At 33.3% G+C, this 57,671-nt stretch carries 58 protein-coding genes, 3 tRNA genes and 1 riboswitch (1 of these 62 running past the window's edge); of the genes, 34 read left to right on the top strand and 27 right to left on the bottom strand.

The window, feature by feature from the left end; all coding sequences use genetic code 11:
- The 4 genes from IWX80_RS06970 to IWX80_RS06985 form a co-directional block, all read left to right on the top strand.
- On the top strand, nt 1-310 hold the 3' portion of the coding sequence (locus tag IWX80_RS06970; RefSeq protein ID WP_196852757.1) for a DUF58 domain-containing protein. The gene continues 629 nt to the left of window position 1, outside the view; only the last 310 of its 939 coding nucleotides appear in the window; its start codon lies off the left edge, out of view; it ends in the stop codon at nt 308-310.
- Nucleotides 311-396: 86 nt separating this feature from the next.
- Nucleotides 397-470 (top strand) — tRNA-Asp (locus IWX80_RS06975).
- A gap of 511 nt (nt 471-981) precedes the next feature.
- Nucleotides 982-1,058, top strand: a tRNA-Asp gene (locus IWX80_RS06980).
- Nucleotides 1,059-1,124: 66 nt separating this feature from the next.
- On the top strand, nt 1,125-1,373 hold the full coding sequence (locus tag IWX80_RS06985; RefSeq protein ID WP_196852758.1) for a GIY-YIG nuclease family protein: 249 nt from the start codon (nt 1,125-1,127) through the stop codon (nt 1,371-1,373).
- 129 nt (nt 1,374-1,502) lie between these two features.
- Here IWX80_RS06985 and IWX80_RS06990 read toward each other — a convergent pair whose 3' ends face one another.
- Nucleotides 1,503-2,003, bottom strand: a complete 501-nt coding sequence (locus IWX80_RS06990) for a DUF456 domain-containing protein (protein WP_196852759.1) — start codon at nt 2,001-2,003, stop codon at nt 1,503-1,505.
- A gap of 51 nt (nt 2,004-2,054) precedes the next feature.
- Between IWX80_RS06990 and IWX80_RS06995 the strand changes: the two genes are divergently transcribed.
- Together IWX80_RS06995 and IWX80_RS07000 are read left to right on the top strand one after the other, a co-directional pair.
- Nucleotides 2,055-2,444 carry a hypothetical protein gene (locus IWX80_RS06995; RefSeq protein WP_196852760.1) on the top strand — a complete coding sequence of 130 codons (390 nt, stop codon included), beginning with the start codon at nt 2,055-2,057 and terminating at the stop codon, nt 2,442-2,444.
- 42 nt (nt 2,445-2,486) lie between these two features.
- Nucleotides 2,487-2,963, top strand: coding sequence for a hypothetical protein (locus IWX80_RS07000; RefSeq protein ID WP_196852761.1), 477 nt, complete (start codon nt 2,487-2,489; stop codon nt 2,961-2,963).
- A 196-nt stretch (nt 2,964-3,159) separates the two neighbouring features.
- Here IWX80_RS07000 and IWX80_RS07005 read toward each other — a convergent pair whose 3' ends face one another.
- Entirely contained in the window at nt 3,160-4,257 is a 1,098-nt protein-coding gene (locus tag IWX80_RS07005) for a glycosyltransferase family 2 protein (protein WP_196852762.1), read from the bottom strand.
- Entirely contained in the window at nt 4,254-5,198 is a 945-nt protein-coding gene (locus IWX80_RS07010; protein WP_196852763.1) for a lysylphosphatidylglycerol synthase domain-containing protein, read from the bottom strand. Before IWX80_RS07010 ends, IWX80_RS07005 begins: the two co-directional genes overlap by 4 nt.
- Nucleotides 5,199-5,295: 97 nt before the next feature.
- Here IWX80_RS07010 and ruvC point away from each other — a divergent pair, with 97 nt between their 5' ends.
- From ruvC to IWX80_RS07035, 5 genes are all read left to right on the top strand, one after another.
- On the top strand, nt 5,296-5,850 hold the full coding sequence (gene ruvC, locus IWX80_RS07015; protein ID WP_196852764.1) for a crossover junction endodeoxyribonuclease RuvC: 555 nt from the start codon (nt 5,296-5,298) through the stop codon (nt 5,848-5,850).
- Nucleotides 5,851-5,914: 64 nt separating this feature from the next.
- On the top strand, nt 5,915-7,048 hold the full coding sequence (gene hemW / locus IWX80_RS07020) for a radical SAM family heme chaperone HemW (RefSeq protein ID WP_196852765.1): 1,134 nt from the start codon (nt 5,915-5,917) through the stop codon (nt 7,046-7,048).
- A 92-nt stretch (nt 7,049-7,140) separates the two neighbouring features.
- Nucleotides 7,141-7,926 (top strand): cyclase family protein, encoded by a 786-nt coding sequence (locus tag IWX80_RS07025; protein ID WP_196852766.1) that lies wholly within the window; start codon nt 7,141-7,143, stop codon nt 7,924-7,926.
- Between the two features lie 8 nt (nt 7,927-7,934).
- The gene (locus IWX80_RS07030) at nt 7,935-8,306 is read left to right on the top strand and encodes an MmcQ/YjbR family DNA-binding protein (protein WP_196852767.1); all 372 of its coding nucleotides are present in this window, start codon (nt 7,935-7,937) and stop codon (nt 8,304-8,306) included.
- Nucleotides 8,307-8,374: 68 nt separating this feature from the next.
- Nucleotides 8,375-9,085, top strand: coding sequence for a PH domain-containing protein (locus IWX80_RS07035; protein ID WP_196852768.1), 711 nt, complete (start codon nt 8,375-8,377; stop codon nt 9,083-9,085).
- Between the two features lie 84 nt (nt 9,086-9,169).
- Here IWX80_RS07035 and IWX80_RS07040 read toward each other — a convergent pair whose 3' ends face one another.
- The 3 genes from IWX80_RS07040 to IWX80_RS07050 form a co-directional block, all read right to left on the bottom strand.
- Complete coding sequence (locus IWX80_RS07040; RefSeq protein ID WP_196852769.1) at nt 9,170-10,270, bottom strand: DUF4407 domain-containing protein; 1,101 nt, start codon at nt 10,268-10,270, stop codon at nt 9,170-9,172.
- A 166-nt stretch (nt 10,271-10,436) separates the two neighbouring features.
- Complete coding sequence (gene pckA / locus IWX80_RS07045; protein WP_196852770.1) at nt 10,437-12,038, bottom strand: phosphoenolpyruvate carboxykinase (ATP); 1,602 nt, start codon at nt 12,036-12,038, stop codon at nt 10,437-10,439.
- A 65-nt stretch (nt 12,039-12,103) separates the two neighbouring features.
- Nucleotides 12,104-12,505 carry a DUF423 domain-containing protein gene (locus tag IWX80_RS07050; RefSeq protein ID WP_196852771.1) on the bottom strand — a complete coding sequence of 134 codons (402 nt, stop codon included), beginning with the start codon at nt 12,503-12,505 and terminating at the stop codon, nt 12,104-12,106.
- Between the two features lie 180 nt (nt 12,506-12,685).
- Between IWX80_RS07050 and IWX80_RS07055 the strand changes: the two genes are divergently transcribed.
- From IWX80_RS07055 to IWX80_RS07075, 5 genes are all read left to right on the top strand, one after another.
- Complete coding sequence (locus IWX80_RS07055; RefSeq protein WP_196852772.1) at nt 12,686-14,056, top strand: saccharopine dehydrogenase family protein; 1,371 nt, start codon at nt 12,686-12,688, stop codon at nt 14,054-14,056.
- Between the two features lie 498 nt (nt 14,057-14,554).
- On the top strand, nt 14,555-15,241 hold the full coding sequence (locus tag IWX80_RS07060) for an Abi family protein (protein ID WP_196852773.1): 687 nt from the start codon (nt 14,555-14,557) through the stop codon (nt 15,239-15,241).
- 480 nt (nt 15,242-15,721) lie between these two features.
- Nucleotides 15,722-16,435 carry a hypothetical protein gene (locus tag IWX80_RS07065; RefSeq protein ID WP_196852774.1) on the top strand — a complete coding sequence of 238 codons (714 nt, stop codon included), beginning with the start codon at nt 15,722-15,724 and terminating at the stop codon, nt 16,433-16,435.
- 210 nt (nt 16,436-16,645) lie between these two features.
- Entirely contained in the window at nt 16,646-17,206 is a 561-nt protein-coding gene (locus tag IWX80_RS07070) for a hypothetical protein (RefSeq protein ID WP_196852775.1), read from the top strand.
- 159 nt (nt 17,207-17,365) lie between these two features.
- Nucleotides 17,366-18,055 (top strand): hypothetical protein, encoded by a 690-nt coding sequence (locus IWX80_RS07075; RefSeq protein ID WP_196852776.1) that lies wholly within the window; start codon nt 17,366-17,368, stop codon nt 18,053-18,055.
- Between the two features lie 178 nt (nt 18,056-18,233).
- Here IWX80_RS07075 and IWX80_RS07080 read toward each other — a convergent pair whose 3' ends face one another.
- The 4 genes from IWX80_RS07080 to IWX80_RS07095 form a co-directional block, all read right to left on the bottom strand.
- The gene (locus IWX80_RS07080) at nt 18,234-19,826 is read right to left on the bottom strand and encodes a M56 family metallopeptidase (protein WP_196852777.1); all 1,593 of its coding nucleotides are present in this window, start codon (nt 19,824-19,826) and stop codon (nt 18,234-18,236) included.
- Entirely contained in the window at nt 19,823-20,197 is a 375-nt protein-coding gene (locus tag IWX80_RS07085; RefSeq protein WP_121363828.1) for a BlaI/MecI/CopY family transcriptional regulator, read from the bottom strand. The genes IWX80_RS07080 and IWX80_RS07085 overlap by 4 nt, the downstream gene beginning before the upstream one ends.
- Before the next feature lie 9 nt (nt 20,198-20,206).
- A complete protein-coding gene (locus tag IWX80_RS07090) occupies nt 20,207-20,509 on the bottom strand; it encodes a hypothetical protein (protein ID WP_196852778.1) in 303 nt (100 codons plus the stop codon).
- A gap of 376 nt (nt 20,510-20,885) precedes the next feature.
- The gene (locus IWX80_RS07095) at nt 20,886-22,274 is read right to left on the bottom strand and encodes a dipeptidase (protein WP_196852779.1); all 1,389 of its coding nucleotides are present in this window, start codon (nt 22,272-22,274) and stop codon (nt 20,886-20,888) included.
- Between the two features lie 108 nt (nt 22,275-22,382).
- Here IWX80_RS07095 and IWX80_RS07100 point away from each other — a divergent pair.
- The 6 genes from IWX80_RS07100 to IWX80_RS07125 all read left to right on the top strand — a co-directional run bounded on the left by IWX80_RS07100 (nt 22,383) and on the right by IWX80_RS07125 (nt 27,769).
- Nucleotides 22,383-22,464: transfer RNA gene (locus tag IWX80_RS07100), tRNA-Leu, on the top strand.
- Between the two features lie 606 nt (nt 22,465-23,070).
- Entirely contained in the window at nt 23,071-24,012 is a 942-nt protein-coding gene (locus IWX80_RS07105; RefSeq protein WP_196852780.1) for a hypothetical protein, read from the top strand.
- A gap of 99 nt (nt 24,013-24,111) precedes the next feature.
- A complete protein-coding gene (locus tag IWX80_RS07110; protein ID WP_196852781.1) occupies nt 24,112-24,405 on the top strand; it encodes a helix-turn-helix domain-containing protein in 294 nt (97 codons plus the stop codon).
- The gene (locus tag IWX80_RS07115; RefSeq protein WP_196852782.1) at nt 24,405-24,737 is read left to right on the top strand and encodes a helix-turn-helix domain-containing protein; all 333 of its coding nucleotides are present in this window, start codon (nt 24,405-24,407) and stop codon (nt 24,735-24,737) included. Before IWX80_RS07110 ends, IWX80_RS07115 begins: the two co-directional genes overlap by 1 nt.
- Nucleotides 24,738-24,890: 153 nt before the next feature.
- Nucleotides 24,891-26,312, top strand: a complete 1,422-nt coding sequence (locus IWX80_RS07120; RefSeq protein WP_196852783.1) for a hypothetical protein — start codon at nt 24,891-24,893, stop codon at nt 26,310-26,312.
- Between the two features lie 413 nt (nt 26,313-26,725).
- Entirely contained in the window at nt 26,726-27,769 is a 1,044-nt protein-coding gene (locus tag IWX80_RS07125; protein ID WP_196852784.1) for a tyrosine-type recombinase/integrase, read from the top strand.
- 218 nt (nt 27,770-27,987) lie between these two features.
- Here IWX80_RS07125 and IWX80_RS07130 read toward each other — a convergent pair whose 3' ends face one another.
- Nucleotides 27,988-29,565, bottom strand: a complete 1,578-nt coding sequence (locus IWX80_RS07130) for a SulP family inorganic anion transporter (protein ID WP_196852785.1) — start codon at nt 29,563-29,565, stop codon at nt 27,988-27,990.
- A gap of 407 nt (nt 29,566-29,972) precedes the next feature.
- Between IWX80_RS07130 and IWX80_RS07135 the strand changes: the two genes are divergently transcribed.
- From IWX80_RS07135 to IWX80_RS07180, 10 genes are all read left to right on the top strand, one after another.
- Nucleotides 29,973-30,866, top strand: coding sequence for a LysR family transcriptional regulator (locus IWX80_RS07135; RefSeq protein WP_063742749.1), 894 nt, complete (start codon nt 29,973-29,975; stop codon nt 30,864-30,866).
- A 77-nt stretch (nt 30,867-30,943) separates the two neighbouring features.
- Nucleotides 30,944-31,909 (top strand): YeiH family protein, encoded by a 966-nt coding sequence (locus IWX80_RS07140; RefSeq protein WP_196852786.1) that lies wholly within the window; start codon nt 30,944-30,946, stop codon nt 31,907-31,909.
- Nucleotides 31,910-31,921: 12 nt separating this feature from the next.
- Entirely contained in the window at nt 31,922-32,896 is a 975-nt protein-coding gene (locus IWX80_RS07145) for a beta-propeller fold lactonase family protein (RefSeq protein ID WP_196852787.1), read from the top strand.
- 207 nt (nt 32,897-33,103) lie between these two features.
- Nucleotides 33,104-33,496, top strand: coding sequence for a hypothetical protein (locus IWX80_RS07150; protein WP_196852788.1), 393 nt, complete (start codon nt 33,104-33,106; stop codon nt 33,494-33,496).
- Between the two features lie 173 nt (nt 33,497-33,669).
- Nucleotides 33,670-34,098, top strand: a complete 429-nt coding sequence (locus tag IWX80_RS07155; RefSeq protein ID WP_196852789.1) for a hypothetical protein — start codon at nt 33,670-33,672, stop codon at nt 34,096-34,098.
- A gap of 182 nt (nt 34,099-34,280) precedes the next feature.
- On the top strand, nt 34,281-34,988 hold the full coding sequence (locus IWX80_RS07160; protein WP_196852790.1) for a TPM domain-containing protein: 708 nt from the start codon (nt 34,281-34,283) through the stop codon (nt 34,986-34,988).
- Between the two features lie 160 nt (nt 34,989-35,148).
- Nucleotides 35,149-35,601, top strand: a complete 453-nt coding sequence (locus IWX80_RS07165) for a hypothetical protein (RefSeq protein WP_196852791.1) — start codon at nt 35,149-35,151, stop codon at nt 35,599-35,601.
- A 152-nt stretch (nt 35,602-35,753) separates the two neighbouring features.
- Nucleotides 35,754-36,440 (top strand): DUF6624 domain-containing protein, encoded by a 687-nt coding sequence (locus IWX80_RS07170; RefSeq protein ID WP_196852792.1) that lies wholly within the window; start codon nt 35,754-35,756, stop codon nt 36,438-36,440.
- 204 nt (nt 36,441-36,644) lie between these two features.
- Entirely contained in the window at nt 36,645-37,223 is a 579-nt protein-coding gene (locus IWX80_RS07175) for a DKNYY domain-containing protein (protein WP_196852793.1), read from the top strand.
- A 175-nt stretch (nt 37,224-37,398) separates the two neighbouring features.
- Nucleotides 37,399-37,977: a hypothetical protein gene (locus tag IWX80_RS07180; RefSeq protein WP_196852794.1), complete on the top strand. Its 579-nt coding sequence runs from the start codon at nt 37,399-37,401 to the stop codon at nt 37,975-37,977.
- 14 nt (nt 37,978-37,991) lie between these two features.
- Here IWX80_RS07180 and IWX80_RS07185 read toward each other — a convergent pair whose 3' ends face one another.
- From IWX80_RS07185 to IWX80_RS07205, 5 genes are all read right to left on the bottom strand, one after another.
- Complete coding sequence (locus tag IWX80_RS07185) at nt 37,992-38,450, bottom strand: hypothetical protein (protein ID WP_196852795.1); 459 nt, start codon at nt 38,448-38,450, stop codon at nt 37,992-37,994.
- A 2-nt stretch (nt 38,451-38,452) separates the two neighbouring features.
- Nucleotides 38,453-38,815, bottom strand: coding sequence for a hypothetical protein (locus IWX80_RS07190; RefSeq protein ID WP_196852796.1), 363 nt, complete (start codon nt 38,813-38,815; stop codon nt 38,453-38,455).
- Between the two features lie 61 nt (nt 38,816-38,876).
- A riboswitch (SAM-I-IV-variant riboswitch) is annotated at nt 38,877-38,979 on the bottom strand.
- A 49-nt stretch (nt 38,980-39,028) separates the two neighbouring features.
- Nucleotides 39,029-40,348 (bottom strand): site-specific integrase, encoded by a 1,320-nt coding sequence (locus IWX80_RS07195; protein ID WP_196852797.1) that lies wholly within the window; start codon nt 40,346-40,348, stop codon nt 39,029-39,031.
- Nucleotides 40,349-40,586: 238 nt separating this feature from the next.
- Nucleotides 40,587-41,276 carry a hypothetical protein gene (locus IWX80_RS07200; RefSeq protein ID WP_196852798.1) on the bottom strand — a complete coding sequence of 230 codons (690 nt, stop codon included), beginning with the start codon at nt 41,274-41,276 and terminating at the stop codon, nt 40,587-40,589.
- Nucleotides 41,277-41,291: 15 nt separating this feature from the next.
- Entirely contained in the window at nt 41,292-43,058 is a 1,767-nt protein-coding gene (locus IWX80_RS07205; RefSeq protein WP_196852799.1) for a DUF885 domain-containing protein, read from the bottom strand.
- Nucleotides 43,059-43,239: 181 nt separating this feature from the next.
- On the opposite strand from IWX80_RS07205, the gene IWX80_RS07210 reads away from it, so the two are divergent.
- Nucleotides 43,240-45,387: a M3 family metallopeptidase gene (locus IWX80_RS07210; RefSeq protein WP_196852800.1), complete on the top strand. Its 2,148-nt coding sequence runs from the start codon at nt 43,240-43,242 to the stop codon at nt 45,385-45,387.
- Between the two features lie 81 nt (nt 45,388-45,468).
- Here the strand turns inward: IWX80_RS07210 and IWX80_RS07215 are convergent, their stop codons facing one another.
- From IWX80_RS07215 to IWX80_RS07240, 6 genes are all read right to left on the bottom strand, one after another.
- Nucleotides 45,469-45,831: a nuclear transport factor 2 family protein gene (locus IWX80_RS07215; RefSeq protein WP_073352809.1), complete on the bottom strand. Its 363-nt coding sequence runs from the start codon at nt 45,829-45,831 to the stop codon at nt 45,469-45,471.
- A gap of 84 nt (nt 45,832-45,915) precedes the next feature.
- The gene (locus tag IWX80_RS07220) at nt 45,916-46,824 is read right to left on the bottom strand and encodes a pseudouridine synthase (RefSeq protein ID WP_196852801.1); all 909 of its coding nucleotides are present in this window, start codon (nt 46,822-46,824) and stop codon (nt 45,916-45,918) included.
- A gap of 271 nt (nt 46,825-47,095) precedes the next feature.
- A complete protein-coding gene (locus tag IWX80_RS07225; protein ID WP_196852802.1) occupies nt 47,096-48,049 on the bottom strand; it encodes a geranylgeranylglycerol-phosphate geranylgeranyltransferase in 954 nt (317 codons plus the stop codon).
- Nucleotides 48,050-48,140: 91 nt separating this feature from the next.
- Nucleotides 48,141-49,079: a mevalonate kinase family protein gene (locus tag IWX80_RS07230; protein ID WP_121363815.1), complete on the bottom strand. Its 939-nt coding sequence runs from the start codon at nt 49,077-49,079 to the stop codon at nt 48,141-48,143.
- A gap of 56 nt (nt 49,080-49,135) precedes the next feature.
- Complete coding sequence (locus IWX80_RS07235; RefSeq protein ID WP_196852803.1) at nt 49,136-49,330, bottom strand: hypothetical protein; 195 nt, start codon at nt 49,328-49,330, stop codon at nt 49,136-49,138.
- A gap of 44 nt (nt 49,331-49,374) precedes the next feature.
- On the bottom strand, nt 49,375-50,490 hold the full coding sequence (locus IWX80_RS07240) for a diphosphomevalonate/mevalonate 3,5-bisphosphate decarboxylase family protein (protein WP_196852804.1): 1,116 nt from the start codon (nt 50,488-50,490) through the stop codon (nt 49,375-49,377).
- Nucleotides 50,491-50,603: 113 nt separating this feature from the next.
- Between IWX80_RS07240 and IWX80_RS07245 the strand changes: the two genes are divergently transcribed.
- Nucleotides 50,604-51,080, top strand: a complete 477-nt coding sequence (locus IWX80_RS07245) for a TspO/MBR family protein (RefSeq protein WP_091172978.1) — start codon at nt 50,604-50,606, stop codon at nt 51,078-51,080.
- A gap of 64 nt (nt 51,081-51,144) precedes the next feature.
- Here the strand turns inward: IWX80_RS07245 and IWX80_RS07250 are convergent, their stop codons facing one another.
- The 5 genes from IWX80_RS07250 to IWX80_RS07270 form a co-directional block, all read right to left on the bottom strand.
- Nucleotides 51,145-51,876, bottom strand: coding sequence for a hypothetical protein (locus tag IWX80_RS07250; RefSeq protein ID WP_196852805.1), 732 nt, complete (start codon nt 51,874-51,876; stop codon nt 51,145-51,147).
- A 125-nt stretch (nt 51,877-52,001) separates the two neighbouring features.
- Complete coding sequence (locus IWX80_RS07255; protein WP_196852806.1) at nt 52,002-53,210, bottom strand: NAD(P)/FAD-dependent oxidoreductase; 1,209 nt, start codon at nt 53,208-53,210, stop codon at nt 52,002-52,004.
- The gene (locus IWX80_RS07260) at nt 53,207-53,884 is read right to left on the bottom strand and encodes a glycerophosphodiester phosphodiesterase (protein ID WP_196852807.1); all 678 of its coding nucleotides are present in this window, start codon (nt 53,882-53,884) and stop codon (nt 53,207-53,209) included. Before IWX80_RS07260 ends, IWX80_RS07255 begins: the two co-directional genes overlap by 4 nt.
- 81 nt (nt 53,885-53,965) lie before the next feature.
- Entirely contained in the window at nt 53,966-55,624 is a 1,659-nt protein-coding gene (locus IWX80_RS07265; RefSeq protein WP_196852808.1) for an alpha-amylase family glycosyl hydrolase, read from the bottom strand.
- Between the two features lie 117 nt (nt 55,625-55,741).
- Entirely contained in the window at nt 55,742-57,547 is a 1,806-nt protein-coding gene (locus IWX80_RS07270; RefSeq protein ID WP_334682283.1) for a glycoside hydrolase family 13 protein, read from the bottom strand.
- Between the last annotated feature and the right edge of the window lie 124 nt (nt 57,548-57,671).

Raw genomic sequence — 57,671 nt, forward strand, 5'->3', positions numbered from 1 at the left:
TAATGCGCTGCAACATTTGAAACACAACAAGCATAAAGTAGTCTTATTTCATGTCGTCGATAAAAAAACAGAGTTAAATTTTGACTTTGATAATGCTCCAAGGAAGTTTATTGATGTAGAAACCGGAGAAGAAGTGGCTGTTTTTGCTGATAATGTAAAGGAAGAATACGAAAAACAGGTGGAAAGTTACTTCAAGAAGTTAGCCTTAACCTGCTCCCAGAATAGAATTAAGTATATTCCGGTGAGTGTAGATGAAAGTTTCGAAAAAATTTTAATGACATACTTGGTTGAAAAACAAAACTTTGGATAATAAGGTGAAAGTTTATCAATTATTTTTTCAAAAAACGCTTGTGTAAACGGAAATCTATTGTATCTTTGCCACCGCAATAACGCAGAGGTTTGGTAGTTCAGTTGGTTAGAATACATGCCTGTCACGCATGGGGTCGCGGGTTCGAGTCCCGTCCAGACCGCAATATTGGGGAAAGCCTTTCGTAACAGAAAGGCTTTTTTGCCCCATAAGGTTTTTAACGTTAGTTGTGTTGTTTGCTACGAATTTGTAACTCGTAGCGGGTTTAGTAGTTAGACCAATGAAAAGCTTTCCACTTTTGTGGATAGCTTTTTTGATTTAAAAAGAAAGAAGGTTTGGTAGTTCAGTTGGTTAGAATGCATGCCTTTCATCTCGTCTTTTGGGACGAGACGGGTTCGATTCCAGAATTGGGTTTAAGAATTAGAATGTTATTATAGATTAAAATACTGGTTTGGTAGTTCAGTTGGTTAGAATACATACCTTTCATCTCGTCTTTTGGAACGAGACGGGTTCAATTTCAGAACTGGATTTAAGGATTAGAATGTTATAGATTAAAATACTGGTTTGGTAGTTCAGTTGGTTAGAATACATGCCTGTCATCTCGTTTTTTGGGACGAGACGGGTTCGATTCAAGAACTGGTTTTCAGAATTAGAATGTTATAGATTAAAATACAGGTTTGGTAGTTCAGTTGGTTAGAATACATGCCTGTCACGCATGGGGTCGCGGGTTCGAGTCCCGTCCAGACCGCCAGTAATAAAAAAGCTTTTCTGTTAAGAAAAGCTTTTTTGTTTTTGTAAAATTCAAATAGTAGTCGATATGTATTTTGTTTACATCATAAAAAATCATCAAGGATTATTTTACAGAGGATTTACACAAGATCTTGATAAGCGTATTTTTGAGCACAATAATGATTTAAGCCGATACACGTCTGGGAAAAGTCCATGGATTTTGGTGTATTTCAAAGAATTTGAAACAAAAACAGAAGCATTAAAGGAGGAATTACGATTAAAAAAGCTTAATGTTGCTTCGATAGAAAGATTAGTAAGTAGTTTTCAGGTTGAATAGAACACATGCCCTGTCATCTCGTCTTTTGGGACGAGACGGGTTAGAGTCCTCTCATTCCAAAAACGAGACCAGTAATAAAAAAAGCTTTTCCGTTAAGAAAAGCTTTTTTTGTTTCAGTATGTTTATAAATTAAAAAAACTCGGATTTATATTGCCAGACAATCCACACAAACAATCCCAAATACATCACGCAAACCACAAATTTCATAAAGCTGGAAGCCAGAAAACCTACAAACGAACCTGCAGCCGCTTTCAAAGCCCTGTTGTGATCTTTAAAATCATAAATAAGTTCACCTATCAGTGCGCCAAGAAACGGTCCTATAAGGAAACCAAATGGTATTGGAGCAAGAATTCCAATAACCAAACCGATGTTTGTTCCCCAAATTCCATACAAGCTTCCACCAAATCTCTTAGTTCCCTTTGCCGGAATCACATAATCCAAAACGGAAATAACAATTGTAATAAATAAAGCAATCCCTAGAACCCAATAGTTAGCCGGAACCGCCTTCGTGAAATAAAGTAATGCCAGCCCAACCCAACTCACACTTGGCCCAGGTAAAACCGGTAAAAAACTGCCAATTAAGCCTATGATAATGCACGCGAAACCTAGAATTAAAAGTAATATATCCATAAATTTATTTTTAGTAATTTTGAAAACACAAAAGCAACATGTATTTAGCTAATGAACAGAATTAAATTGATACAATTATTTTCAGCAACGCTCTTCTTTACGCTTTCTTTCTGGTCGGTAAACGCTCAAGAGAAAATAGTAAGCGATAATGATATGCTTTTAAAAGAGACCATTTACAATGAAAACAGAGTAAAAGTATTGAATTTTTCTTTGAAAGATTTTGATGCACTTTTTTTTGAATTTTTTGATAAAAAATCAGAACCAAATTTAGTTTTAACAAAGGAGGAATTTTATAAATATACGATTCAAATTGCTATTTTTTCAGATCGATTGGCAGCTTTGTATCCGGATCAAAAAGAAATTGCTGCCGAAAGTAAAAAGAAATGGTTTGCTGAAAACTACGAAGATTATTTACTTTCGAAAGCATCTCAAAAAAAATAATTGTATTTTTATAGAATATTAGTCCAATTCAAAAACAAAACCTTGAAGCAGTATTACCTCTTTTTAGTATTTATATTTTTTAATTCCTGTCAATACTTTGACAAGCAAATTCCTTCCGAAAAGGAATTGTTGCAAAAGGAACTAAAATCCATCAACTGGAAAGAAGTCGACGAATACCCATCGGTAGTGGATTGTGAAAAAATAGATGATAAAAAGCAACGCCAACACTGTTTCTTCGAAGTTTTAACGATGCTTATTCAAGAAAAATTGAGTGTTGATACACTGTCTATTCTCTATCCGGAACTAGATACTATTGAAGTTAAGGTAACTGTTTTTCCAAATGCAACTCTGCAATTCGAGCCTCAATTCCCCAAAGATTCTGTTGCTTATGATACAATAAAAATTGACAGTATTCTGAAAGCTCGTTTGGTTGATTTTCCGAAAATAAATCCAGCCATCAAACGCGGTATTCCCGTAAAAACGCAATTTATTCTTCCGGTTATTCTAAAAGTGGAGTAATTCTTCAAAAGGATTTTCGAATGAAGATTAACGATTTTTGATTTCAGATTGCGATACGGACTGCTTTTTGGCTTGGATAAAGATTCTTGATTTCAATAAAGCCTTTTGATATCTCTAATAATTATAAACTAAAAACGGACTGTTTTAGTTTTTAATCTTACGTTAAATCAAAAATCGTTAATCAAAAATCTGCAATCTAAAATCTTCTGCCTTTCCATTCATATTTTCCAAACAAAGAATACAAAGCCACGCTCACACTAAAAAAAGGATACAACAAACTGCTCAAAATCAAATAGCGCATTTTACTGTTATTCAAAAAATGATTGGTTTTATAAATCAAAATAGTATCAACAAGGAATTTTAAAATGCATATTAAAAAGAAGTTCTGAAAAGTAGTTAAGCCTAAGAGCCAAGAGCCAAGAACCAAGAGCCAACTCAGATTTCCCGTAAAAACTAACAGCCCCAATCCTTTTCCGAAACTACTTTGATACGAACTTGTTTTTGAGGCCCAACGGACACGCTGATAGAATAATGATTTCCAATCGCTCAATGGTTTTGTGACAATAATATTATTTTGGGATTTTAGATAATGGACTTTTTCAGGCGATTTTGCAATTGCTTTTTGCAACAGAAAAACATCATCGCCGCTGGCAATTTTGTAATTTCCTTCGAAACCGTTAAGCTTTTTAAAAAACGATTTGGTATACGCAAAATTGGCGCCATTACACATAAATCCTTTTTTAATACCAAAACTACCTATAGTCGCTCCTTGTAAACTAGTCAAATCCAATTGCTGGAAATGATGCAAAAACGAATTACCGCAATCATACGTTACAGCCCCGGCAATCATCGAAACATTGTGAAGCTGAATGTAGTTATCTAAGGTCAATAACCAGTTTGTGTTTACTGTGCAATCGGCATCGGTGGTGATAATCCAATCCGTAGTTACAATTTGCATCGCAGTTACAATCGCATCTTTCTTGGGCGAATTAGTAACCCGAATGTTATTTATGACCGAAACTTTAAATTTTAAACTTTGAATTTTGAACTTTTCCTCAGAATCGTCATCGACCAAAATCACTTCAAACAATTCCATCGGATAATTCAACTTTGATAAACTCTCTATTAGAATGGGCAGATTTTCGGCTTCATTCCGGAAAGGAACAATAATGGAGAATTTTGTTTTTGGCGTTAAGCCGGTATATTCAATTGTATTCACTTTGGTAAAACCATAAATCAGTACAATTATCGCCAAAAAATAAATGAGGATTATGATGTACAAAACAAAAGTCATATCGAATTTTTAGTTTTGAAATTCAACACATAATAACTGCCAATTATCACGGGTAAAACCACATTCAAAAACCACATTAAAGTCGAAATGAAAATTACAATCCATTCGTTAACGCCTAAAATCCCAAAGAAATAAACGGCGACACTTCCTTTTACGGCAAAGTCTAAAAACTGAAAAGTAGGCAAGGAGGATGCTAAAAAGTAAACAGACGAAATGGTGGCAATCAACATAAAATAAGGCAAATCGACATCAAAAGCCAGAAATAAAAAGTAATATTGGTGCGAGAAAACCAGATACCGGCAAATGCCTAAAAAGATATTTTTTTGATGAATATGTTTTGGGATTTCGTTAATCTTATAAATTAGTTTTTCGATAGAATAGCCTTTGATTGTGATTTTTTTGACCGAAAATAAAACAATGAAAAGCAGTAGGAGCATTCCAAAAAGCAGCACTACCGTTTTTGTGGTAATCACATTGTACTGCGCATTAAAATACAACAACCCAAAAATTCCAAAAATAACAGTCAATATCATTTGGATTCCGTTGCAAATCAGATTCAAGAAAATGACTTTTTTAGTGTTTGATTTATCAAAAAACAATGCTTTCCCGGCATATTCTCCAACTCCATTAGGAGTGAAAAGTCCTGCGGTTAATGCACCAAGAACTTGTTTGATTGCTTCTCCTAAAGAGATTTTATGGATAAATTTTACTAAGTTTTGCCATTTCAAGATTTCAAAAAACCGATTCAGAACGCTCAATAACAAAATAAAGGCGATTCCGCCAATAGATTGATTTTTTTGGAATAAAACAATGAATTTCTGCCAATCCAGTTTGTCGTTATTGGCCAGTTGATTGTAAATAAAATAAAACGCACCGCCCACAATCAAAAGTTTGATTAGAAGTACGAGGAATTGCTTAGTTTTGTGTGGAATTGTAATCATTAGCCCCCTAGCCCCCGAAGGGGGAATTGTTAGTTGATAAATTTATTCAGTAAAATAACAAATAAAACTTTTAAACCTTAAACTTTAAACAAAAGAATTGTCAAACGAACGCATCATATTAGGAATTGACCCCGGAACAACGATTATGGGTTTTGGATTGATAAAAATTGTCAATAAAAAAATGGAATTTTTGCAATTGAATGAACTGCAATTGTCCAAATACGACAATCATTATCAAAAACTAAAAATCATTTTCGAACGTACGATTGAGTTAATTGATACGCATAATCCAGATGAAATCGCAATTGAAGCGCCTTTTTTTGGTAAAAACGTGCAATCGATGCTGAAGTTGGGACGCGCACAAGGCGTTGCCATGGCGGCGGGACTTTCGAGAGATATTCCAATTACCGAATACGAACCCAAGAAAATCAAAATGGCGATTACCGGAAACGGAAACGCCAGTAAAGAGCAAGTTGCCAAAATGCTTCAACAACTTTTAGGACTGAAGGAATTGCCTAAAAATCTTGACAGTACAGATGGATTGGCTGCTGCGGTTTGTCATTTTTTCAATTCTGGGAAAGTGGTTGGCGCCAAAAGTTATACCGGTTGGGATGCTTTTGTAAAACAAAACGAAGAACGAGTTAAAAAATAGTAATCAGTAATCAGTATTCAGTTTGCAGAACTGACCGCTAATCATCGATTACTGACCACTAATTATGTCAGGAATCTATATTCATATCCCTTTTTGCAAGCAGGCGTGTCATTACTGCGACTTCCATTTTTCGACTTCGATGAAGAAGAAAGAAGAAATGGTTTTGGCTATTGCCAAAGAAATTCAAATGCGTAAAAGTGAGTTTGAGAATGAAGATGTCGAAACCATTTATTTTGGCGGAGGAACACCAAGTGTTTTAACTTCCGAAGAAATTAATTTTTTGATTGCTGCAGTTTATAGCCATTATTCAGTGATTGAAAATCCCGAAATCACACTGGAAGCCAATCCTGATGATTTGTCAAGCGAACGAATAATCGAATTGTCTAAAAGCAAAATCAACCGATTAAGCATTGGGATTCAGTCTTTCTTTGAAGAAGATTTACAATTGATGAACCGCGCTCATAATTCGGCGGAAGCCAAAAAATGTTTGGAAGAAGCTACTAAATATTTTGACAATATTTCTCTCGATTTGATTTATGGAATTCCGAGAATGAGTAACGAAAAATGGAAACAAAATATTGAAACAGCTTTGTCATTTGGTATTCCGCATATTTCGAGTTATGCTTTAACGGTAGAACCAAAAACGGCTTTGAATAAACTGATTCAAACGGGAAAAATTGCCGCGCCCAAAGATGAAGTCGCGCAAGAGCATTTTGCTATTTTAGTCGAAACGCTTGAAACCAATGATTTTATTCATTATGAATTATCGAATTTTGGAAAGGCCAATTATTTTTCTAAGAACAATTCGGCGTATTGGCTTGGGAAAAAATACATTGGGATCGGTCCTTCGGCGCACAGTTATGATGGCATTTCCCGAAGTTGGAATGTGTCGAATAATGCTATTTATTTAAAATCGATTCAAGAAAATAAACTGCCTAACGAAATAGAAATACTTTCGATTTCGGACCGTTACAACGAATATGTTATGACTGGTTTGCGAACGATTTGGGGTGTTTCTTTGGATAGAATTGAAACCGAATTTGGAATCATTTATTTGGAATATTTGAACAAACAGGCTCAGAAATTCCTTGATGATGATTTAGTTTTTATCGAAAATAATATTCTAAAACCGACTCCAAAAGGAAAGTTTTTGACGGATGGAATTGCAAGTGATTTGTTTTACTTAAATTTGGAATAACATATAACCACTAAGAACACAAAGAAGGCGCAAAGCCCACTATGCTTTGTGATCTTGGTGATAATCTTAGTGCCCTTTGTGGTTAAATAATTATGATTGCAACAATTGATAACTTTAAAGTCGACCTATCAAAACCCATTGATATTTCGATTCCGTTGACAAATACAGACGAGAATCCAATTGCTTGGTATATCGATAAACCAGTAATTGAACCTGTAGTTTTTGGGGATTGGATAGGGAAAGTTTCTGAAGGAAAATCCTCGACAAACTTCAATAACATTTACTTCAATCCACACGGGCATGGAACGCATACGGAATGTCTGGGGCATATTACACGGGAATTTTACAGCATTAATCAGTCGTTGAAACAGTTTTTCTTTCTGGCTGAATTGATTTCGGTTGTGCCGGAACTGCAAGGAGAAGATTTGGTAATAACGTTAGAAAACATCTCGACTGCTCTCGATGTGACATTGAAGTTAGGTGTTCCAAAAGAAGCTCTAATCATTAGAACGCTACCTAATTTTAAAATAAAAAAATCTTTAAAATATTCGAATACCAATCCGCCATATCTTTCTGAAGATGCTGCGCGTTTCATTCGCGAAAGCGGTATTAAGCATTTATTGATTGATTTGCCAAGTGTCGATAAAGAAAAAGACGATGGAAAATTATTGGCGCACAAAGCCTTTTGGAATGTCAAAGATGTCAATAATTTGAATGCTGATGCACGATTGGACTGTACGATTACAGAGATGATTTTTGTTCCAGATGAAGTGAAAGACGGCACTTATTTGTTGAATTTGCAAATCGCATCCTTTGAGAATGACGCGAGTCCAAGCAAGCCTGTTTTGTATGCTGTTTTAAATGAGGAATCAAAATAATTAAAAAAATGAATTTAGAAACGTACTACGAATATTGCTTGTCTAAAAAAGGAGTGACGGAACATTTTCCTTTTGATGAAGATACTTTAGTTTTTAAAGTAGGCGGAAAAATGTTTGCATTGTCGTCTTTAAGTCAATGGGAAAAAGGACAACCATCAGTCAATTTGAAATGTGATCCTGAGCGAGCTCAGGAATTACGTACTGAATATGATGACATTCAACCCGGTTTTCACATGAGTAAAACCCATTGGAATACAATTGCTGTAAATGAATCAGTTTCGGATGCGCTTGTTAAAGAGTTGATTGATCATTCCTATGAATTGGTTTTCAAAAGTTTAACAAAGAAATTGCAAAACGAAATTCAAGAATTAGATAATTAGGCATTACTTTTGCGAATAAATAAGGATTAAAATTACAAACACATACTGAAATAAATTCAGCATATCATATGAAAGAACAATTTAAGAAGTTTTTGAACGAAGAACAAGACCCAAAAGCTATTGAAAAAATCGCTTCAAAATTGAGTGATTTATTGATGAAAAATGAAGAGATAGGATATATTGCTGTTCAAAAAAAACCAGCGATTACCGTTTTGCCGGATAGCATTGTAATGACGAATAAGAGAATTATCATCTGTCAGCCTAAAAATCTGGGACTATCCATGAATTTTATTGATTACACGTGGGACGAGATAGAAGGTACGTTTGTGAAAGAAAATATTTTGGGTTCTGAGTTTTCATTTACTACGAGAACTAATATGGAGGTTTCCATTGATTATATTCCTAAAATTCAAGCGCGAAAGATTTTTACGTATGCCAAAGAACAATTGGATATATTAAAAGTCGGGTCTGTATTAAACGCAACCATGATGGATGAAGTTCCAGTTTCTCCAATAGAAGAAGTGGAGATTGTTGAAGAAATGGAAACGGAAGAAGTGACCAGTTTTGCTGAAATAATGCCAGTTTCACAACCCAATTTTATTGCTGAAAATCAAGTATTCGAAGACGTTCCATCAAGTCCAAAAGACAAATCGTTGAGTGATTTATCACAAGACGAACTTTTTGAAAAATTACAGAATTATAAAAAATTATTAGACAACGGATTGATCTTGCAAGGCGAATACGATGCTTTCAAAAAAGAAATTTTGAGTCATATGTAATTAGTCTTAAAGTTGAAAGTCATAAAGTCAAAAGATATTTTACTGCCTTTTGACTTTATGACTTTCGATTTTATAATAGATAGACTAAAGCGTTCTTTTCTGCTTTTCTACAAAATTATTGGATTGTAATTCGAGCAAATCGGTAGCGTTTTTTCGTTGTAAATCATACAGTTTTTTATCGTCAGCTATATCTCCGTAGACTTTATCGTGCATAGTTGCGCTAGTCTTTACCAATAAAGTGCGTTGGTATTTGTCTTGTTCGATTGTTGCTTTCAAAGCTGTTTCCAGATCTTCCAGTTTATAATCGTATTCCCCTTTTGGAGACAGAAGTTTGGCAATAATAGGAGAAGTTTCAATGGCTAAAAACAGCAACATTATAAAAAAAGAAGGCAGCCACGGTAATTTGTCCAAGGCATTTATTCGAGCCATTAAACCATCAAATCCATCAATAATAGGTTGTGTTTCGCTAACTTTCTTGTCTAAATCGGTTTGGAGGGTTTTAGTGTTTTTCTCCATTTCAGCAATTTTAGCCAAGTTGGTTTTTTGTAAAGTGTCCAGTTCTTGTTTAGCCAAATCATGTTTGGCAATTTTTTCTTTAAAAACGGGACCTTTGCCTAATTTTTTGGTTCCAGCAGTTCCTTCGGCTTCAGTGATGTAGGTTTCATACAGCGTATTTACTTCTTTCTCTTTGTTTGTGATTTCGCTTTTTAATTTATCGATTTCTGCTTTGTTTTTATCCAAATCCGATTTGAAATAATTCGCTACTTCTTTTTTATTATTCAAAGCCATCGCATTTTTCTCTTTCAACAAAACGGTATTGATTTCTTTTTCAAAGATTTTAATTTCTAATGGCTTAGAAATTACTATCGCAATAATTACCGCCAAAATAATTCGGGGAGTTGCCTGTAGAAATTCACTTCCTATTTTGTCTCTTTTTCGAATGGTAGAAACAATAAAACGATCGAGATTAAAAATAAGTAAACTCCAAACGATACCAAATGCGATTGCTGGATATATACTGTCAAAGACAGTAAAAAGTGCGTACGAACTGGCAAGGAAAGCCATGACAGCGGTAAAGAAAACGGTGGCGCCAATACCTACATATTTGGTTTGTTCGCCTTCGGAACAGCCCTCAAGTAAGTCTTTATCAGCTCCGGAACAAAGGATGAAAAATTGTTTTAACATGATTGATGATTTTTTGATTGATGATTACAAATTTAACGCCAAAAAATGAATCTTGGTATAAATAATTGATATGTATTTATTTAAGGCATTTTGTTACGGTTTGTACCAAATAAAAGAGAGCTGCTCACAAGGAACAGCTCTCTTTCTTTTTTGAATTAATATTAACTTAAGCTAATGGTGCTCCTGCCATAATCTCGGCATTGGCAAATTCTTCAAATTTGGCGAAGTTAGCTTTAAATTTTTGTGCTAATTCTACCGCTTTCTTATCGTATAGTTCAGGATCTTCCCAAGTATTTCTTGGATTCAATATTTCGCTAGGAACATTTGGACAGGTTTGCGGTTTTGCAATTCCAAAAACTTGGTGGTTCTCGTAAGCCACATCATCCAGTTCTCCGTTTAAGGCGGCGGTAATCATGGCACGCGTGTATTTCAATTTCATTCGGCTTCCTATTCCGTAAGGACCTCCTGTCCAACCTGTGTTGATTAACCAAACTTTTACATTGGCATCTTTCATTTTTTTACTCAACATTTCAGCATATTTTGTTGGGTGTAATGGCATAAATGGTGCACCAAAACAAGCGGAGAAATTAGGCTGAGGTTCTGTAATTCCTGCTTCAGTTCCAGCAACTTTTGCTGTGTACCCAGAAATAAAATGGTATGCAGCCTGTCCTGGAGTAAGTTTAGAAATTGGAGGCAATATTCCGAATGAATCGGCCGTTAAGAAAAATATGTTTTTTGGGTTTTTCCCAATAGAACCCGGCTGAATGTTGTCGATGTGATAAATAGGGTAACTTACACGTGTATTTTGAGTGATGGAAATATCCTCAAAATCAACTTCATTAGTATCTTTATTGATGATTACATTTTCAAGGATTGCTCCTTTTTTTATGGCTCTAAAAATGTCTGGTTCGTTTTCTTCAGATAGATTGATCACTTTTGCATAGCAACCGCCTTCAAAGTTGAAAACCGTATTTTCATTTGTCCATCCATGTTCATCGTCACCAATTAATTTTCGGTCCGGATCAGCTGATAAAGTAGTTTTTCCGGTTCCTGATAGTCCGAAGAAAATAGCAGTGTCACCATCTTTTCCAACATTGGCACTACAGTGCATTGGTAAAGTATTTTTGAAAACTGGCAAAATAAAATTCAAAGCAGAGAAAATCCCTTTTTTCATTTCCCCGGTATATCCAGTTCCACCTATCAAAACAACTTTTCTTGTAAAGTCAAGAATGGCAAAATTGCTTTGACGCGTTCCGTCAACCGCTGGATCTGCCATAAAACTTGGTACGCATAAAAGAGTCCATTCTGGGTCGAAGTTTGCTAATTCTTCCATTTCAGGTCTCAAAAACATGTTGTAGCAAAATAAATTTGCCCAAGGAGTTTCCGTGATTACACGAACATTTAATCTATAATTTGGGTCAGAGCATACGTAAGAATCTCTAACGTAAATTTCTTTGCCTGATAAATAAGCGGTAACCTTGTTGTATAAAGCTTCAAATGCTGCTGGTTCAAATGGGATGTTTACTTTTCCCCACCAAACTTGATTTTCACTAATACTGTCTTTTACGATATAACGGTCTTGCGGCGATCGACCCGTATACTCTCCTGTATTCACTGCTAATGCTCCAGTAGAAGTCTCAATTCCTTGACCTGTTTTTATAGTTATATCTTGTAATTCTTCAGGGGATAACTGGTAATGAATTTTGGCATTTTCAATTCCTAATTCTTTTAACGAAATCGATTGCGAGAAAAGCGTGTTATTGTCCATAAATTTATTATTGTGTAGTTACTTTTTATAGACTGCAAAAGTAGAAATTATATTTCAGTTAGCCTTTACTTCTTCGGATTTTGTGATTTATTATTTATAAAAGAGAATAATAAAACGCCCCAGCCCAGTATTAATAGGAGCCCGCCGATGGGCGTAAGAAATCCAATTGTCTTAAAATCAAAAGATGTGAGGTCGTTTGTCGCCAATAAGTATATCGAACCGGAGAATAAAATTACACCTGTAAGCACCAAAAAGTAGATTGTTTTTTTGATTTTTGGAGTGATGTCATTCATCAGTCCAACGAACAATAAAAATAGTGCATGATACATTTGATAGCGTACTCCAGTTTCAAATGTAACTAATTGCTCCACAGAGAGTACTTTTTTTAGGGCATGTGCGCCAAAAGCTCCTAAAATTATAGCGATCATTCCTAAAATAGTTGCTGTTGAAAGTATCTTTTTGTTCATTTTGATTGTCTTTACTGCAAAAGTATTTCTTCTCGAATGAATTTAAAAGGATTTGCAGCGATAGTTTTATGTAGTAAAGCTGAATATCTGAAAACGGTTTTTTAATTAATTATAAAATAAACAATGTCGAGTTGTTATAAATACAACATTTTTGTATGTTTGTGTTATAAATATATAAAAATGAGAACAATTTTAATCATTGGGGCAGGAAGATCAGCTTCATCTCTGATTCAGTATCTTTTAAATAAATCTGAAAAAGAGAATTTGCATCTTGTTATTGGTGATTTGTCTTTGGCTTTAGCCCAAAAAAAGACAAACAATCACCCCAATGCAACGGCAATTGCGTTAGATATTTTTGATGAAGATCAAAGAAAAAAAGCCGTACAAATTGCTGATGTTGTCATCTCAATGTTGCCGGCACATTTGCATATTCAAGTGGCCAAAGATTGTATTATTTACAAAAAACACTTAGTTACCGCTTCCTACGTGAGTGATGCCATGCAGGAATTAGATGCTGCCGCAAAGGAAAATAATCTGATTTTCATGAATGAAATCGGACTTGATCCAGGCATTGACCACATGAGTGCCATGAAAGTGATTGATGAGATTAAGGAAAAAGGCGGTGAGATGATTTTATTCGAATCCTTTTGTGGCGGACTTGTAGCTCCGGAATCCGACACGAATCTTTGGAATTATAAATTTACCTGGGCACCACGCAATGTAGTTCTCGCGGGTCAGGGTGGCGCTGCTAAGTTTATTCAGGAAGGGACTTATAAATACATTCCGTATTGTAATTTGTTTCGCAGAACAGAGTTCTTGCAAGTGGAAGGATATGGTCGATTTGAAGGTTATTCGAATCGCGATTCGTTGAAATACCGCAGTGTGTATGGCTTAGATAATGTGCTTACGTTATACAGAGGAACGATTCGTAGAGTGGGTTTCTCTAAAGCGTGGAATATGTTTGTGCAATTAGGAATGACGGATGACAGTTACGTTATGGAGGATTCGGAGAACATGAGTTACAGAGAATTTGTGAATTCCTTCCTGCCATATCATCCCACGGATTCTGTAGAAATCAAGACCCGTTTGATTCTAAAAATTGACCAAGACGATATCATGTGGGACAAATTATTGGAACTCGATTTGTTCAACCCAAACAAGAAAGTAGGTTTGAAAAATGCCACTCCGGCACAAATTCTGGAAAAAATATTGACCGATAGCTGGACGCTTCAGCAAGATGATAAAGATATGATTGTCATGTATCACAAATTTGGATACGAATATAATGGCAAAAAAGAACAAATAGATTCCAAAATGGTTTGCATTGGTGACGATCAAACCTATACAGCCATGGCAAAAACAGTGGGTTTACCCGTTGCAATGTCGACCTTATTAATCTTGAATGGTAAAATCACGACTCCGGGAGTACAATTACCCATTCTTAAGGAAGTTTATGAGCCTATTTTGAAAGAATTAGAAGAATACGGTGTTGTTTTCAAGGAACAATCCATGCCGTATTTAGGATACAATCCTGATAAAGAGTTTAGTTAGTAGTTTTTTTTAGATTTTTAGTTTGATAAATCCGCTCCTCTTGAAGCGGATTTGTTTTTTAAAATTCTTTATTTATGCTGAGCGTAGCCGAAGTATGGGCGTGACCCTGCAAATTGCTTCGTCGTTCCTCCTTGCAACTTCGGGTCGGGCTGTTCGCTGCAATCTTTATCTTTTTAAAGAAAAAACATAAAGGATTTTCGCTGCCATCCCTCACGCAATGCAGTTTATGTAACTTCGTAAGAAAAATTGATTATATTTGATAAATGCAAAGCAAAACAAACGTCCGTTTATCTACAAAGATTTAGGCATGTATGAAGGTTTATTTGGTTGTTTAGTAATTGCATAATAATAAAAAAAGCTCCTCGGAAGAACCAAAGAGCTTTAAGTAAAATCTTTCACTTAATTACGTTTTCTTTTTGAGAAAAGAGGCTTGATTAAGCATTACGGTACAAAGATAAGGCATGTATTTGTAAAATCAATCTTTTTAGGAAAAAATTAATGGAATATAATAAGCTTGAATACTATCTTTCTCAACCTAGATTAAACAGATTTTTATTAGCTTCTGGTGATTCAAAAACTAAAGCACAAAAATTATATAGAGCAAATTTAAGAGTTGCACAATCTTTTTATCCAGTATTAAATTTATTTGAAATATTCCTGAGAAACATATTCAATTATCATGTATCTGCACATTTCACAAATCCAAACTGGATTATTACAGAGAAAAATGGTTTTATGAACGACCAATCATTGCAAGCCTCTAGATTTTTTCTTAAAAATTCAATATTAAATGCTGAAAGAACCATAAGGCGAAAAGGCGGGTTGGTAACAGCTGGAAAAGTTGTTGCTGAACAATCTTTCGGCTTTTGGACTAGTTTATTTGATACTCACCATTACCGACTCATTGGTGGAATTGTAATACATTCATTTAGTAATAAACCGGCCGAAATTAATAGAAGTGCAATAAGTCAGAAACTAAACAGAATAAGAGAATTTAGAAATAGAGTTTATCATAACGAACCTATTTGTTTTAATGGAAATGTGATTGATTTTACATATGCCGAAAATATCAAAAATGAAATATATGAAATCCTGTATTGGATTGATGCAGATTTGATAGATTATGTTGAGTATTTTGACGCAATCGATTATAAAATAAGTATTGCGAGGCAGATTGAACAATAATATTTCGCATGACAGCTAAAATTCGTTGTATTCATAGCACAGGCAATTAATTACAATCACCTTATTCAAAAAAAACATTAGTTAAACTCCTGTTGACTAGTCTGTCCCGTTTATTGGAGAACTGATTGTACGTGTGTTAATACTCTGGAGTTATCATAAAGATTTTAGAGAGAATATGGAGTGGATTTAGTGTTCTCTTTTTTTGAGAAGTATTTTCTCGGCGTGACCCTGCAAATTGCTTCGTCGTTCCTCCTCGCAACTTCGGGTCGGGCTGTTCGCTGCAATCTTTATGTTTTTAAAGAAAAAACATAAAGGATTTTCGCTGCCATCCCTCACGCAACGCATTTCAATGATGTGGCTTTTTTTAAAAAATTGTAAGAAAATTTTATATATTTGGAAAACGCAAAGCGAAACAAACCTTCGCTTAAATACAAGTTGGGCGACATATTGAAAAAAAAAGTAATCTAATATATTAAAGAAATGAAAAAACAACAATTATTCTTTTTACTCCTATTGCACATTATAGGTCTAAATTTTGCAAATGCTCAAAAACTATCTGATAATGCAGCAATAGAAATAGTAAACAAATCTATCGATGCAATGGGTGGACAAAAATTATTACAAAGTATTAAAACCCTTTATACTGATAGTGAAACTGAAATGCAAGGAAGAAAAGTTAATTGGATTGTAAAAGAGATGCTACCGAATAAAGGAAGTTTTCAAATAATTTATCAAGGAAGAACAGTTTATCAAAATTGGTTTAATGGAAAAATTGGTTATGAACTGAATAATGGAGAGAAAAAATTAGCAGACCAAGAAGAATTTAAAGATAAAAAATACAAGCAAAACATCTTCAACGAACTTGATTATATAAATCCAAGTCTATATAGACTGGAATTTATTGGAGAAGAAAAAATCGAGTCAAATAATTGTAATAAAATAAAAGCTACTTTAACAAATGGACTTGTAAAAATTTTATATTATGATAAAAATACATTTCTATTAACCAAAACTGAAAAAATATTAAATGCAGAAAAAAATTCATTTTCAACTACTTACTATTCTAATTATAAAAAATTTAATGACCTAACTTATTTTACAGAAATGAAATTTGGCGAAAAGGAAAACATACAAATAGCTACGATCATAAAATTATTATACAACGAAAATATAACAGAAAAAGATTTTGAATAAATAGAAAATACGATCGCCCAACAGCAATTTTGAGCTAGCTGGAATTTAGTGGAACTAACGTTTCACATCAAGTTTTTGCTAAGCCGAAAATTGAGCGGTTACAAACTTCCAGCCATCTCAAAGTGGCATAACGTTAGCAGTAATTGTCGCGCGAACGAAAAAAAAATGACACTTAACAATTTAAAATTGGAAATAACTAAACCAAATAAAATGAAGAACTTATCAAAACTATTGACTTTAATTTTTGCAATAACATTATTAAGTTGCGGGAATAACAAAAAAACCGAAAATGCTGTTGAAGAAGTTGCTGAAACGCCGAAAAGCAATATGAAAATTAAGCTATTTAATGAAACCGAAAATCTTTTAAGTAAGCTATCTGAAAATGGAATTGGAGAACTTAAAGAATGGAAAAATCCAGAAGAAATGGGTTGGGGTTCGTTAACTGATTATTATCAATTTGGAGAACAAAAAGATGGAGTTGGAATGCAAAATAATCTAGCTTACTATTTAGAAGGAGAAGAAAATTATGCGAAAAATTTATTAGTGAACTTAAACGTAAATAATCTAGAAAGCAAAAAAGAAGCAGTAAAATTATTTTCAGAAACAACTGAAAAAACTTTTAAAACTTTAGAAATAGAAATTCCAAAAGGACTTTTAGAAGCAATAAAAGATGGTAAAGATTTCAAAAGTGAAAATGAAAATTTCACTACAGATTTTAAAACTGAAAAATCGAACATTGACACATACAAAATGGAAATCGTTTCTAAATAAAACAACTTCTGCCAACAGTAGTTTGCATAAATGGCGGGTTTTGGGCTTAATTTAAAGTTGGTTTTGTATTTGCAAAGTCGGTGTTTAACCGAAAGTTTAGGCTTCCTTCATCCCAAACTGCTTGTAGTGCGTGAATGTTGATAATAATTAAGCATAAAAATGGAAAAATCAAGTTTTCAAATAAGTTATGATTCATTAGTCGAAATTGTTGCCAAAATGATTAAAGATGGAGAAATTGGAAATCGATTTAATCATCTGAGAAAAGAGAGAGTTGAATTAATAATTAATAAAATATCCTCTTATGGATGGTATATTGATGATTTTTCTAAAGAGTCTAAAATAAGTAGTAGTAAATGCTTAAAATTCATTTATAGTAATTTTCCAGAAAAACTTGATTACTACTTCTCGGATTATTACAATAATAAAATGATTCAAATTGAAAATGATCTTAAATCTACTTATCCAAAAAGGAATGCTATTATATCCGAAGCATTTTATGTACACAAAAACAAACTATTTCATTCTTCGATATGTCTATTCATAACAATAATTGATGGAATCTGTGATGATGTTTTAGATGCAAAATTCTTCAAAAACGTAAAAGACTTACCTGAAATTAAAGTGAAACTTGAAGAAAAAAAAATGAAATATTCTGATTTTCTTTTATCTCCAATCAAAAATAAAGGAGCAATTAATGGTTGGGAAAAAGAGCTAAATAAATATCCAATTAGATTAAATAGACACGAAATAATTCACGGAAAAGCTATAAATTATGGTAATGAAATTAACTCATTAAAAATAATTTCAATGCTCTCATATGTCAACTTTGTTTTAACTCATTTTGATTAAAATAAAAATTAATGGCAATACACGTCTTGCTCAATTTGTAAATTTAGTGCAATTGCAGTTTTTTACTCTATTTTCGTTTAGCCGAAAATACTTGTTATCATAAATTGCAATCTGCGCCAAGCCGCATAATATTAGTTTTATAAATCCGCTTCCTTTGAAGCGGATTTCTTTTTTACAATTACGCCTTTCCAGATTGAATTGTGATTGGTAAGCTGTACATTACTCTCACAGGTTTCTCGTTCATTTTACCGGGAATCCAATTAGGACATATACCTAAAACACGAACCACCTCTGTACCAATTCCGTATCCAATATCTCTTATGATTTTGATATTAGTAAGTCTGCCATCAAGTTCAACTATAAATGTAACGTAGACTTTTCCTTTAACATTATTTTTTTCAGCATCTAAAGGAATATTAAAATTGGTTCCCACAAATTTATAAAATTCGCCAATTCCTCCTGGAAAATCAGGTTTGGTAGTTATTCCTGCAGTATTATAAATTTCTCCAAATTCATCGCTGGCGATCAATTTTGAAGCTTCTGCTTGATAGTCTTTTTCTAAAACAGTAATTGTTTCATTATTCATTTTTACTCCTTGGCTGTTTACTCTAAATCCATATCTGTCGTAGTATTCTCTTTCTTTACCTTTTGTCACATAATAATGAACCTCATTGTTGATATAAATATAGCCGTCATTTGCAGGATTACCGTTAATGTCTATGGAGCCTTTATCATTAAAATAAAGACTACCAATTTTAGTAAAATCTTCATTCTTAATTTTTACAACCTCTAGTTTTTTTCTTTTTATAGTGTCACTTCGTCTTTCTGACTTTTCAATTTGCTGCAATTCACTTTTGGCTGTTGCAATCTTCTTATTTAAAATTGGTTGCTGTTGTACGATAGTATTGTTCTTTTCTCGTGCAACAGTTTCTATACATAAAGAAAATAATAGTGCTGCAAGTACTGGAGCAATTGCTATTTTCTTAAGTATTGAAATGTTTTTTGATGTGGTTTTTGTCATCATGAGTAATCGTTTTTTAGTTATTAAATAATTCAAATTACTGGCCAAGTAAAAAGTTTGGTTCTCGTTCGCTTTCGATAGTAATAAAGATTGGTAGAACGGAACATTGTTATAGGAGGTCACGACTTTCTCATCGGCAAGAAATTCGTGGTTGAGTTGTATGGCTTTTTTGTAAAAAATAAAAATAGGGTTGAACCAAAAAACAGTTTTCAATAGTTCGATGAATAAAATATCCAAAGTGTGTTTTTGGGTTACATGCGTTAATTCGTGAGTGTACAATTCAGCTTCAATTTGACGGTTGTTGTATTCCGTTTCGTTAATGAAAATCGTATTCAGGAAAGTATGTGGCAACGTTTTTTCGGGAACCAAAATCAATTTAGCATTTTTATATTCAATTGGTGTATTCAATTTCATTTTAGAAGAAATCTTGATGATATTACTGAAAAAACGTACCGCCAAAACGAGTGTTACTGCAGCATACAAACTCCATAATCCTATTTCCAAATAGTTGGTTTCCTCCAGTATTACAGCGCTTCCTTGCAGTATCTGTATATTTCCCGGATTGACTGTAGGTTGTGCTATTTCCTGAATGACTTCAATAGTTATGAATGGAATCACCATCGAGAAAACAAGACTGAACAACAAGTAAAACCTATTGAAAACGTGTATTTTTTCTTTTTCCAAAAACAAATAATACACTGCCAGTAGCACGAATAAAGTAATTGTCGATTTGATTAGAAAGTCGGTCATTTTTTCTTTTTTAAAATTTCACTGTCTATTATTTTTTTGAGATCTTCCAATTCCGTTTGCGATAAATTGGTTTCGGTGGTAAAGAAAGAGGCGAATTGTGATGCCGAATTGTTGAAGAAATTACTAATCAATCCGTTGACGTGTTTCGAGAAATAATCGGTTTTTTTGACCAAAGGATAATATTCCCGAGAGTTCCCAAATTCATTGTAGGCTACAAATTGCTTATCAATCATTCTTTTCAATAAAGTAGCAATGGTTGTGGTTGCGGGTTTTGGTTTTGGATAAGCTTCAAGCAAGTCTTTCATGAAGGCTTTTTCGAGTTTCCAAAGGTGTTCCATTACTTGTTCTTCGGCGTTCGTTAGTTGTTGCATGTTTATTTTTTATTTGGTGCACATTTCTTGAATGGGTATTCCTTTTTCATAGATTTTGGTGCCTAGCAAAACGCCTTCGGAGTCATAAAATGTCCATTCTCCTGTGGGTAGCCATTCTATTTTTGAATTTATAATGGCTTTATCAGAAAATCCTATTTGTTGAATTTTTCCAGTATTGTGATATTTGATGACGTGGCAACTATTTTTTTTATATTTTTCTTTAGAAAGTAGTCGATCGCTCATAAATTCTTTCCAAGTTCCAATTTTATCTCCTTTTTTGTATCTTCCTGTTGCGACAGATTCGATGTTCATGAATTTTTCGGTTTGGATCCATTTTCCAGTTTTTAATCCGTTTTTGGTTTGATTAATTTTGCAGCTGGTTAGGCTTATACATATTAAAAGGATTATAATTATATATTGATTTTGATTTTTCATTTCTACAGATTAAAACATTGCTCTACAAATGTAGAATAAAAATTGAAATAAACAAATTTTAAAGAAAAAATATTTTGATAGTCAGCGGTTTGCGTTAAGGATGGAAGTGGAAATCCTTTTTATTTTTTTGTTTTAAAAAATAAAAAGATTGAGAACGGACAGCCTGACCACGCTAGAACGGTAGTGAAATGGTGGAAACGCCCAAAAAAAATCCGCCCTGTTTAGAGCGGATTTAGTTTTTAATGAAAGGAATTTATTTTGACAACTCCACAAAATATTTGTAAAACAACGGAATGGTTTCAATTCCTTTGAGGTAATTGAAGATTCCGAAGTGTTCGTTTGGCGAGTGAATGGCATCGCTGTCCAGACCAAATCCCATTAGAATAGTTTTGCTTTTTAGTTCTTTTTCGAATAACGCTACGATAGGAATACTTCCTCCGGAACGCACCGGAATTGCGGGAACGCCAAAGGTTTCAGTATACGCCATGTTTGCGGCTTTGTAGCCAATGCTGTCTATTGGGGTTACGTAACCTTGTCCGCCATGATGTGGTTTTACTTTTACGGTAACGCCGGCAGGAGCAAGGCTTGTGAAATGTTTGGTAAACAATTCGGTGATTTGTTCCCAATCTTGATTTGGAACCAAACGCATCGAAATTTTAGCGAAAGCTTTGCTGGCAATTACTGTTTTGGCGCCTTCTCCGGTGTAACCACCCCAGATTCCGTTGACATCCAGTGTAGGACGAATGGAATTTCTTTCGTTCGTCACATAACCTTTTTCGCCATAAACGTCATTAAGGTCTAGTGCTTTTTTATAGTTTTCTAAATCGAAAGGCGCTTTGGCCATTTCAGCTCTTTCTTCCAAGGATAGTTCTTCTACATTATCATAGAAACCAGGAATGGTAATGTGGTTGTTTTCATCATGAAGCGAAGCAATCATTTTAGCCAACACATTGATAGGATTGGCAACAGCACCTCCGTATAATCCAGAATGTAAATCGCGATTTGGTCCCGTAACTTCAACTTCTACATAGCTTAATCCACGCAAACCTGTTGTAATTGATGGTTGCTGATTAGAAATCATTCCGGTATCCGAAATTAAAATCACATCATTTTTTAGTTTTTCCTGATTGCGTTCCACAAACCAACTCAAACTTTTGGAACCAATTTCCTCTTCGCCTTCAATCATAAATTTCACGTTGCAAGGCAAAGTATTGGATTGAACCATATATTCTAATGCTTTTACGTGCATGTACATTTGGCCTTTGTCATCACAGGATCCACGGGCAAAAATGGCGCCTTCAGGATGAATTTCGGTTTTCTTGATTACGGGTTCAAAAGGTGGAGAAGTCCATAATTCGAGTGGATCTGGTGGTTGCACATCATAATGTCCGTAGACTAAAACGGTGGGTAATGCTGGGTCTATGATTTTTTCGCCATATACGATTGGATACCCTGGAGTATCACAAATTTCAACAAAATCACAGCCTGCTTTTTCTAAACTGGCTTTTACGGCATCAGCTGTTTCAAAAACATCGTGAGAATAAGCGGTGTCAGCACTTACGGATGGGATTTTTAATAATTCGATTAACTCGTTGATAAAGCGGTCTTTGTGTTCTTGAACGTATGCTTTAATATTTTCCATTATTTGAATTTTGTTTATATTTCAAAAGTACAAAAAAGAGTATGAATAATTTTTATCAAAATTGTTTTGAAAATTGGAAGTTAAGTGTATCTTTGCACCCACAATTGCGCGGATATGGTGAAATTGGTAGACATGCCAGACTTAGGATCTGGTGCCGCAAGGCGTGTAGGTTCGAGTCCTATTATCCGCACAAATATTAAGACTTAAATAGCTGTAAATCAGTTTTTTAAGTCTTTTTTGTTTTATGTATTCCCCTAAGAACAACCCCGTTTCTTAGTTCTGTATGTAAATTAACCTATTTTAATCTAAAAATACTTTCCTGCTACAGACTCTTCTCAAGAAAATATCTACCCTGCTGGATTGTATCATAAAATTACCATTATACTATATATTAGTTCCAATTCATTTTTCACATTCTACCAGATTATTGCAGATACTGAATCTTAATATTTACTAAGCTTTTAGTGTGGTGTGGTTTCTTGCTCTCAATTGTCAATATTCGCTTTATATTTCAAGAAAAATCTCTATCAATTATTTGAAAAACTATTTAGTTTCTAGCTTTGAAACTGAAATGGATTCAAAATTGGGGGGATAGGGGCAAAACACGACTAGTGGGAGGCTTATATATTATAGGACTAATCATAAGGATATGCGTAAAATGTTTTTCTGGCGGAAGTACATAAATTACTAAGGCGTACAAACAAAATCTATATATTTGGGATATTGTTTGCAAATAAAAATTCCACCATGAGTTTAGCAATTACAATTGTATTGAAAAGAGAAGAAAAAAATAATTATGGGAGAAACAGAAAATAATAATTTAAGCATAATAAATACTGACGACAAGACATACAATTTAGAAAATACCGAAGAAGCAATAGATTTTTTAGTTTATGCCCTAAACGGCAAATATTATACTTTGTTTACTGATTTCGTTTTTGGTCATTTAGGTATAAATTTTTATCAATATCTCGAATCATTGAAAGATGGCGACAAAAATATTTTAGTGGTTTTAAATGATGTCAGTCCTTTTTTTGACTTGATTGTAGAGGATTTTGAAAACAATAATATCTTTTATAAATACATTTATTCACATCCTTCTAGTGACCTAGTTAAAAAACAAAAAATCAATAAAATAATTGATGGTTTGAAGAAAACATTAGATTACAATTTTGACTTTCATAGCGCATCCATATTTAGGAACATGTATGTAGATATGTCCCCTGATTTCTATAAACTAGCTTATGAAAAAGAGTTTTCATTTGCATACATATATTTTTGTGTTACCTTTAAATTGATGTCCATTTATGATTATATACATAAAGAGTTTTACTCCTTTGTTGAAGAGAAAAATAAATTCGACTATTTCTATTCTCATAAATATAAAGATTTTATAAAAAACAAGAATGAGAAAAAAGTAGTTCAAACTAATATTAAAGAAACTCCTATTGATATTTGGAAAAATGTTTTTTATAACGACAAAGATTTTGAAAATTTCAGATATTATCTAAAACATGAAATAAATGATGAGTATAATGATTTAAGTTACCTTTTTCATAGATTAAAAAGAGATGGAAAAATGGTAAAAATTAAGCATAAGCAATTTATGGAATGGATGTTTAATAATGGCTTAATAAAAGAATTCATCTACGACAAACTTATTGAAAAAAACAGTTTCTCTACTAAAGCAGAAAATCCTGATCGAATTAGAAAGTACGACAATGTCTTTAAAAACTGATTTCCGATTTTTCGGAATTTTTCAATTATTTCTCGGAACTCCACGAGTCTATATTTGCACTATAAAATGACAACGAAGTCATTTGTAAATGTATATGAAATGATAGACAACAAAGAAAATTTATTAGTCCAACTAAGAGTTAGTGACTTAGAACAGTTAATCAAAGATGCTGTAAAAGAAGAAATCACAAAGATTACTAAGGTGATTCAGCTCAACCCTCAAATTGAAGCTCCGGAACTTCTAACTCGGGAAGAAGTTGCTAAGATGCTTAAAGTATCTTACACGACACTTTTTTTATGGAATAGAGATAATATACTTGAAGCCAAAAAAATTGGAAAAAGAGTATTCTATCAGAGGAGTGTTATTATGGATAAATTTAACACTTTAGCATAATGAGAGAGGATGAAAATTTGTTGTTAATCCAGCTAAAAGTTAGCGACTTACAACAGCTAATCAAAAATGCAGTTAATGAAGAACCTCAAAAAGAGAACAAAATTATTCTGTTAAAACCGAAGAGCGAATTTCAAGAAGTTCTAACTCGAAAAGAAACGGCGAAGTTTCTAAACATCTCTCTTAGCAAATTGGACCGCTTGAAGAACAACGGAAAACTCCCAGCCCTAAAAATCGAGCATCGGGTATACTATGACAGCAATATGCTTTGGGGCAAATTTTGGAGTGGCGAATTTTGGAGGCCATCTTCAGAAGGCTATAAAGCCCCCTTTTAAATCCTTTTATGTTGTCTGTTTTCTAGAAACAGGCAAAATATAGGACTACTTCACAGGGACAAATCTGTCCAAACTTAATCTTTTAAATAACAATACATAGCGGTATAGCCATATCGTAGTGGCTCTGCTATGTCAAAAAAATAGAATAAAGAAATGAAAACATATTATATACTAAAACCAAAAAAACTAAACCTTGAATATTTGGTCAATAAATACAAACCCAATTTTAATTTTGACTTTGACCGTGCCTATCTAATTGTTCATTTAGTGATGCTATTAGGTCATGAAAAAGATAATTTGAGCAAGGTGGGGCTGGATTCAAGATTTTTGGAGCGATTAATAGGTCGGAATTACCACCAATACATCGATTTTTTGCTTGAGAATAACAGCGGAACAGGTAATATTTTGAACGGTTATCGTTATGAAGTTGGAAAAAACCCATTTGAGTATCGATTAACTGATTATTATTTCAATGGAGGTTTTGAACTCTATACTATCACTGATTACAAACTAATCAATAAGTATAAGCAAAAATTCGTAAACACTTCAAATAATGAGGCGATAAGACTCAATTATTACTTTCTAACTAAGTATTTCAATAATGGGAAATTAGCCGTTTCTAGCCCCTCTGATGCGATAGAAGAAGCAAATTCTCTAGTAAAAAAGAAACGCCTTAGGAACGCCAAAAACATAGTAAATATAATGAACGGAGAGCATACAATAACCTTGAAAACAAAGACTGATGGGAGAGTTCACTCAAACATTACAAGGCTGTCGAAAAAATCCCGTAAATATTTACAGTATCAGGGAGAATTCTTGGCGGAGGTCGACATTTCCTCAGCCGTTCCTTTCTTTCTTTATATTACTATGGGCTATTACCTTAATAAAATTTTAAGTAAATTAACCGATTACCAGTATTCTAATAGTATCATTTATATCTTCGATAAAATCACGGGAGACCTAGATAAAACGGAGCTTCAGGAGTTTGGACATGCTGTTAAGAGCGGTAAGCTTTATGAGCAATTTAGCAACTTGATTTTAGACCAATCTTTTTATGAATCCGAGGGAAAGGACTATAATAAAGTATTGAAATATTACCAATACAAATTCAATAAGCAGTTTAACCATTATTTTGATGGTGACCTTAAAGAACTTAAAAAATTTGCTAAAAAGGGGCTACTATCTATGTTATTTGCGAAATCAAGTTCTTATAAATTTGAACAATTAGTATTTAAAGAATTGTACCCAACAATTCATAAATTTATCAATGAATTTAAAGATGCTCAAAGTGAAGAATTAAATTGGAATTTAGACAATAGACACAAGAAATTGTCTTATTTATGCTTTCAGTTTGAAGCAAAGGTTATGATAGATAAAATAGCCCGAGAATATGATAAATTACACAAAGGTAAGATTCCAGTGTTTACGCTCCACGATTGCATTCTGACCACCAGTAGCAATGTGGTGGAATTAAAAGAGTTTATGAAAAGCCAGTTCAAAGAATTGCTTGGAGAATCGCCAAACCTAACAATAGAATACTCTGAATTAGATACTAAAAATAAAATTGCTTCATAGAAGTATAGAACCCGTCTATTGAATTATGTAGATAGAAGCAGAACTAGGTTTTGTGTCAGTTCTTAACTCTAAATCATGGAAATATACATGATTTTAAGCTCCCTGACAAGTCTTCTCAGTAGCGATGAATAATGACGTTTTAGTTAAATTTTAAGCCCTCATAGCTCACGAAATATGCCCGTCCATTAATATTAGGCGGAGCATATTTTTGGTGGGGGTCACGGATACCGATGGTATTGTCTAAATCATACTTGATTATTGAGGCTTATATTGTCTTCTAAGCTAGATGAATGCACTTGGCGGTTAGCTGGAGCTTTATCAATTCCATTTATATGTAAAGAATAATTAAAAACAAGTCATTTTAGATATATAAGAATAATTCGTTACTTTAGTAAAGAACTAAAGCTATGATTATGAATTGGGAAGCGAAAATTATCACTCATAATAAAGAAAAAAGAATAACTGTCTTTTTTGAAAAAAATGTTGAATTTATAACTCGAATAAAAAAGCTGGAAGGTTCTCGGTGGAGTCAAACATTACGTGTTTGGCATCTTCCAGACACCATCGAAAATAGAGAACGATTTCAATTAGTTCCACTTTCAAACTCATTACCATCAGATGAAGGAACAGAACAAATAAAGAAATTTATGCAATGGCTATCATCTAAAAGATACAGTCCGAACACCATCAAAACATATTCAGAAGCCTTAAAATCCTTTTTGATATTCTATAGAGAAAAACCCATTGCCGAAATCACTAATGAGGATGTAATTGTTTACAACAACGACTATATCCTTAAAAATAATCTTTCTTCTTCATATCAAAATCAAATCGTCAATGCTATTAAATTATTTTTTACAACTATAAGGGGGACTAAAATAGAGATTGACAAAATACATCGTCCCAAACGTGCCAAAATATTACCCAATGTTTTGAGTAAAGAAGAAGTCAAATTGATTTTAAATGCACATTCCAACATCAAACACAAAACGATGCTTTCATTGGTGTACAGTTGTGGTTTGCGTAGAAGTGAACTTTTAAATCTAAAACCAACTGATATTGATTCTAAAAGGGGAATTATAATCATCCGACAAAGCAAAGGTAAAAAAGACAGAATTGTTCCATTATCTATTAAGATTTTAGCAATGCTTAGGGAGTATTATATAGGTTATAAACCCAAAACTTGGCTCTTTGAAGGACAAATAGAAAATACAAAATACGATGAACGTAGTTTGTCAAATGTACTGAAACAAGCCTTAACAAAAACTAAAATAAATAAGCCAGTAAGTTTACATTGGCTGAGACATAGTTATGCCACACATTTATTAGAAAGTGGAACGGATTTGCGGTATATACAAGAATTATTAGGTCATAACAGTAGTAAAACCACAGAAATTTATACGCACGTTAGTACGAAAAATATTCAACAAATAAAAAGTCCATTTGATGATTTGTAATGTTTTTTTTATATTTTAGCTAAACAAATAACAGCACCTTTTATGGCACAAAGCCCTCCATATTTGGGTGAATTGGAGCTATTTAATGGCTGGTATATACAAGTTGTAGGCAACCCTAACCAAACAGAACGCATAAAGAAAAATAGAAAATTATTAGTTCACGTATAAAGGTCAAAAGAGAAAGGCATTTCGATAAACCGAAATGCCTTTTTAGTGTATTATACTTTATCAATAACCAATTTATATGTTGGGTCTTCCATAATATTCACATCAATTATCGCTTCTGCCTTATTCAGTAATTTTATGCAATCTTTACTTAAATGTCGTAAATGTACTTTTTTGCCAATTTTATGGTAACGATGCGTAATAACATTCAACGCTTCAATGGCTGACATATCTGCAACTCGACTTTCTTTAAAATCAATAATCACTTCATTTGGGTCGTTTAATACTTCAAACTTTTCAGAAAATCCTGCAACCGAACCAAAAAATAAAGGCCCAAAAATTTCATAATGTTTAATGCCATTTTCGTCTACATATTTTCTTGCACGAATACGTTTTGCATTTTCCCAAGAATATGCCAAGGCAGCCAAAATGACACCAATCAAAACCGCGATTGCCAAATTGTGTGTAAAGACAGTAATCAAAGTTACCAAAACCATCACAATAACATCAGACCAAGGCATTTTTTTAAAAGTTTTTAAACTTGCCCATTCAAATGTTCCTATAGCAACCATAAACATCAAGCCTACCAAAGCAGCCATAGGTAACTGAACAATCAAATCAGAACCAAACATTATAAATATCAACAATGTTATTGATGCAACAATTCCTGCTAATCTTGCTCTTGAGCCTGCTGAAATATTAATCAAACTTTGTCCCAACATAGCACAACCACCCATTCCAGACAAGAAACCAGAAGCAATGTTTCCTATTCCTTGTGCTACACATTCTTTATTACCACTTCCACGAGTTTCAGTAATTTCATCAATCAAATTCAAACTTAATAAACTTTCAATTAAACCAACTCCAGCAACAATACACGCATAAGGAAAAATGATTTTCAAAGTAGCAAAGTCAAAAGGAATATTGGGTATAGTTAAAGGCGGAAATCCTCCTTTTATACTTTCACCAGCATTGAGTGTATCACCAACAGTCATTGTATCAACACCAAAACCAATTACAATACCAGCAACAACTAAAATTGCAATTAAAGAAGAAGGTACAACTTTGGTTAGTTTTGGCAATCCCCAAATAATAAACATTGTTAATAAAGTTAATCCTAACATAATAAGCATAGAAGAACCTTCTAACAAGTTATGCGTTCCTTTTTGATAAAAATTAGGAAATTGTGCCATAAAAATTATTATCGCTAAGCCGTTTACAAAACCAAACATTACCGGATGTGGAACCAATCTTATAAATTTTCCCAATCGCAAAACTCCTGCTAAAATCTGTAAAATGCCTGCTATAATGACGGTTGCAAAAACATATTGAAGGATTGTTTCCGAAGTAATATCAGGAAAAGCAGTACGCAATTCTAAAATCAAGCCAAGAAAAATGACAGCAATAGCACCAGTTGCACCCGAAATCATTCCAGGTCTTCCACCTAAAATGGCTGTTACTAATCCCATAACAAATGCCGCATACAATCCTGTAAGTGGCGAAAATCCTGCAATCATTGCAAACGCAATTGCTTCGGGAACAAGAGCTAAGGCAACTGTTAAACCCGATAAAATTTCTGTTTTATAATTTACCTTTTGCGATAAATCAAATAAGTTAAATACTTTTTTCATAAAATAATATAAATAGTTTGTGATGCAATTTCATATACTGAAAAAGCATCGAATAATTTTTCGATAAATAGTTTTGGAAATAATTCCTCGATTTAAAGACTATAAATCAAGGCGGAGTAACTTTAATAAATGAAGTAGTGTTTTTCATAATAATGGTGCAAAAGTAACCTTTGTAGACAAAAAAACAAAATCAAGTGGGTAAAATTGTGAAAAAAGGGCAGCCTACAACATCGGTTTTGCAAGATTGCGAATTTTCTGGTAAATTCACGTTTACGTTTCGCAAGAAATTTTATCTTAGCGGAAAGTAATCGGTAACGAAGTTCGCAACCTCGCAAAGCCGAGAACCGTTAGCGGAAACCCTTGGAGAACTCAAGAAAAAATGAGTAAAATAACTTAATCCTATAATAATGTTTGATTTTCGTTTACAAGTATTTCACAAAGTAGCAAAACGACTTAATTTTACAAAAGCTGCCGAAGAATTATTTATTACGCAGCCAGCAGTTTCAAAACACATACAAGAAATTGAAAGTTTTCTGAAAACTAAACTTTTTGAAAGAAATGGCTCAAAGGTAAAATTAACAAAAGCAGGAATTATATTATTTTCTCATACCGAAAAAATATTTGAAACCTATCGTAATTTAGAATTTGAAATTAATTCTCTTTCTCAAAATTTCAACGGAAAATTAAGAATTGGTGCGAGTACAACAATTGCTCAATATCTTTTACCTGAAATTTTAGCATCGTTTCATAAAAAATTTGACCAACTTATCGTTTCTTTAGAAGCTAATAATACAGAACAAATTGAAATTGCGCTGCAAAAAAATGAAATTGATTTGGGTATTATAGAAGGAAAATCCAAAAAGGCCTATCTAAAATATACTGAATTTGTCAAAGACGAAATTGTTTTAGTTTCAAATAGCACAAATCCTCTCTCAAAAAGACAAAACATTACTATTGATGAGCTAAAAAACATTCCTCTCTTGTTTCGCGAGCAAGGATCAGGAACACTAGAAGTTATTGCACATCATTTAAAATCTTTGAATGTAAAAATTTCAGATTTAAAAATTGAAATGCAATTAGGCAGCACTGAAAGTATTAAAAATTATATACTTCACAGCAACACTATGGCTTTTATATCATTACATTCCATATACAAAGAACTTAAAGAAAATAAATTTACAATAATAGATGTTCAAAATTTATCTATCGAAAGGAGTTTTTACTTTATCCAACAACAAGGTCAAGTTGAGGCTTTACCCGAATTATTTATGAAATTTGCCAATCATTATAACTTTAAGTAATGACGCATAACTTTTTACAATTTCCAACATATCCTTTATTTCCAGAAATTTGTACCAACAATAATATATAAAGTAAGATGGAAAATCAAAAAGGATTCAAAAATTTATTAGACAAAAGTATAACCACTAGAGAAGTGATTTTTTTATTAGCAGTTGTATTCTGCTTGTCTCCATTAATATCACCGCCAATTGCCTTACTTATGGGTTTAATAATTGCGCAATTTATTGGACATCCATATTTACATCTAAATCATAAAGCAACTCATATATTATTACAGGTTTCTGTTGTTGGTTTGGGCTTTGGAATGAATGTTACAAGTGCATTAAAAGCGGGTAAAGAAGGTATTTTATTTACAATAGTTTCTATTATTGGAACATTAGTAATTGGTTTCTTTATGGGTAAGTTTTTAAAGATAGAAAAAAAGACTTCTTATTTAATATCAGCTGGAACAGCCATTTGTGGTGGAAGTGCTATTGCTGCTATTTCTCCTGTAATAAAGGCAGAAGAAAAACAGATATCGGTTGCATTAGGAACCATATTTATTCTAAATTCTGTAGCCTTATTTTTATTTCCTTTTATTGGGCATCAGTTAAATTTATCACAATCACAATTTGGAATGTGGTGTGCAATTGCTATTCACGATACCAGTTCAGTTGTAGGTGCAGCAAATAAATATGGTCCGCAAGCTTTAGAGATTGCTACAACTGTTAAATTAGCACGAGCATTATGGATAATTCCTGTTGCTTTTTTATCAACTTTTATTTTTAAAAATAAAGACAGTAAAATAAAAATTCCTTACTTTATTGGATTATTTGTTCTTGCAATGATTGCAAATACCTATATTCCTTTTGTTCAACAATACAATCATTATTTAACAAATTTTGCAAAAGCAGGATTAACGCTTACCTTGTTTTTAATAGGATGTGGATTGAACAGAAAAACAATATCTTCTGTTGGATTTAAACCATTAATTCAAGGTGTAATTCTATGGGTGATTATAGCAACTGCTGCACTTTGGGCTGTAACAACTTTAACAAACTAATAAATTAAAAATATGAAAAATGAATTCAAAATTGGAATGTTAATACTATTCTTTAGTATTATTGCTACCAAAACTCAAGCGCAACAAATCTTTGACGGCAACATAAAAAATAATTCTTTAGCAATAAGTCCAACCGAAAATATTGCATTAGCATCAAACAGCGACGTAAATTTTGTAAGTGTTTATAATCTAAAATCTCGTAAATTAATAAAAAAGATATTTGGATTCATTAGTCCAAGAAACATCATTTTTTCGCCTGATGGAATGAAGTTTTACATCACTGACAGCAGCACCGGATTTTTAACTGTACTGGAAACAAAGAAATTTAAAATCATTGAAAAATATGCAGTAGGCTTTGGAGCATTTGGTTCAGCAATTAGCAACAATGGTCAAGAAATTTATATTAATAATGAGGCAACAAATACAGTAACGGTAATTGACCTTTCAAGTAAATCGGTAAAAAAAATAATAACAGGTTTTGCCGAACCAAGACAAGGTATTAAATTAAACGCAACAAATACAAAGATTTACGTGACCAATTTTGCCAGCGACGCTATTTCGGTTGTGGACGCAGCAACTTTAAAAATCGATACAACTATTACTGGTTTTAGCAAAATAAGAGCTATCTCTATTACTAAAGATGGTGAAACATTATTTGCTGCTAATAGTGGTTCCAATTCCATTGCAGTAGTTAATTTAAATACAGGTATAATCGCTAAAACAATTTCTGTAGGCAAAGATCCTTATGGCGCATCATTATCTTCAGATGAAAACATTTTATTGAGTGGAAATAAAGAAGATAATTCTCTTTCAATAATTGATGTACCAACACTAACTAATATTGGAGTGATAACAGGATTTAATGAACCAAGACAAGCGATTGTTTACTCTAAAAACGGTAAAAATGTATTTGTACTAAACAAAGATTTATCTATTAGTGTAGTTAATCTTTCTGAAAAGAAAATAATATATAGTATTCAGAATTAATAAATTTCCTAAAAAAGGTAAAAGGGCTATCCGCTAACAGCCGTTTCTCGCAATTGCGAATTTTGTGGTAAGTTCACGTTTGCGTTTCGCAAGAATTTTTATCTTTAACAGAAAATAATTCGTTCCGAAGCTCGCAACTGACGAGAAGCGGCGGAACGTTAACTGCAAGCTACAATCTTTGCGCTTAAACCAATCGAATTATTAAATATGGATAACGAAAATCATAAACTTCCTGAAGGTTGGACTGAAACAAAAATTTCAGAAAATCTATATGTAACTCATATTCCACAAAAGCAGATAGACGAATGGAAAGTTCAACCGTGGAAAAAAGATAAAGTCACAGAAATTCTCAAAAAAGACGGCTTCATTATTAAGCCAGATGGACGATCTGGAACAATTTATTACGTTGAAAAAGAAAGATTATGTGAAATTGAATTCGAAATTTCTGGAGTGAGTCAATTCGACATACTTATTTATTTTGATTCTTTAAATAAATGGTCGCTACCAAATAATACCGAAATGCATATCTCTGAAAAAAATGACATCAGAAAGGAATTAATTATTTGGCTTGAAAAAGAAAAAATTAGAGCCGAATTATAAAGCCAGCAGTTAACAGCGGTTTAGCACAATAGCTACAAATCAATAAAAATCACGTTCGATTTTCCGCTGGAAAATCTTATCTTAACAAGAAATAATCGTTCACGCAGCCGCTACTGTGCCAAGCCGCGGAACGTTATAGGCTATGCTGAAAAAAAAACGAACAGAAAATAATTATGATGGACTTAATTTTTGCCAAACTCTTCGAAGAATATATCCGAAAAAATGACCCTGCAAAATTTAAAATTGTCGCATATATAAGCATATTTTATTTTTTCTTGGCTTTCGTTATTTTTTTACCGATAATAACATTTCTTGAACACAAAGTATTTATAAATGAAATCCAAAATAGAAAGACAATTATAAAGATTGGTGTGTTTTCGCTTTTATCAATAATATTTTATTTGGTTCATTATACTTATATAAAAAACAAACGCATATATAAATTAGTTGCCAAATATAAATCGAGAAAAATAAACAAAACCTTTTTTTATTTAATTGTAATATTATCACCTGTAATGCTTCTAATATTGGCAGGGACAATAACAGTATATTTAAACGGTGGCGAAATATTGGGAACCGAAATAAAAAGTTTATTAGAGTGAAATTTAAGTGTACAGAAAAAGCACAGCCTATAACAGCCACTACAACGGATTTGGGCATTGGGCTTAATGGAAAGATGGTTTTGTATTTGGGATGATTTGGCAAATCCGAAAATAGGGCTTAATTTAGTCCCAAACCCGCTGTAGTGCCAAGACGTTGTGCGACATAATCGAAAAACCGAAAAATGAGAAACCGAAAATTTCTAATTCTACTTTATTTAGTTTTCATAAGTATAAATTCCAACGGACAAACTATTTCGGATTTATCGCTAAAAATTTGTGATTCAATTAATTCACATAAGAATGTTGAATCTGACACAATTTTATTAAAACAAGCTGAAATATATTCGAAATTACTAACAGAATATTTACTGAATAATATAAAAAAAAATCCTAAAAATTACATAACTGACTATAATTGCTTAAATTATAAACTAACAAGAGAATTAAACAAAACTTGTAAATCATTTAAAATCAACAAATCATTTATTTTACCTTTTTCAAATCTTGTAGAAATTGATTCAATTTTTACAACAGAACAAAGCAAAGAAATTAATGAAATAGCTAAAGAAATTAGAAATAGAAACCGAATGGAAATCGTAATTTTATCAATTGACGAATTGTATCCAAATAAAAATATCAACGAATTTTCACACAATAAACTAATAGATTGGAAAATCGGAGGCGTTTTTGAAAAAAGCGGTGTAATTATAGTTTTTAGTAAAAAATTAAGATTGGTGAGAATATCAACAACGTATATTTCAAAAAAATACTTAACTGACGAAAACTGTGATAAAATCATAGCGGAAATAATGATTCCGAATTTCAAAAATGATAACTATTATGATGGAATATATAAATCACTAATTGAAATAATGAGCTTGACTAAATAAAATTACGATCGCACAACAGGTACTACAACGGATTTGGGCATTGGGCTTAATGGAAAGATGGTTTTGTATTTGGGATGATTTGGCAAATCCGAAAATAGGGCTTAATTTAGTCCCAAACCCGCTGTAGTGCCAAGACGTTATCTGTAATCATAGAAAATCGATGAAATCAACTTTAGTAATTCTTTTAATGTTTGCATTTATATCATGTAAAAATTCAAATGATATTTCATTAGTTGTAGAAAGTATAAACAATTGTCCTGAAGGTTCCAATCAAATCGAAGTTGATCAGAAAGCATACTTTGACCAAAAATCTAAATCTTTGATAATCTACATTGGCGAAAATTATAATAAAAGTTTACAAAAATGGATAATTCCACTTTCTGTACTTACTCCAGAAAATGTGTCATATCAAAATAACGGTTTTCCAACAGTATTAACTGCGATTCCAAACGGTTTAAAAAAAATTAAATATTTTAAAAACGAAATTGAAACTGACAGTGTAAATGAATTTGTTTATAATATTCATGATTATTGCATGGATAAAAAAAATATAGATATGTTTATCCAGAATTACAGAAATGGAATTAGCAAAATAAGAAATGACTACAGATAACAGCGGTTTTGCCGGATTCAGGAATTCGGCTTAATTTGAAGTTGGTCTTGTACTTGAATTAAAAGTGATAATCCGAAAGAAAAATCTTAACTTACTCCCAAAACCCGAGCAAAGCCGAGGGACGTTGGCATACATTTAACTTCACCAAACATATGAAAAACAACATTTTATTAATTTTAGGTCTTTTGTTTTTTACAGTGAATTGTAATTCTCAAACTAAATATAACGAGAAACTTAAAAAAGAATTACAAACTATCCTTTTTACAGACCAAATTTATCGTGAATTCGCTGACAATAATACAATTAAAGAAAGAAAAGAGGAAATTGCAAAACTTACAAATACAACTGTAGAAATTCTTTATCAAGATATTTTCAAAATTATTGAACAAACTGACAAAGAAAATTTCGAAAAAGTAAAAATTATTGTTAAGAATTATGGTTATCCTGGGAAATCTTTGGTTGGAGTTCCAGAAAACACTGCTGTCTTTTACGTAATTCAACATAATCCTGACAAAATATCTGAATATTATCCAATTATTGAAAAAGCTGGAAAAAATAATGAAGTGCCTTTTAATTTAGTAGCAATGATGTTGGACAGAAAGTTAACAGGAGAACATAAAGAACAAATTTATGGGACACAATTAGCAATGAAACAAATAACTAACGAAAAAACAGGACAAAAGAAGAACTTCATTTACGTTTTACCTATTGAAGATTCAATAAATGTAAACAAGCGTAGAATGGAAGCAGGTTTTGATACAACCGTGGAAGAAAATGCAAAGAGATTTGGTATTGAGTACAAATCATATACTTATGGAGAGCTTGATGCAATTAAATAATAAACGCCTGCCAACACACGCTACAAGCAATTTGGATATTAGGCTTAATTTGAAGTTGGTTTTGTATTTGGAAGATTTGGCAAATCCGAAAAATGGGCTTAATTTAGTCCCAAACTGCTTGTAGCGCGGGAACGTTGTGTGCAATTTTTACGTACAATAGAAACTATGCTTAAAAAAATAATATTCCTATCAATTCTATATGTAATGACAATTAGTTGTCAAGAACGAGACTATTTAGTAAAAGATGATAAGGTTTATATGTTAGGTTGGAATGAAGGAAGTGGAAATTATAAAAGATTAGTTGCCAACGCAGATGCAAAAACTTTTAAAAAAATAGAGTTTAATTGCGACTGCGATTTTCTTTTCGCAAAAGATAAAAGTCATCTTTTCATTGATGGAGAACTTATCAAAAATATTGACCCAAACACTTTCACATTTGTTGGCAATTATATCTTTAAAGATAAAAATTCAGCCTATTTTTTTGGCTTTTACGATAATCTAAACAGTTGTGAAATAAGTGGCGTTGACCCAAATAAAATTGAGCTTATTAGTTATCCTTGGGCTAAAGCGGGGGATATTTTAATTCATGGAAATGACACAATAAAACTTAATGACATAATTGATTTTAAACCGATTGATGAACATTGGGGAAAGACAAAAGTTAAAGTTCTAAATGAGAATGAAATTTTACCAGATGCTGATCCTGAAAGTTTCATCGTAAAAAGCAGTTTCGCAGGTTATGATAAAAAGCATGAATTTGAGTTTGGGAAGATCAAAAAATAAAACTGCACACAACAGCGGTTTCGCAAGATTTGGGTTTTAGGCTTAATTTAAAGTTAGTTTTGTATTTGGAAAATTAGTGTTCAACCGAAAAATAAATCTTAATGTAGTCCCAAACCTCGCTAAGCCGCGGGACTTTACCGGCTAGCTTAGCACAAACTAAGTTACAAAAATTCATATGGAAGAAAATCGAATTTTAGATTCTATCAGAAAAGAAAAACTTCAGTTAGATTACTTTGAGAAATTTATATACTTCAAAGTTTCATTACTATGCTTTTTTATTAGCATCATTTCTTTCACTCAAGGTTTTCAAAGTTTCTCAAATTTTAAATCCAATGAAGTGACTACAAAAGTTAGCCTTATTTTTCTAGTTCTAAGTATGGTTTCATTCGTAGTTAAATTGTTGCGCTTAAAATTAATACGCGTGGAATTTACAATCCCGAACGCAACCGAAAGTATATTAAACTTAGCTAAAGAAAGAAATTGGGAAATCGAATTGAAAAAAGAAAAACTTATCATCTTGAATAAAATACCAATTAAGGGTTATGATGATTATATTACTTATAACAGAAACGAAGGAGAAAAAATATACGTCTTTTTTAATGGAAAGCAAGTGCTTTTGAGAAGTATTGACAATATAGACAATTTTGCTTTTAAAATTCAGAATGGTGAAAACTCAGCAAACGAAAAAGCAATACTTAATAGAATAAAGCCAGCCGGTAACAGCCACTACAACGGATTTGGGCATTTGGCTTAATGGGTAATTGCCCTTTAAAAATCAAACTTGTGTTTTCTCAATAGACCAGAAAACTGACATATCTTTTTAAATTCTTTTTTTAGAGCCAAGTTCATCTTATTATAATGGTAATCGTGTGCATAGAAAGCCATTTCTAAAACGCATTTCTTTAAGACATTTAATTGTTCCCAATCAGTTCTGTTTGATTCCCACACTTCTCCGTCAGCTTTTTTCCAATCTTCTATGTTTAGGTTTTCAAAATCTTCTCTGCTTCTCTGGATGCTTAGCCTCTTGATTTCTAAGATTAAATCATCTATGGTTTTACCTCTATAATCTATTCCTTTATTTATGAGTTCCTTGTTTATGACATCGAAAGAGGAATACACACTGATTAGGTCTCCATCTTCATTGATATAGCTATTATTAATTCTATTCTTGATTAAAAGGTAAAATCTTTCCTCCAGAGGAAGACTTAGTAGTTTGCCAATTGTCATGATTAAATTCTATTATTAATATAAAACCGTTCCAAACCATTTAATTTCTTCTTTTCTCTAAAAGGAATCAATAATATAAACTTTGCAGTAGTTTGAATAGTAAATAAGTGATTTGGATTTCCTGTGCTAAAAGAAGCTCCAGCAAAGTTTAGATTGCTGTCAAAAAAGATTAATTGAAAGGGAGTTATGCCTGTCAAATCTAAAAATGAATTTAACTCAGTGTGTACAACTGAAATAAAATAGGTTTGTTCTAAATCAATTTCATTGTTTCTTACAACGGTTGTTGAGTGATTTTTGGATAATGCGATTGCATAAATAGTTTGAGCTTCATTTTCAAACTTTAAGGTAATAGAATAATTATTCATATAACATAACAATTTAAGGTTAAACTATAGTTATGCCGTGAAAATGAAAATAAGATTGTGGATTCTCAAAACATTTTGAACGACTGTCCCGCATTCTAAACCACCTTTGTATTGAGCTACTACTAGGTTGGTAAGTCTTCAAATTGACTTTCTTGATGCTTTGCAAATGTTATAAATTTTAATTGATTAAAATAAATAATTTTTAGATTAATTTTAAAGACTTGGTGAGTCTGAATTAGTAAGCTGTTGTTGTTTCCAAAAGGCTTTTAATTTTTCTGCATATTCTTTTGGTGTAATTTTAATATATCCTAAAAATTGTTTTTCGGTCAAATGTCCAGTTATTTTCATGATGGTAAGGGTGTCAATTTTACCATATAGGAGTGTGGCAAATGTTCTTCTGCAAATGTGAGAGGACACTAATTCGTGTTTTGGGTATTTGCTAAAAGTTTTCCTGTGTATTGTTTCTTTCTTGCCATTAACCTTAATCTCTATTTCTGTCATTTTTGCTCCCTCGGTTTGCTCATCCAATCCCGCAATTTTAGCCACTTCTTTAACGTAAACATTGAATTTCTGGTCGCTTATCTGCCGTGGAAAATTTCCATTTCTTTTCTTTAGTATTTCTTGTACTTGTTTATGAATAGGAATAATTACTGGAAATTCAGTTTTTTCAGTTTCTTTATAAATGAATTCATCATCAATATGCTCTTTTGTTAGTTTTAAAAAATCTGAAATTCGTAATCCAGTTCGTAGCCCAATTATAAACCAATCTCGAGTATTGTCTAAATAATCTTGCTCAAATTTGGTGTTGTATATTAAATCAATTTCATCTTCTTTTAAATATATATCCTTTGTTTTGTTGCTGGGGGAATAAAATTCACTTAGTTTAAACTCATTAGAAACGGTTATTCCTTTTTTATCTGCATTACCACAAAATAATTTTACATCATCGATATATCCCCCAATAGTGTTTTGATTAAGTTTCTGTTCTTTTTCAAGATAAGAAGTAAAAGCATTATGAAAGGTTAAGTCAATTTCTATGAATTTTAATTTAACGCCTACGAATTTTTCAAAAGCAATTACTTTGTTTAAGGTGGTGTTGTAGTGCTGTATTGTTCTTGGCTTTATTGGTGTTCCTTTGCGGTTTCTTTTGGTCTTGGACTCTTCAATAAAAGAACTGATATAGTTTGTAAAAAACAGGTTTTCGTTAATTTCTTCGTTTTTAGTTTCCCGATTAAAGAAAATGTCAATTTTTTCTTTGAGCCATTTAGAATTTATCAGAATTAATTTTTCGGCAAGTTTGGTGTCTTCATATTCCTTACTTATGTAGGCTTTAAATTCTTTTAGTTTTACATTTAAATCTTTGAAGCTTACTTCTTTTGTAGTTAGTATTTCTTGTTTTATATCGCTCCATCGTCCTTTTGGCACTTGAATACCTGTAGAGGTTTCAATGTCGAATTGTTTTCCCTGTTTGAACCTAAAAAAAATAGTGTTCCAATCATTATTAGTCTTCAATCTAAACTTGCCAGTTGCCATGATTTATTTTTTTATCAAAGATAAGAATAATATTGCATTCCCCTAATAACTACCCCAAATTTAGTTGATGAATGTTTATGTCGTGAAATTCATCTAAATTAACTTTGTTTTAAAGTATTGTATTTGTTGAGTTTGTGTGAGTGTTTGAAACCTTGGTTAATTTAGTGAATTGTAAGGTGGTACTCCTATTATCCGCACAAAAAAAAGCTTCTCAATTGAGAAGCTTTTTTTGTTTATTCTATAAATTCGACAAGAATTTTGCAATTTCAATAACACTCTTTTCATCTTTTAAAGAAAAGTTGTTCTTTTTTAAGTAAACTGCAATCTCTTCTTTTTTCTCAGGAAAGAGATCTTGAAGTTCTTTCTTGTTTTTTGGCATCATTACAGCCGTTTCGTTTTTTAAACTCAAATAATACTCGTCATTTGCTTTTACATATCGAGCGGAAGTAGCTGGTGAATAGGAATTAATAGCTTCTTTTCCTTTTTGCAAATTAATTTTATCTCTTCTGTACAAGGCAACTTCATTATTATTGTGTAATAGTACGAGATAACCATTTACATCTCCATCTTTAGTTTTATAATTTGTAAGTTTAATTTTATCCGTAAATGGAATAATAGTTATGGTATTAAAAGGTTCTTTTTTCATTAGTGAGAAAACTTCCTTTTTTTCATTTTGTACCTCTATCATGTCCGTCATCGCATTATAACGTACCATAATCTGTTGAGGAATGCCAGCTACCTCAGCTAATCTAAATTCATCAACTAAGTATTCTGATCCTTCTATTTTTGTCATGTCTTTTTTATTCAAAACATCGTTTCTGAATAAAGCACCAGAGGAGGTAGGATCCATCGTATCAAGAAGGCGTTGCGCATTACCTGTGAATGCCATAAAAGATAGTAATAATGTGTTTAGCAATAATTTTTTCATAGTATTTAAATTTTGTTAATTAGATTCATTTATCCAAGCATTAATTTTCTTTTCCAATAATGCCAATGGCATTACTCCGGATTCCAATACCTTTTCATGGAATTTTTTAATATCAAATTTAGCGCCCATTTTAGTTTCTGCTTTTTTGCGTAGCTCCATAATCTTCAACTGACCAATTTTATACGATAAAGCTTGTCCTGGAATTGCCATATAACGCTCGATTTCAGGAATAATACTCGCTTCACTTTCGGCTTCGTTTGCTAACGAATATTTGATAGCTTGCTCTCTGGTCCAACCTTTGGAATGTAAGCCGGTGTCAACAACTAATCGAACCGCACGGTGCATTTCATTGCCCAACATTCCAAAATACTGATACGGATCTTGATACAATCCCAGTTCTTTTCCTAAACTTTCAGTGTACAAAGCCCAACCTTCGCCGTAAGCGCCAAACCAATTGAATTTTCTGAAATCAGGAAGACTCTCGTTTTCTTGTTGTAAAGAGATTTGAAAGTGATGCCCCGGAATCGCTTCATGCAAAAACAAATCTTCATCGCCATACATATTATAATTTGCTACATCTGGAATGGGAACATAGAAAATACCGGGACGCGTGCCGTCAGCAGTTCCTTGATTGTACTCAGCACTGGCTGTTTTCTCTCTAAAAGCTTCTGTTCGTCTAATTTCAAATTTCGTTTTGGGTTGCAGTGCAAATAATTTATCTACATTCGGTTTGATGCGCGTATAAATACTTTGAAAATTAGCAATAACTTCCTCCGGTTTGGTGAAAGGTTTTAACTCCTTTTTATTTCGAACTTCCTCAAAGAATTCTAATAATGTGCCTTTGAAACCGACTTGGTTTTTTACCTTTTCCATTTCGGCATTCAAACGCGCTACTTCTTTTAATCCCAATTCATGAATTTGCTCGGGAGTCATTTCGGTAGTGGTCCATTGTTTTACATACGCAGCATATAACTCTTTTCCAAAAGGCAAACTTCCTATTCCGCTGGTTGCTCTGGAAGCAGGAAGGTATTCTTTACTCAGGAAATCAGCCATTTTCTTGTACTGTGGAATCAGTTTGGTATTGATTGTCGCTGTGTATTTTGCTATTAAATCTTCTTTTATGCTATCAGGGAAAGAAGCAGGCATTAGTTTTATTGAAGAGTAAAATAGATTGTCTTCAATATTTGGCGTAGCCATTTCTGCAAATTGAGGAATCAGTTTTACGGTTAACGATTTTGGTAACACAACACCTTTTGCAATTCCTTTTTTCATGTAAACCATCGCTGAATCAATCCAGACAGCATACTTGTCCATTCTTTTTAGGAAATTGGTATAGTCTTTTTCAGTTTTAAACGGTTGTGCTCCGGTTCCTCCCGCAAATTGCCCCATAGTAAGATGCGTTCCCCAAAATTGATGAACAGGAAGTAAATTTGTAGGTTGTTTTAATAAATCTTTACCAATCTCAACTTCCCATTTGATGATTTCGTAACTGTTTTTTTCTTCTTCTGATAAATCTTCGACAGTTATATTTTGCAGTGCAGATTGGTATTTGTCAAAGAAAGCTGCTTGCGATTTTCTGAAACTGTCCGTCATTTCAAACTGCAGCTGATCGTTGTATTGATTTTGCCCACTTTGAGTGGCGTCCAATGGGCTCATCGCATTTTTGTCGTCAAAATAATTTTTCGTCAGACTGCTGAAGTCTTGTTTCTTATCTTCGGATTTACAGTTAACCAGCAATAAAGAAGTGGTTACAGAAAGTAAAAGAGTGGTTATTTTTCTCATAATGTATATTTGGTAATAGATTGAGCTAATTTATTGATTTTTTTTGAATTTCAAATGTAAGAATAGTTTTTCGTTTGAGAAAAGTCCTTCTCTATTTCATAAAATTTAGTTAAGGCGCAGTTGTAGTTCTTGTTTTAAATAGATTTCGGCTAAATTTACTATTCTAATTAATCACATCTAAATGAGAAAAAAATCCTTTTTCATTTTGTTAGTCATTGGGAATATGCTAACAATTGAAGCACAAGAAAAAAAAGAAAACACAACTATGAATCCATTTTTTCAAGCTTACGACACGCCGTTTAATGTGCCGCCTTTCGACAAAATTAAGAATGAACATTTTAAACCCGCTATTTTAGAGGGAATCAGCAAACATCAAGCGGAGATTAATGCTATTGCAAATAATACGCAGCCGTCTACTTTCGAGAATACGATTCTTGCCATGGAAAATGCAGGGGAATTATTGTCGAATGTGAACACGGTTTTTTCTAATTTGAATTCAGCGAATACGAATAAAGAGATTCAAAACATTGCCAAAGAAATGGCGCCAAATCTTTCCGCTCACAGAGATAATATTTACTTGAACGAGAAATTATTCACAAAAGTAAAAACGCTTTGGGACAAAAAAGAGACATTAGGCTTAAATTTAGAACAAGCTAAAATTTTAGATAACGCCTATAAAGATTTTGTTAGAAGTGGAGCCAATTTATCAAATGCTGACAAAGAAATATTGCGTAAAATAAACGGTGACCTATCGCTGATCAGTTTAAAATACGGGCAAAATATTTTGGCAGAGACTAACTCATACGAGTTGGTTATTGATAATAAAAAAGATTTAGCCGGATTACCCAAGGGATTAATTGATGCTGCCGCTGTTGATGCTAAAGCAAAAGGCAAAGAAGGAAAATGGGTTTTCACCCTTTCCAATTCCAGCGTAATGCCGTTTTTGCAATACAGTTCTAATAGAGAATTGCGCAAGCAAATTTGGAATGCCTACCAAACTAGAGGCAACCATGATGATGCTTTTGATAATAAGAAGAATGCAGTTGATTTAGCAAATCTTCGTGGACAAAAAGCGAGATTGTTAGGTTTTAAATCGCATTCCAATTATGTATTAGAAGAATCTATGGCTAAAACACCGGAGAATGTAAACAAGCTGTTGAATGATTTGTGGAAACCAGCTTTGGAAATAGCTAAAACAGAAGCCTCCGATATTCAGAAAATGATGGCTAAAGAAGGAATTAAAGGCGCGGTACAACCGTATGACTGGAGATATTACACAGAAAAAATCAGAAAAGAACGTTTTGATCTTGACGAAGAAGAATTGAAACCATATTTCAGTTTAGATAATGTTCGAAAAGGTGTTTTTCAAGTAACTGAAAAATTATACGGAATTCAATTTAAAGAGTTGACTAATGTTCCAAAATACCACGAAGATGTAACCGTTTGGGAGGTTTTAGAAAAAGATGGTACGCATTTGGGTGTTCTATACATGGATTTTCACCCGCGTGAATCGAAACGTGGCGGTGCTTGGATGACTTCGTACAGAAGTCAGAAAACGGTGGATGGAAAACGTGTTGCTCCGGTAGTTTCTATCGTATGTAATTTTACAAAACCATCAGCAAATGCTCCGGCACTTTTGACTTTTGACGAAGTGACAACTTTCTTCCATGAATTTGGACATTCTCTACACGGGTTATTGTCGAATGTGACGTATAAAAGTTTAGCAGGAACAAGTGTTCCGAGAGATTTCGTAGAACTTCCTTCTCAAATTATGGAGAATTGGGCGGCTGAACCAGAAGTTTTAAAAATGTACGCGAAACATTATAAAACTGGCGAAGTGATTCCAGAAACGTTAGTGAATAAATTGAAGAAAGCAGGTACTTTTGACCAAGGATTTACCACAACAGAATATCTTGCAGCTTCTTTATTGGATTTAGAATACCATTCTCAAACCAAAGACATTACAGTTGATGCAAACGCTTTCGAAAAAGCAGCAATGACTAAAATTGGTTTAATTTCATCGATCATTCCGAGATACCGCAGCACATATTTCAGCCATATATTCTCAGGAGGATATTCTTCAGGATATTACAGTTACATCTGGTCAGGTGTTTTAGATACAGATGCTTTTGAAGCGTTCAAAACGACTACTTTGTTCAATCCTGAAAAAGCCAAACTATTCCGTGAGAATGTTTTGGAAAAAGGAGGAACCGAAGATCCTATGGTTTTGTACAAACGTTTCCGTGGTGCCGAGCCAAGTATCGAACCGCTGTTGAGAAAACGTGGTCTGGACAAAAAGGTAGAACCGCTTAAAAAAGTGAAGGGATAATTGTAATTTTCTTCTAAAATAAAAACCCTACGACATATATAAATTGTTGTAGGGTTTTTTGTTTCTAATCAAAATCGGTTTTTATCCGTGATACACTCTAGAAGCAATTATTTTGTCTTCTCTGATGTCTAATACTTCTGCTACCAGCAAATCTTCCTCGCCAGTAACCGTTCTTATGTATTCCATAAAAACACGGTCACCATTGGCAGTAAGCGATTTTACTTTGTAATTTAAGCTTGGTAAACGCTCAAAAGCATCTTTCCACCATTCTCGCAAGGCTTCTTTACCGGTAACAAAACCGTTACTTTCCGGTTTGTACATTTTTAGTTTTGGACTAAAATGTACCGCATCTTCATCATATAAAGACAATAATTTTTCTAATTCTTTATTGTTGAAAGTTTCAAACCATTTAAAAGCAATTGATTGTAGTTTTTCTGGTGTCATACTTATTTAGGATTGAATTTTTAATTAAAAAAATCCCATTCCGTATAAACGGAAGGGATTTCATTGTGTAATTTCAAAGAAATATTAAACGTTCTTCAAATTGATAATTTCTTGTTCAGTAAGCAACCTCCAGTTTCCTCTTGGCAAATTCTTTTTTGTCAAACCAGCAAAAGAAACTCTGTCAATACGCAATACATCATAACTAAAGTGTTCAAAAATAGAACGAACTACTTTTACGTTTGCTGAACGCAATTGCAATCCAATTTCACTTTTAGCTTCGCCTTCAATATAACTTACATCTTCCACAAAAACGCGGTGTCCGTCAAGCGTCAGCCCTTTGTTTATTTTTTCTAAATCCTCAAATTTCAAGTTTTTATCAAGTGAAACTTGGTAAATTTTAGATGATTTTTGACTTGGTAACGTGAATTTACGAATCATATCCGTGTCATTCGTAAACAATAACAAACCAGTTGTATTCTTATCCATTCTTCCCACTGCACCAATTTTTGCAGTCGTAGAACCTTTAACCAGTTCCAATACATTGCGATATTCCTGACCTTCGTCCATCGCAGTTGTAAAGTTTTTAGGTTTGTTCAGCAAGATGTATACTTTTTTCTCCGGTGTCAAAGTCGCACCGTCAAAATTTACAACATCACCCGGTTTTACCATGTATCCCATTTCGGTAACAGGAATTCCGTTGACTTTCACCGTCCCGGATTGAATATAAATATCCGCATCACGACGCGAACACGCACCAGAATTAGCGATGTATTTATTCAAACGAATTTCGTCTTTTACTTTCGGTCTCTTTGGTGCTTGATTTGGTTTTTTCTCTACTTTATCAGTAGCGATATCGGCAACTTTAGTATTTACTTTAACTTTTTTCGGCCCTTGAGCGCGCTTCTGCATGGCAGGTTTTGGCTTATTCGAACTTGGTCTTGAGCTAGCTGCTCTAGGACCACTTTTCTTATTATTGCCTTCCTTGTTATTCATAATATTCCAATAATTTGTGCAAAGATACTATTTATATACTTGACAATCAATAACCACCAATTATAAAAACGCTAACTGTCTAGTTAATAAGCCAATTAATATATTTTAGTGTGGTTTTTTGGAGCTATTTCCCGCTATCGTTTCAATCTTTTATTTTTTAAAGAAAAAAATAAAAGGATTCCCTCTACTATCGGGGCTATGCTAATCGGGGAATCTTTTAACTTTTCGGGAATGGTTTTTTATCCTTTTTATAATTTTGAAAAAGGCAAAATTAAACCATCAACAATCTTTTTCCGTGCCATAAAACACTTGGGTTAATCAAGACAATGCAAAATACTCCGGCAACAATAAGAAATTTCAATACATTGTGTAGCAGTAAAAACTGTGGTTTCGCATTAGATTTCCATAAGTATAACAAGAAAAATATCAAAACGATGAGGCAACAGTAAAAATAAATATCCATGTAACCCACATCATAAACATCAATCAAAGCGTAAACGGGTAAAACAGTCAGAATGGTTAATACCGTGATGGTTTTCTTTGATACTTCCTCACCATAAACAATAGGAATCGTTTTATAATCATTGACTAAATCCCCTTTTAGGTTTTCTAAATCCTTTATCATTTCCCGAATCAGCAAAAGCAAAAACAAAAATGAGGCATGAGAAAAAATGACGCCTAATTGCCTTCTGTAATTTTCAATCTCTTCAAATGGAATTCGAGTGTAAAAATACAACAGTATGGCAAAAAAAGGCAAAACTGCCAGTAATGCAGCGGTCAGGTTTCCTATTATTGGGTATTTTTTTATTTTGTGGGAATAAAACCAGATGAAAAATATATATCCTGAAAAGAATAAAAATACGCGCCAGGAAACAAACAAAGCCATCAAAGCGACAATAAAATTGAGCGTAAAATATACATTCAATTTTGTCTTTTGACTTACCAATCGATCCAGCATGGACTTGTTTGGCCGATTGATTAAATCCTTTTGACTGTCATAAAAATTATTGATGATATATCCGGAAGCAATCGTAAGGGAAGAAGCAAAAACCAGAATGAATAAATTGAAATCGAGCAAAATATCTAACGCTCTTTTTTCAGGAGCCAGAATAAATATTGCCGAGAGATATTGCGCCAAAATAATGACGGGAATGTTATAGCCTCTAACCACAGAGAACAAACTTGCAATTTTCATTATAAGAAGTTTGTGCTGCCTGCTTAACATTTAGATGTATTTAAGAATGTGCTCCCAATATAAGGATGCTATTTTAGGTTTTCTGCTCCCTCTCCTTTGGAGAGGGTTGGAGAGAGGATGTTTAAAACTGATAAACTACTTCTAGTTTATAATCTTTTAGCGATGCTTTGGCTTTTTCTAAATCTTCAGTAAATCCTAAGATGTAACCGCCACCACCGGAACCGCAAAGTTTCAAATAGTAATCATTGCTGTCAATGCCTTGTTGCCAAATTCCGTGAAATTGTTCCGGAATCATTGGTTTGAAGTTATTCAAAACTACTTTTGATAATTTTTTGGTATTCATGAACAATGATTTCATGTCTCCACCAAGGAAATTTTCCACACAAGCATCCGTATATTTTACAAATTGATTTTTCAACATCGCACGGAAACCTTTGTCTTTTAGGCTTTCCATGAAAATATTTACCATCGGAGCCGTTTCTCCCACAATTCCTGAATCTAATAAAAACACAGCGCCTTTTCCATCAAAACTTTGTGTAGGAATTCCGGTTGCTTCAATATTATCTTTCGAATTAATCAAAATCGGGATACTCAAATAGCTGTTTAATGGATCTAAACCAGAACTTTTTCCATGGAAAAAACTCTCCATTTGAGAAAATATATTTTTTAACTGCAATAATTTTTCACGAGTCAAATTCTCCAGAACCGTGATTTTATTGTGTGCGTATTTATCATAAATAGCGGCTACAAGTGCGCCACTGCTACCTACACCATAACCTTGAGGAATGCTGGAATCAAAATACATTCCGGTTTCCACATCGCTTTTCAATGTGTCTAAATCAAAAGTTACTAAATTCGGTTGTTCGTTTTGTAACGTTTCTAAATAGGTTACAAATCGTTTCAAGTGACCGTTTGATTTAATCGCTTCGTCAGATGGATTTTCTTCTTTTTTAAGTGCTCCGTTGTAAAAATTATAAGGAATTGAAAGCCCTTTTGAGTCACGAATAATTCCGTATTCTCCAAAGAGTAATATTTTTGAGTAAAACAAAGGTCCTTTCATATGATATTTTAAATTAACAATTTGGGGTTGATAATTAGGTATTTGTATAGTAATTTTTATAAATCAACTTGGTCTCCGCGATTTGCTTCTAAGATTCCTAAATCAATTTCTTCTTGTTGTTCGGGAGATAAATCTTTCCAAACGTCTTTTTTTTGTGATTTGAAAATGTTTTTTACAGCCTCGATTATAGCGTTGTCGTTCGTTTCTAACAATAGCTTAATCAATTCTAATTTTTCTGATTGAATATCCATAATTTCAGCTCTTTAAAAAATAAAGATAGGGAAAAATAAATAAATTAAATCAACACAGCGCCATTTCCAATTTCGTCACAAATGTACTGACCATTTTGACAATAGCCAACTAATTCGTTCTTAATAAATTGTAAAACTTTTTCGGCAACATTTTGGGGATATAAAACATGTACATTTGCACCGGCATCCAGCGTGAAACAAACCGGAATTTTAGTCTCATTTCTGAATTTCCAAATCGCATTTATAATCTCCAAAGTGTTCGGTTTCATTAATATAAAATACGGCATTGAGGTCATCATCATGGCATGCAAAGTCAAGGCTTCGCTCTCTACAATTTTGATGAATTCGTCCAAATTCCCACTTTCGAAAATTGAAATCAGTTGGTCTAAATTTTCATGCGCTTGTGCAAATCGCCTTTCGGCAAAAGGATGGTTGTGCATTAAATCATGTCCAATGGTACTTGAAACTTGTTTCTCCCCTTTGTCAACCAGTAAAATGGTATCTTGAAAATTCTTGAAATTGGCATGAATTGCATTTGGAAATTCCACTCCAAATAAATCTGAACTTCCAGTAATATTGGCATGATTTCCCCAAACCACCACTTGTCCTTTTACACTTCTACAAGCACTTCCAGAACCCAAACGCGCTAATAAAGATGCTTTTTGATAGAAATATTCCTCAGTCATTTCAGGGTTTAACGCTTTTTCTAAACTCATCAAGTTCATCGCCAAAGCGGCCATTCCAGATGCCGATGAAGCAATTCCGGAACTGTGTGGAAAGGTATTTTCCGTGTCAATTGTAAAATGATAGTCTTTTAAAAACGGCAAATAGATTTCTATTCGCTCCAAGAATTTCTGGATTTTCGGTTTGAAATCTTCTTTTGGTTGTCCTTCAAAAAGTAAATCAAATGAGAAATTATTACCCGTTACATTGAGCGATCCCGAAACTTCGGGAGAAATGTCTTTTTTGGCGAAAGCCAATTTGGTAATCGTTTTGCAATTATTCAACGTAAAACTCACAGAAGGATTAGCAGGAATCTGATTGTCCTTTTTTCCCCAATATTTTACAAGGGCAATGTTGCTGGGAGCGCTCCATTGAAAATTTCCCTTTTCAACTGAATGCGTATATTTTGATGGAATAAAATCTTTTGCTGAAATCATGAATGTATAAATTTACGCAAAGATACTTTTTTTGATTTACAAGCAGATTTGTTTATTTGTCGAATTATACTAAACTTTTTGATTAAATTTGGCTCATATTAGAAAATATAAAAATGAATAAAATCACCAGAATATTAGCTGTTGTTGTTACGTGTCTTGCGATTGGATATTTCTCTGGAACAGTTACTCGTTCTGCTATTACTACTTGGTATCCAACCTTAATAAAACCAAGTTTTAATCCGCCCAATTGGATTTTTGCGCCAGTCTGGAGTATGTTGTACGTAATGATGGGTGTTGCTGCAGGTTTAGTTTGGGATCGAATTGAAGTTGAGAAAGAAGCCGTGAAAAAAGCGTTGATTTTCTTTGCAATACAATTGGCACTAAATGCTTTGTGGTCGTATTTATTCTTTGGATTACACAACCCGATGTTAGCCGGATTAGAAATTATTGTATTGTGGTTGATGATTTTTGAAACGTACATTCAGTTTTCCAAAATCAATAAAATTGCGGGCTATTTATTTATTCCGTATTTGGCTTGGGTCAGTTTTGCCGCGGTTTTGAATGGAAGTATTTGGTGGTTGAATAGATAGTTGTTAGTTTTGAGTCGAAGTAATCAGTTTATTTAGGGATTAAAAGCTAGTTTCTTTTAAAGTCTCATAACTTCTTAAATTCAATATTCTTTGACGATAAAAAATCCATCATTGATAAAACATTACTATTTTCCAGTAGTGTTTTTGATTTTGGGTCAGCATCACAAAATTCTAAGAACAGCTCTATTTGGTCTGGTTTTAATTTTAAAGTTTCAATATAAAACTTTTGATCACAGCTGCTTTTTGCCAATTGTTTGAATTCAATTTGAGGAGTTCCTTTAACGACTTCTTTTTCTTTGATGAACAACTTTAAAATCATTCCGCCAATCCGCATTAAATCCATTCCGTTTTCAATACTACCATTGTAAACGCCCGTTTTTAAGCTTCTTGCAGACTTTTCTACAGCTAATTGGTCAAGTTTTCCCTGTTCGTAGGCTTTGTCAGTGCCTAGTTTTATTGATGGTGTTTTTGTAATTATTACTTCTTTTAATTCTTCCGGTTTAAGTATTAATGAAATAAGAAGGTTATTTTTATCAATGGTTTTTTGATCTAGTACAATTTTTTTGATGTCATGGTCTTTTGAAATAAAAATGAGTTCGTCACCCGCTTTTGCCATAATAGAAAATTCTCCAGCAGCGTTTGTAACTGCGACTTTTTTAGAACTAAAATTAGCAACCTCAACTTTTTCGATAGGAAATTGTTCGTGTAAAACTTTTCCGTTGATTAATTTTTCGGTTTGCGAGAAACCAAACTGATATACAAATAATAATATAATAGAAGAGTAGATTTTTATCATTCGTAGTGATTTGATTACAAACATATTCAAATCGTTTCATGAAAATGAAAACAGAATGGTAAAGTCTTGTTAAGCTAAATCTAAAGTTGTCTTAATTAAAGTATTGAACTGTAATGACTTTGGTTTTATATAGCGCTTGCCACAATAAATCCACTGGTCCACGCATTCTGAAAATTGAATCCGCCTGTAATGGCATCAATATTTACGATTTCTCCAGCAAAATAGAGGTTTTCGTGTAATTTGCTTTCCATGGTTTTGAAGTTGATTTCTTTTAAATCGATTCCGCCTGCTGTCACAAATTCTTCCTTAAAAGTACTTTTTCCGTTGACTTGAAAAGTTCCGTTCGTCAGTTGATTGGTAAGATTTTGCAATTGTGTTTTAGATAAATCGGCCCATTTGGTTTCTGATACAATTCCAGAGGCAATTACTAAACTTTCCCATAATCTATTCGTTAATTCAAATGGGGATTTCTTAGAAACTGATTTTTTTGCGTGTTCTTGTTTTAATTCTTTTAGTTTTTTCTCGACATCGGCAATATCTTCATCATTCAACCAATTCACGTAAATCGTAAACTGATAATTTTTGTCATGTAAGATTCGTGCGCCCCAAGCGGAGAGTTTCAAAATGGCTGGGCCGCTCATTCCCCAATGGGTAATTAACAACGGTCCTGTCGAGGTAAGTTTGGTATCTTTTACTTTTACGGTTACTTGAGCCGCAACTCCAGGCAATTCTTTTATTCTGGAATCTTTGATGTTGAAAGTGAATAGGGAAGGGACCGGACTGACAACTGCGTGACCAAAATTCTGTAACATTTCCCAGACTTTCGGATTGCTTCCTGTGGCCAGAATCAATTTTTCAGCAAGATAATTTTCCGTTTGGGTTTCGATTTTCCATTCATTTTCTTTCTTGAAAATAGATTGTACGCTTTGTCCTGTCAGTACTGCAATTCCCAGTTTTTGTGTGGCTTTTAGGAAACAATCAATAATCGTTTGAGACGAATTCGAAACGGGGAACATGCGTCCGTCCGCTTCAATTTTGAGTTCTACGCCATGTTTCTCGAACCATTCAATCGTATCGCCAGAACAAAACTGATGAAAAGGACCGCATAATTCTTTTTCGCCACGTGGATAAAATTTTACTAATTCATTCGGTTCAAAACAAGCATGCGTCACGTTGCACCTTCCGCCACCGGAAATTCGAACTTTTTGCAATACTTCTGCACCACGTTCCAAAATTGCAACTTTTAGTTTTGGATTTTTCTCTACGATATTAATCGCTGTAAAAAAACCTGCCGCGCCACCGCCTACTATTATTATATCGAAATTCTGGTTCATATTCTATTTGGGAAATCAGTGATGATTCCGTTTACGTTGAATGTTTTTATTTTTTGAATGTCTTCTAATTCATTGATAGTCCAAGGAAAAACCTGCAATCCTTTTTCCTGCATTTGTGCCGTGTTTTCCTTTGTCAATAAATGAAAATGTGGATGAATGGATTTTGCCTGAATGAATTTGGCGAAAGCCAAAGCCAGGTCTAAATCGGTTTCCGTTAAAACGCCAATTGGAATTTTGTCATTTAAAAATGCCACTTGTTGCAATGCATTCCAATCAAAACTGGAAACTAAAAATCGGTCGTATTTCCAGTCTTTTTTAGAAACATACTTTTCAATAAGTGAAACCACTTTATCTGTTGCCTCATAACTTTTGAGTTCAATATTGATAAAACAGTCTTGGTTTACCAAATCAAAAACCTCCTTCAGAGTTGGGATTTGCTGCTCTCCATTTATTCTAAAGGCTTTCAATTCGCGCAAAGATAATGCATTTACAAAACCTTTTCCGTTGGTCGTTCGGTCAATAGATTCGTCGTGAATAACGATTATTTCGCTATCAGCACTCAAATGCACGTCAAGTTCAATGCCGTCCACTTGCATGTCTAATGCTTTTTGGAACGAAACAAAGGTGTTCTCTGGTTCATATCCTTTTGCACCACGATGTCCAATTTTGAGCATTGTCTTTTATTTTTTGGTAAAGGTAAACATAAAAAAAACGCCTTAATTTCTAAAGGCGTTTGGATTAAATTATTTTAAAAATTATTTTTTCAATTCCAATAAAACAATGTCAAATTCAGTATCGACTGTCACTTTTCCATTTACAACACGTACTTCTTTACCAGAATAGGCATCTTTTAATAAGGTGCCGTTTGCGAAAATAGAACCTACTGAAAGTTCTTTAGCACCAATTGCCAAATCCAATCCAGTAACTACTGCATCCGAATAATCTCCTTTAGAAAAAGTTCTCGAAAAAGTATACGGTTTAGCCGAAATTTGCTTGTGAATTCCTGCTCCAATCGAAGGATGATTTCTTCTAAATTGACCTAATTTTTGCCAATGCAACATCGTTTTTTGTGTTTCAGGATTTGATTTGATAGCTTCCCAATTCATAAACGAACGCAAGGTAGCATCGCCTTTTGTTCCTTCGATAACTAACGAACGAGCGCTTTCGTCACCATAATATACTTGAGAAAGTCCTGGACTCAGTAGCAATTTTGTTCCGCTTTCTATAGTTTTGGTACGATTTGCATCAAATGGTCCGCCGTCATCGTGTGAAGATAAATAGTTCAAAACACTATATCCTTTCAAGTCATTGTTCAGCTTATTTGAATATTTGGAGAATATAAATTCATAATCTTTTTGCGCGTCCCATTTGAACTCGAAATTAATCATGTTGTTGAAACCATTTTTGAAATAGTTTATTTTTTTGTCTCCAAAATCAAAATCTTGTCCGCCACTGATGCCATAATTGTATACTTCGGCAATCGTGTAAAAAGGATTATTGTCTAAAACTTTTGTTGGATTGTTTTTCTTCCAAGTTGCAAAAGCATAATCACATTGTGTTTTAAAATCTGCCCAAACAGTTTCGTCAGTATGTTTCACGGTGTCGCCACGGTATCCGTCAATTCCATAATCATCAATATAATCCGTCAACCATTTGATGATATAATATTTTGGCGCTCTTGGATATCCCGTGCGAGCAAAAAACGCATCTAGCTCTTTCATTTCTTGTTCGTAACGTCCTTCTTTTTTCCATTTTTCGATTAAAAAAGGAGGTAAAGCCACAGCTTGATTGCTCTCTGTTTTTATATCCGGAAGATTAGCTACGAGTGTGCACGCCGTTGTGTTTTCGAACGATTTATAATCGCAAGTTGGTCCTGTTCGCACCCAGTCATTTGGCCAAACCGTATCTTCATCAGTTACAGGTCCTGTATGATTGATTACGCCATCGAGAATGATTCGGATTCCGTGTGCATGTGCTTTTTGAACTAAAGCAGCCAAATCGTCTTTTGTTCCAAAGTTAGGATCTAAGTTCGTCCAGTCTCTCGCCCAATAGCCATGAAAACCATAACTCAAACCAGTTCCCTCGTCAACGCCATCATGAATTTGTTCTACTATTGGTGTAAACCAAATTGCATTGATTCCTAATTTATCAAAATAACCTTCATCAATTTTTTGAGAAATCCCTTTGATATCGCCACCTTCAAAACCGCGAAGTTTCCCTGTTTTTTTGGTTCTGTTGAAATTCAGGTCATTTGAAGCGTCTCCATTATTGAAACGGTCCGTCATCAGGAAATAAACATTGGCTCCTTCCCAAACGAAAGGTGTTTTGTTACTCTCAGCAAAAGTTTTTGTACTGGAGCAACTACTTAAAATTGTCATGGTTAATAGTAAAAGTGGGATTGAATATTTTTTCATTTTTTCAGTGTTAAATGATTGTTTTTCTTGATACATATAAGTCATATAAGTTGAAATAATAGCGATACATTTTCTGTCAAGCGCTTTTGTTTTATGCTTTTTCTGATAGAATTTTAATTACTTCAACTCTAAAATCAAAACCGACTTAGGTTCTATTATTATTTCGTTTGTAACGTCAAATGTAAGTTCAGAAATTACATCTTTTCCGGTTTTAAAGTTTTTGATGTTTTCTTTGAAACGATCGGTTTTTACCGTTTTTGTTTCGCTGCTGTTGTTCATTAAAACCATTACCGTTTCATCGTTGTTGTATCTAAAATATACGTAAATATTGTTCTCCGGAATATAATGTGTCATCTGTCCAAAATGAACTGCCGCTTTTGTTTTTCTCCAATTGAATAATTTGGAAGTAAAGTCAAAATATTCACTTTGTCCCGGAGTTCTTCCTTCTTTGACAAAAGCATTATTCTCATCACCTTCCCATCCGCCTGGAAAATCATGCCTAATGTCAGCATCTCCTTTATTTTTATCACCGGCCATTCCTATTTCACTTCCGTAATACAATTGTGGAATCCCGCGAACGGTAGCCATCAAAGTCATTGCCATTTTGTATTTTCGGATGTCATTTCCGTAAGTTTGATTGATGCGATTGGTGTCGTGATTTTCGACAAAAATCAACATATTATTGATATTTGGATACAGAAAATCATTGGTAAAATTGTCATACATTTTCACCATTCCTTTGTCCCAAGTTCCTTCATCTTCGTTGAAAGCTTTGGTAGTTGCTTCATACAAAGTGAAATCCATTACACTTGGCAGATAGGAGTTGTAATTTTGAATTTCAGCAATTTTACTGTCTTTCTGCCAATAGGCCATTTGTGCTTGACTTTGCATCCAAACTTCCCCTACAATATTAAAATTTGGGTATTCATCCGTAATGGATTTTGTCCATTTTGCGATGCCTTTTGGGTCGGAATAATTATAGGTATCTACTCTAAATCCATCCAAATCCGCGTATTCAATCCACCAAATGGCATTTTGAATCAGGTATTTTAAAGTCAAAGGATTTTTTAAATTCAAATCAGGCATCGACGGAACAAACCAACCGTCTATTGCGATTTTTTTATCAATTTCAGCTGCGTTGGTGTCATGGATAACTGTTCTTTTATGATTGGTTTGGGTGTAGGTATCAAAATGATTAATCCACTCTTTGGTAGGTAAATCTTTCATCATCCAATGCTCAATTCCCCAGTGATTCGTCACATAATCCATCACCAGTTTCATGTCTCGTTTGTGCATTTCAGCAGCCAGTCGAACATAATCAGCATTGGTTCCAAAACGAGGATCAATTTTATAAACGTCAGATTGTCCGTAAGTGTGATAGGAATGTTTAGCATCGTTATCTTCACATAGCGGTGTGCTCCAAATGGTTGTTGCACCCAGTTCTGCTATATAATCCAGATTTTTTATAATTCCTTCGATGTCGCCACCGTGTCTTCCGCCCGGTAATTCTCTGTTATATTTTTCTTGGGTCGAATTTTCGCTGTCGTTATTCCTGTTTCCATTGGCAAAACGATCCGGCATCAGTAAATACATCATATCCGAAGAATCGAAACTTTTGCGTTGCGCAGAATTTTCTCTTCTTTTATTTAAAGAATATTTTTGAGTGGACGTTTCTTTGTTTTTGCTTTTAAAGGTAAAAACGAAATCAGATGCCGCAACTTTTTTAGTGTCGATTGTAACAAAAATGTAGTTGGGATTCTCGGTTCTTTTTACGTTGATTATTTTTATCCCATTAGAAACGGTGACTTGGTTTTGAGAAATGTCTTTACCGTAAAAAAGTATCTGCAGTTCTGGATTTTGCATTCCTGCATACCAAAAAGGCGGTTCTACTTTGTCGATTTGAGCATGTAATGTTACAGACATAAAAAAAAGGAATAATGTTATTTTTTTTAGAAAGCTCCTATTTGGGAAAGGTAAAGAAATAATTTTATTCATGGTGAAATAGATTGTTTACATTAAATTTTAATGAGGATTGAAAAAAAGATTG

It is taken from the genome of Flavobacterium sp. CAN_S2 (assembly GCF_015752255.1).
Taxonomy (GTDB): domain Bacteria; phylum Bacteroidota; class Bacteroidia; order Flavobacteriales; family Flavobacteriaceae; genus Flavobacterium.

Excerpts from the sequence above, each read along its gene's own strand:
- IWX80_RS07175 (WP_196852793.1), top strand. The coding sequence starts at position 36,645 with ATGACAATTAGTTGTCAAGAACGAGACTATTTAGTAAAAGATGATAAG.
- IWX80_RS07165 (WP_196852791.1), top strand. The coding sequence starts at position 35,149 with ATGAAATCAACTTTAGTAATTCTTTTAATGTTTGCATTTATATCATGT.
- IWX80_RS07145 (WP_196852787.1), top strand. The coding sequence starts at position 31,922 with ATGAAAAATGAATTCAAAATTGGAATGTTAATACTATTCTTTAGTATT.
- IWX80_RS07025 (WP_196852766.1), top strand. The coding sequence starts at position 7,141 with ATGATTGCAACAATTGATAACTTTAAAGTCGACCTATCAAAACCCATT.
- IWX80_RS07225 (WP_196852802.1), bottom strand. The coding sequence starts at position 48,049 with ATGTTAAGCAGGCAGCACAAACTTCTTATAATGAAAATTGCAAGTTTG.
- IWX80_RS07060 (WP_196852773.1), top strand. The coding sequence starts at position 14,555 with ATGGAATATAATAAGCTTGAATACTATCTTTCTCAACCTAGATTAAAC.
- IWX80_RS07185 (WP_196852795.1), bottom strand. The coding sequence starts at position 38,450 with ATGACAATTGGCAAACTACTAAGTCTTCCTCTGGAGGAAAGATTTTAC.
- IWX80_RS07055 (WP_196852772.1), top strand. The coding sequence starts at position 12,686 with ATGAGAACAATTTTAATCATTGGGGCAGGAAGATCAGCTTCATCTCTG.
- IWX80_RS07070 (WP_196852775.1), top strand. The coding sequence starts at position 16,646 with ATGAAGAACTTATCAAAACTATTGACTTTAATTTTTGCAATAACATTA.
- IWX80_RS07125 (WP_196852784.1), top strand. The coding sequence starts at position 26,726 with ATGAATTGGGAAGCGAAAATTATCACTCATAATAAAGAAAAAAGAATA.
- IWX80_RS07135 (WP_063742749.1), top strand. The coding sequence starts at position 29,973 with ATGTTTGATTTTCGTTTACAAGTATTTCACAAAGTAGCAAAACGACTT.
- IWX80_RS07195 (WP_196852797.1), bottom strand. The coding sequence starts at position 40,348 with ATGGCAACTGGCAAGTTTAGATTGAAGACTAATAATGATTGGAACACT.
- IWX80_RS07065 (WP_196852774.1), top strand. The coding sequence starts at position 15,722 with ATGAAAAAACAACAATTATTCTTTTTACTCCTATTGCACATTATAGGT.
- IWX80_RS06985 (WP_196852758.1), top strand. The coding sequence starts at position 1,125 with ATGTATTTTGTTTACATCATAAAAAATCATCAAGGATTATTTTACAGA.
- IWX80_RS07140 (WP_196852786.1), top strand. The coding sequence starts at position 30,944 with ATGGAAAATCAAAAAGGATTCAAAAATTTATTAGACAAAAGTATAACC.
- IWX80_RS07085 (WP_121363828.1), bottom strand. The coding sequence starts at position 20,197 with ATGCAACAACTAACGAACGCCGAAGAACAAGTAATGGAACACCTTTGG.
- IWX80_RS07200 (WP_196852798.1), bottom strand. The coding sequence starts at position 41,276 with ATGAAAAAATTATTGCTAAACACATTATTACTATCTTTTATGGCATTC.
- hemW (WP_196852765.1), top strand. The coding sequence starts at position 5,915 with ATGTCAGGAATCTATATTCATATCCCTTTTTGCAAGCAGGCGTGTCAT.
- IWX80_RS06995 (WP_196852760.1), top strand. The coding sequence starts at position 2,055 with ATGAACAGAATTAAATTGATACAATTATTTTCAGCAACGCTCTTCTTT.
- IWX80_RS07090 (WP_196852778.1), bottom strand. The coding sequence starts at position 20,509 with ATGAACATCGAATCTGTCGCAACAGGAAGATACAAAAAAGGAGATAAA.
- IWX80_RS07270 (WP_334682283.1), bottom strand. The coding sequence starts at position 57,547 with ATGTCTGTAACATTACATGCTCAAATCGACAAAGTAGAACCGCCTTTT.
- IWX80_RS07260 (WP_196852807.1), bottom strand. The coding sequence starts at position 53,884 with ATGCTCAAAATTGGACATCGTGGTGCAAAAGGATATGAACCAGAGAAC.
- pckA (WP_196852770.1), bottom strand. The coding sequence starts at position 12,038 with ATGGACAATAACACGCTTTTCTCGCAATCGATTTCGTTAAAAGAATTA.
- IWX80_RS07250 (WP_196852805.1), bottom strand. The coding sequence starts at position 51,876 with ATGATAAAAATCTACTCTTCTATTATATTATTATTTGTATATCAGTTT.
- IWX80_RS07130 (WP_196852785.1), bottom strand. The coding sequence starts at position 29,565 with ATGAAAAAAGTATTTAACTTATTTGATTTATCGCAAAAGGTAAATTAT.
- IWX80_RS07155 (WP_196852789.1), top strand. The coding sequence starts at position 33,670 with ATGATGGACTTAATTTTTGCCAAACTCTTCGAAGAATATATCCGAAAA.
- IWX80_RS07080 (WP_196852777.1), bottom strand. The coding sequence starts at position 19,826 with ATGACCGACTTTCTAATCAAATCGACAATTACTTTATTCGTGCTACTG.
- IWX80_RS07105 (WP_196852780.1), top strand. The coding sequence starts at position 23,071 with ATGGGAGAAACAGAAAATAATAATTTAAGCATAATAAATACTGACGAC.
- IWX80_RS07120 (WP_196852783.1), top strand. The coding sequence starts at position 24,891 with ATGAAAACATATTATATACTAAAACCAAAAAAACTAAACCTTGAATAT.
- IWX80_RS07150 (WP_196852788.1), top strand. The coding sequence starts at position 33,104 with ATGGATAACGAAAATCATAAACTTCCTGAAGGTTGGACTGAAACAAAA.
- IWX80_RS07255 (WP_196852806.1), bottom strand. The coding sequence starts at position 53,210 with ATGAACCAGAATTTCGATATAATAATAGTAGGCGGTGGCGCGGCAGGT.
- IWX80_RS07205 (WP_196852799.1), bottom strand. The coding sequence starts at position 43,058 with ATGAGAAAAATAACCACTCTTTTACTTTCTGTAACCACTTCTTTATTG.
- IWX80_RS07095 (WP_196852779.1), bottom strand. The coding sequence starts at position 22,274 with ATGGAAAATATTAAAGCATACGTTCAAGAACACAAAGACCGCTTTATC.
- IWX80_RS07245 (WP_091172978.1), top strand. The coding sequence starts at position 50,604 with ATGAATAAAATCACCAGAATATTAGCTGTTGTTGTTACGTGTCTTGCG.
- IWX80_RS07265 (WP_196852808.1), bottom strand. The coding sequence starts at position 55,624 with ATGAAAAAATATTCAATCCCACTTTTACTATTAACCATGACAATTTTA.
- IWX80_RS07215 (WP_073352809.1), bottom strand. The coding sequence starts at position 45,831 with ATGACACCAGAAAAACTACAATCAATTGCTTTTAAATGGTTTGAAACT.
- IWX80_RS07010 (WP_196852763.1), bottom strand. The coding sequence starts at position 5,198 with ATGATTACAATTCCACACAAAACTAAGCAATTCCTCGTACTTCTAATC.
- IWX80_RS07190 (WP_196852796.1), bottom strand. The coding sequence starts at position 38,815 with ATGAATAATTATTCTATTACCTTAAAGTTTGAAAATGAAGCTCAAACT.
- IWX80_RS07210 (WP_196852800.1), top strand. The coding sequence starts at position 43,240 with ATGAGAAAAAAATCCTTTTTCATTTTGTTAGTCATTGGGAATATGCTA.
- IWX80_RS07110 (WP_196852781.1), top strand. The coding sequence starts at position 24,112 with ATGATAGACAACAAAGAAAATTTATTAGTCCAACTAAGAGTTAGTGAC.
- IWX80_RS07005 (WP_196852762.1), bottom strand. The coding sequence starts at position 4,257 with ATGACTTTTGTTTTGTACATCATAATCCTCATTTATTTTTTGGCGATA.
- IWX80_RS07115 (WP_196852782.1), top strand. The coding sequence starts at position 24,405 with ATGAGAGAGGATGAAAATTTGTTGTTAATCCAGCTAAAAGTTAGCGAC.
- IWX80_RS07180 (WP_196852794.1), top strand. The coding sequence starts at position 37,399 with ATGGAAGAAAATCGAATTTTAGATTCTATCAGAAAAGAAAAACTTCAG.
- IWX80_RS07220 (WP_196852801.1), bottom strand. The coding sequence starts at position 46,824 with ATGAATAACAAGGAAGGCAATAATAAGAAAAGTGGTCCTAGAGCAGCT.
- IWX80_RS07035 (WP_196852768.1), top strand. The coding sequence starts at position 8,375 with ATGAAAGAACAATTTAAGAAGTTTTTGAACGAAGAACAAGACCCAAAA.
- IWX80_RS07050 (WP_196852771.1), bottom strand. The coding sequence starts at position 12,505 with ATGAACAAAAAGATACTTTCAACAGCAACTATTTTAGGAATGATCGCT.
- IWX80_RS07230 (WP_121363815.1), bottom strand. The coding sequence starts at position 49,079 with ATGAAAGGACCTTTGTTTTACTCAAAAATATTACTCTTTGGAGAATAC.
- IWX80_RS07160 (WP_196852790.1), top strand. The coding sequence starts at position 34,281 with ATGAGAAACCGAAAATTTCTAATTCTACTTTATTTAGTTTTCATAAGT.
- IWX80_RS06990 (WP_196852759.1), bottom strand. The coding sequence starts at position 2,003 with ATGGATATATTACTTTTAATTCTAGGTTTCGCGTGCATTATCATAGGC.
- IWX80_RS07235 (WP_196852803.1), bottom strand. The coding sequence starts at position 49,330 with ATGGATATTCAATCAGAAAAATTAGAATTGATTAAGCTATTGTTAGAA.
- IWX80_RS07240 (WP_196852804.1), bottom strand. The coding sequence starts at position 50,490 with ATGATTTCAGCAAAAGATTTTATTCCATCAAAATATACGCATTCAGTT.
- IWX80_RS07170 (WP_196852792.1), top strand. The coding sequence starts at position 35,754 with ATGAAAAACAACATTTTATTAATTTTAGGTCTTTTGTTTTTTACAGTG.
- IWX80_RS07040 (WP_196852769.1), bottom strand. The coding sequence starts at position 10,270 with ATGTTAAAACAATTTTTCATCCTTTGTTCCGGAGCTGATAAAGACTTA.
- IWX80_RS07075 (WP_196852776.1), top strand. The coding sequence starts at position 17,366 with ATGGAAAAATCAAGTTTTCAAATAAGTTATGATTCATTAGTCGAAATT.
- IWX80_RS07030 (WP_196852767.1), top strand. The coding sequence starts at position 7,935 with ATGAATTTAGAAACGTACTACGAATATTGCTTGTCTAAAAAAGGAGTG.